Source organism: Corynebacterium kalidii (genome assembly GCF_022869005.1).
Lineage (GTDB): Bacteria > Actinomycetota > Actinomycetes > Mycobacteriales > Mycobacteriaceae > Corynebacterium > Corynebacterium kalidii.
Genome location: NZ_JALIEA010000017.1, coordinates 1 through 54,621, shown reverse-complemented (window position 1 = coordinate 54,621; position 54,621 = coordinate 1). Strand labels below are relative to the sequence as shown.

At 67.7% G+C, this 54,621-nt stretch carries 61 protein-coding genes (1 of these 61 only partly in view); 33 read left to right on the top strand and 28 right to left on the bottom strand.

The genetic code is table 11. From position 1 onward, the window contains the following. A protein-coding gene (locus MUN33_RS10975) for a hypothetical protein (protein ID WP_244804957.1) crosses the window boundary here: on the bottom strand, nt 1–166 show its 5' portion. The gene continues 89 nt to the left of window position 1, outside the view; only the first 166 of its 255 coding nucleotides appear in the window; the start codon lies at nt 164–166; the stop codon falls past the left edge of the window. A 182-nt stretch (nt 167–348) separates the two neighbouring features. Between MUN33_RS10975 and MUN33_RS10970 the strand changes: the two genes are divergently transcribed. The 6 genes from MUN33_RS10970 (at nt 349) to MUN33_RS10945 (ending at nt 4,658) form a co-directional block, all read left to right on the top strand. Next, nucleotides 349–852, top strand: coding sequence for a helix-turn-helix domain-containing protein (locus MUN33_RS10970; protein WP_244804956.1), 504 nt, complete (start codon nt 349–351; stop codon nt 850–852). Further along, complete coding sequence (locus MUN33_RS10965; RefSeq protein WP_244804955.1) at nt 827–1,234, top strand: ImmA/IrrE family metallo-endopeptidase; 408 nt, start codon at nt 827–829, stop codon at nt 1,232–1,234. The genes MUN33_RS10970 and MUN33_RS10965 overlap by 26 nt, the downstream gene beginning before the upstream one ends. 48 nt (nt 1,235–1,282) lie before the next feature. Continuing rightward, nucleotides 1,283–1,600 (top strand): hypothetical protein, encoded by a 318-nt coding sequence (locus MUN33_RS10960; RefSeq protein WP_244804954.1) that lies wholly within the window; start codon nt 1,283–1,285, stop codon nt 1,598–1,600. Then, nucleotides 1,597–2,532 carry a hypothetical protein gene (locus MUN33_RS10955; protein ID WP_244804953.1) on the top strand — a complete coding sequence of 312 codons (936 nt, stop codon included), beginning with the start codon at nt 1,597–1,599 and terminating at the stop codon, nt 2,530–2,532. Before MUN33_RS10960 ends, MUN33_RS10955 begins: the two co-directional genes overlap by 4 nt. 202 nt (nt 2,533–2,734) lie before the next feature. Continuing rightward, nucleotides 2,735–3,205: a hypothetical protein gene (locus MUN33_RS10950; RefSeq protein WP_244804952.1), complete on the top strand. Its 471-nt coding sequence runs from the start codon at nt 2,735–2,737 to the stop codon at nt 3,203–3,205. A gap of 256 nt (nt 3,206–3,461) precedes the next feature. Then, nucleotides 3,462–4,658 carry a tyrosine-type recombinase/integrase gene (locus MUN33_RS10945; RefSeq protein ID WP_244804951.1) on the top strand — a complete coding sequence of 399 codons (1,197 nt, stop codon included), beginning with the start codon at nt 3,462–3,464 and terminating at the stop codon, nt 4,656–4,658. Nucleotides 4,659–4,661: 3 nt separating this feature from the next. Here the strand turns inward: MUN33_RS10945 and MUN33_RS10940 are convergent, their stop codons facing one another. Next, nucleotides 4,662–5,831 (bottom strand): acyl-CoA dehydrogenase family protein, encoded by a 1,170-nt coding sequence (locus MUN33_RS10940; RefSeq protein ID WP_244804950.1) that lies wholly within the window; start codon nt 5,829–5,831, stop codon nt 4,662–4,664. 120 nt (nt 5,832–5,951) lie between these two features. Here MUN33_RS10940 and MUN33_RS10935 point away from each other — a divergent pair, with 120 nt between their 5' ends. The 6 genes from MUN33_RS10935 (at nt 5,952) to MUN33_RS10910 (ending at nt 11,845) form a co-directional block, all read left to right on the top strand. After that, on the top strand, nt 5,952–6,692 hold the full coding sequence (locus MUN33_RS10935; protein ID WP_244804949.1) for a DUF4232 domain-containing protein: 741 nt from the start codon (nt 5,952–5,954) through the stop codon (nt 6,690–6,692). Further along, entirely contained in the window at nt 6,689–8,530 is a 1,842-nt protein-coding gene (locus MUN33_RS10930) for a hypothetical protein (RefSeq protein WP_244804948.1), read from the top strand. Before MUN33_RS10935 ends, MUN33_RS10930 begins: the two co-directional genes overlap by 4 nt. A 60-nt stretch (nt 8,531–8,590) precedes the next feature. Then, the gene (locus MUN33_RS10925) at nt 8,591–9,259 is read left to right on the top strand and encodes an SDR family oxidoreductase (RefSeq protein WP_244804947.1); all 669 of its coding nucleotides are present in this window, start codon (nt 8,591–8,593) and stop codon (nt 9,257–9,259) included. Further along, nucleotides 9,256–10,161: a patatin-like phospholipase family protein gene (locus MUN33_RS10920; protein WP_369414962.1), complete on the top strand. Its 906-nt coding sequence runs from the start codon at nt 9,256–9,258 to the stop codon at nt 10,159–10,161. The genes MUN33_RS10925 and MUN33_RS10920 overlap by 4 nt, the downstream gene beginning before the upstream one ends. 110 nt (nt 10,162–10,271) lie before the next feature. Continuing rightward, on the top strand, nt 10,272–10,769 hold the full coding sequence (locus MUN33_RS10915; protein ID WP_244804946.1) for a hypothetical protein: 498 nt from the start codon (nt 10,272–10,274) through the stop codon (nt 10,767–10,769). Between the two features lie 101 nt (nt 10,770–10,870). Further along, entirely contained in the window at nt 10,871–11,845 is a 975-nt protein-coding gene (locus MUN33_RS10910) for a DUF808 domain-containing protein (RefSeq protein ID WP_244805507.1), read from the top strand. A 7-nt stretch (nt 11,846–11,852) separates the two neighbouring features. Here the strand turns inward: MUN33_RS10910 and MUN33_RS10905 are convergent, their stop codons facing one another. The 7 genes from MUN33_RS10905 to MUN33_RS10875 form a co-directional block, all read right to left on the bottom strand. Continuing rightward, a complete protein-coding gene (locus tag MUN33_RS10905) occupies nt 11,853–12,314 on the bottom strand; it encodes a GNAT family N-acetyltransferase (RefSeq protein WP_244804945.1) in 462 nt (153 codons plus the stop codon). A gap of 10 nt (nt 12,315–12,324) precedes the next feature. Then, complete coding sequence (locus tag MUN33_RS10900) at nt 12,325–13,434, bottom strand: magnesium and cobalt transport protein CorA (RefSeq protein ID WP_244804944.1); 1,110 nt, start codon at nt 13,432–13,434, stop codon at nt 12,325–12,327. Nucleotides 13,435–13,536: 102 nt separating this feature from the next. After that, on the bottom strand, nt 13,537–14,262 hold the full coding sequence (locus tag MUN33_RS10895) for an endonuclease/exonuclease/phosphatase family protein (RefSeq protein WP_244804943.1): 726 nt from the start codon (nt 14,260–14,262) through the stop codon (nt 13,537–13,539). A gap of 96 nt (nt 14,263–14,358) precedes the next feature. Then, complete coding sequence (locus MUN33_RS10890) at nt 14,359–14,694, bottom strand: YchJ family protein (RefSeq protein ID WP_369414961.1); 336 nt, start codon at nt 14,692–14,694, stop codon at nt 14,359–14,361. A 4-nt stretch (nt 14,695–14,698) separates the two neighbouring features. Beyond that, nucleotides 14,699–16,201, bottom strand: a complete 1,503-nt coding sequence (locus MUN33_RS10885; RefSeq protein ID WP_244804942.1) for an LTA synthase family protein — start codon at nt 16,199–16,201, stop codon at nt 14,699–14,701. Nucleotides 16,202–16,454: 253 nt separating this feature from the next. After that, nucleotides 16,455–17,234 carry an aminoglycoside adenylyltransferase domain-containing protein gene (locus MUN33_RS10880; RefSeq protein ID WP_244804941.1) on the bottom strand — a complete coding sequence of 260 codons (780 nt, stop codon included), beginning with the start codon at nt 17,232–17,234 and terminating at the stop codon, nt 16,455–16,457. A gap of 58 nt (nt 17,235–17,292) precedes the next feature. Continuing rightward, on the bottom strand, nt 17,293–17,982 hold the full coding sequence (locus tag MUN33_RS10875; RefSeq protein ID WP_244804940.1) for a hypothetical protein: 690 nt from the start codon (nt 17,980–17,982) through the stop codon (nt 17,293–17,295). A 237-nt stretch (nt 17,983–18,219) separates the two neighbouring features. On the opposite strand from MUN33_RS10875, the gene MUN33_RS10870 reads away from it, so the two are divergent. After that, nucleotides 18,220–18,819 carry a hypothetical protein gene (locus MUN33_RS10870; RefSeq protein ID WP_244804939.1) on the top strand — a complete coding sequence of 200 codons (600 nt, stop codon included), beginning with the start codon at nt 18,220–18,222 and terminating at the stop codon, nt 18,817–18,819. Nucleotides 18,820–18,856: 37 nt separating this feature from the next. Here the strand turns inward: MUN33_RS10870 and ychF are convergent, their stop codons facing one another. Next, nucleotides 18,857–19,942, bottom strand: coding sequence for a redox-regulated ATPase YchF (gene ychF, locus MUN33_RS10865; protein ID WP_244804938.1), 1,086 nt, complete (start codon nt 19,940–19,942; stop codon nt 18,857–18,859). A gap of 169 nt (nt 19,943–20,111) precedes the next feature. Here ychF and MUN33_RS10860 point away from each other — a divergent pair, with 169 nt between their 5' ends. From MUN33_RS10860 to MUN33_RS10845, 4 genes are read left to right on the top strand one after another with little or no spacing between them, the layout of a single operon-like run. Beyond that, complete coding sequence (locus MUN33_RS10860; protein ID WP_244804937.1) at nt 20,112–21,761, top strand: sodium-dependent transporter; 1,650 nt, start codon at nt 20,112–20,114, stop codon at nt 21,759–21,761. Beyond that, nucleotides 21,758–21,937 carry a methionine/alanine import NSS transporter subunit MetS gene (gene metS, locus MUN33_RS10855; protein WP_244804936.1) on the top strand — a complete coding sequence of 60 codons (180 nt, stop codon included), beginning with the start codon at nt 21,758–21,760 and terminating at the stop codon, nt 21,935–21,937. The genes MUN33_RS10860 and metS overlap by 4 nt, the downstream gene beginning before the upstream one ends. Before the next feature lie 43 nt (nt 21,938–21,980). Next, complete coding sequence (locus MUN33_RS10850) at nt 21,981–23,582, top strand: AI-2E family transporter (RefSeq protein ID WP_244804935.1); 1,602 nt, start codon at nt 21,981–21,983, stop codon at nt 23,580–23,582. A 22-nt stretch (nt 23,583–23,604) separates the two neighbouring features. Then, a complete protein-coding gene (locus MUN33_RS10845) occupies nt 23,605–24,393 on the top strand; it encodes a DUF6542 domain-containing protein (protein ID WP_244804934.1) in 789 nt (262 codons plus the stop codon). Nucleotides 24,394–24,479: 86 nt separating this feature from the next. Here the strand turns inward: MUN33_RS10845 and MUN33_RS10840 are convergent, their stop codons facing one another. Further along, complete coding sequence (locus MUN33_RS10840) at nt 24,480–25,514, bottom strand: 4-hydroxy-3-methylbut-2-enyl diphosphate reductase (RefSeq protein ID WP_244804933.1); 1,035 nt, start codon at nt 25,512–25,514, stop codon at nt 24,480–24,482. A gap of 35 nt (nt 25,515–25,549) precedes the next feature. Here MUN33_RS10840 and xseA point away from each other — a divergent pair, with 35 nt between their 5' ends. Together xseA and MUN33_RS10830 are read left to right on the top strand one after the other, a co-directional pair. Further along, nucleotides 25,550–26,935 (top strand): exodeoxyribonuclease VII large subunit, encoded by a 1,386-nt coding sequence (gene xseA, locus MUN33_RS10835; RefSeq protein WP_244804932.1) that lies wholly within the window; start codon nt 25,550–25,552, stop codon nt 26,933–26,935. Further along, complete coding sequence (locus MUN33_RS10830) at nt 26,928–27,191, top strand: exodeoxyribonuclease VII small subunit (protein WP_244804931.1); 264 nt, start codon at nt 26,928–26,930, stop codon at nt 27,189–27,191. Before xseA ends, MUN33_RS10830 begins: the two co-directional genes overlap by 8 nt. Nucleotides 27,192–27,244: 53 nt before the next feature. On the opposite strand, the gene MUN33_RS10825 is transcribed toward MUN33_RS10830, so the two are convergent. Then, nucleotides 27,245–27,844: a DUF4245 domain-containing protein gene (locus MUN33_RS10825; RefSeq protein WP_244804930.1), complete on the bottom strand. Its 600-nt coding sequence runs from the start codon at nt 27,842–27,844 to the stop codon at nt 27,245–27,247. Nucleotides 27,845–28,037: 193 nt separating this feature from the next. Between MUN33_RS10825 and glpX the strand changes: the two genes are divergently transcribed. The 5 genes from glpX (at nt 28,038) to MUN33_RS10800 (ending at nt 34,044) form a co-directional block, all read left to right on the top strand. Then, nucleotides 28,038–29,069 (top strand): class II fructose-bisphosphatase, encoded by a 1,032-nt coding sequence (gene glpX / locus MUN33_RS10820; RefSeq protein WP_244804929.1) that lies wholly within the window; start codon nt 28,038–28,040, stop codon nt 29,067–29,069. A gap of 97 nt (nt 29,070–29,166) precedes the next feature. Next, the gene (locus MUN33_RS10815; RefSeq protein WP_244804928.1) at nt 29,167–30,564 is read left to right on the top strand and encodes a class II fumarate hydratase; all 1,398 of its coding nucleotides are present in this window, start codon (nt 29,167–29,169) and stop codon (nt 30,562–30,564) included. A 142-nt stretch (nt 30,565–30,706) separates the two neighbouring features. After that, a complete protein-coding gene (locus tag MUN33_RS10810) occupies nt 30,707–31,606 on the top strand; it encodes a ribonuclease HI family protein (protein ID WP_244804927.1) in 900 nt (299 codons plus the stop codon). A gap of 71 nt (nt 31,607–31,677) precedes the next feature. After that, complete coding sequence (locus MUN33_RS10805) at nt 31,678–32,376, top strand: TetR/AcrR family transcriptional regulator (protein WP_244804926.1); 699 nt, start codon at nt 31,678–31,680, stop codon at nt 32,374–32,376. A 54-nt stretch (nt 32,377–32,430) separates the two neighbouring features. After that, on the top strand, nt 32,431–34,044 hold the full coding sequence (locus tag MUN33_RS10800) for an MDR family MFS transporter (RefSeq protein ID WP_244804925.1): 1,614 nt from the start codon (nt 32,431–32,433) through the stop codon (nt 34,042–34,044). Between the two features lie 6 nt (nt 34,045–34,050). Here the strand turns inward: MUN33_RS10800 and MUN33_RS10795 are convergent, their stop codons facing one another. From MUN33_RS10795 to MUN33_RS10785, 3 genes are all read right to left on the bottom strand, one after another. Next, entirely contained in the window at nt 34,051–34,590 is a 540-nt protein-coding gene (locus MUN33_RS10795; RefSeq protein ID WP_244804924.1) for a GNAT family N-acetyltransferase, read from the bottom strand. 49 nt (nt 34,591–34,639) lie between these two features. After that, nucleotides 34,640–36,031, bottom strand: a complete 1,392-nt coding sequence (gene phoH2, locus MUN33_RS10790; RefSeq protein WP_244804923.1) for an RNA 5'-3' helicase PhoH2 — start codon at nt 36,029–36,031, stop codon at nt 34,640–34,642. Between the two features lie 74 nt (nt 36,032–36,105). Next, nucleotides 36,106–36,696, bottom strand: coding sequence for a type 2 periplasmic-binding domain-containing protein (locus tag MUN33_RS10785; protein WP_244804922.1), 591 nt, complete (start codon nt 36,694–36,696; stop codon nt 36,106–36,108). A 58-nt stretch (nt 36,697–36,754) separates the two neighbouring features. Here MUN33_RS10785 and MUN33_RS10780 point away from each other — a divergent pair, with 58 nt between their 5' ends. Both MUN33_RS10780 and MUN33_RS10775 read left to right on the top strand, forming a co-directional pair. Then, nucleotides 36,755–37,090 carry a DUF5997 family protein gene (locus tag MUN33_RS10780; protein WP_244805505.1) on the top strand — a complete coding sequence of 112 codons (336 nt, stop codon included), beginning with the start codon at nt 36,755–36,757 and terminating at the stop codon, nt 37,088–37,090. Between the two features lie 665 nt (nt 37,091–37,755). Continuing rightward, a complete protein-coding gene (locus MUN33_RS10775; protein ID WP_244804921.1) occupies nt 37,756–38,928 on the top strand; it encodes an acyl-CoA dehydrogenase family protein in 1,173 nt (390 codons plus the stop codon). Between the two features lie 101 nt (nt 38,929–39,029). Here MUN33_RS10775 and MUN33_RS10770 read toward each other — a convergent pair whose 3' ends face one another. Genes MUN33_RS10770 through glyA form a run of 3 tightly spaced genes read right to left on the bottom strand, consistent with a single transcriptional unit; the run spans nt 39,030 to nt 41,729 of the window. Continuing rightward, on the bottom strand, nt 39,030–39,815 hold the full coding sequence (locus MUN33_RS10770; protein WP_244804920.1) for an enoyl-CoA hydratase-related protein: 786 nt from the start codon (nt 39,813–39,815) through the stop codon (nt 39,030–39,032). A 6-nt stretch (nt 39,816–39,821) separates the two neighbouring features. Continuing rightward, nucleotides 39,822–40,400 (bottom strand): isochorismatase family protein, encoded by a 579-nt coding sequence (locus MUN33_RS10765; RefSeq protein WP_244804919.1) that lies wholly within the window; start codon nt 40,398–40,400, stop codon nt 39,822–39,824. Nucleotides 40,401–40,421: 21 nt separating this feature from the next. Beyond that, nucleotides 40,422–41,729 (bottom strand): serine hydroxymethyltransferase, encoded by a 1,308-nt coding sequence (gene glyA / locus MUN33_RS10760; RefSeq protein WP_244804918.1) that lies wholly within the window; start codon nt 41,727–41,729, stop codon nt 40,422–40,424. Between the two features lie 129 nt (nt 41,730–41,858). Between glyA and coaA the strand changes: the two genes are divergently transcribed. Then, a complete protein-coding gene (coaA, locus tag MUN33_RS10755) occupies nt 41,859–42,788 on the top strand; it encodes a type I pantothenate kinase (RefSeq protein ID WP_244804917.1) in 930 nt (309 codons plus the stop codon). A gap of 43 nt (nt 42,789–42,831) precedes the next feature. Here coaA and MUN33_RS10750 read toward each other — a convergent pair whose 3' ends face one another. The 3 genes from MUN33_RS10750 to mca form a co-directional block, all read right to left on the bottom strand. Further along, complete coding sequence (locus MUN33_RS10750) at nt 42,832–43,587, bottom strand: isoprenyl transferase (protein WP_244804916.1); 756 nt, start codon at nt 43,585–43,587, stop codon at nt 42,832–42,834. After that, nucleotides 43,584–43,961, bottom strand: coding sequence for a hypothetical protein (locus MUN33_RS10745; protein WP_244804915.1), 378 nt, complete (start codon nt 43,959–43,961; stop codon nt 43,584–43,586). Before MUN33_RS10745 ends, MUN33_RS10750 begins: the two co-directional genes overlap by 4 nt. A 69-nt stretch (nt 43,962–44,030) precedes the next feature. Further along, complete coding sequence (mca, locus tag MUN33_RS10740) at nt 44,031–44,939, bottom strand: mycothiol conjugate amidase Mca (protein WP_369414960.1); 909 nt, start codon at nt 44,937–44,939, stop codon at nt 44,031–44,033. 121 nt (nt 44,940–45,060) lie between these two features. On the opposite strand from mca, the gene MUN33_RS10735 reads away from it, so the two are divergent. Beyond that, nucleotides 45,061–45,495 (top strand): DUF4307 domain-containing protein, encoded by a 435-nt coding sequence (locus MUN33_RS10735; RefSeq protein ID WP_244804914.1) that lies wholly within the window; start codon nt 45,061–45,063, stop codon nt 45,493–45,495. Between the two features lie 162 nt (nt 45,496–45,657). Next, nucleotides 45,658–46,179, top strand: a complete 522-nt coding sequence (gene greA, locus MUN33_RS10730) for a transcription elongation factor GreA (RefSeq protein ID WP_244804913.1) — start codon at nt 45,658–45,660, stop codon at nt 46,177–46,179. Between the two features lie 83 nt (nt 46,180–46,262). On the opposite strand, the gene MUN33_RS10725 is transcribed toward greA, so the two are convergent. Beyond that, nucleotides 46,263–47,141 carry a Bax inhibitor-1/YccA family protein gene (locus tag MUN33_RS10725; protein WP_244804912.1) on the bottom strand — a complete coding sequence of 293 codons (879 nt, stop codon included), beginning with the start codon at nt 47,139–47,141 and terminating at the stop codon, nt 46,263–46,265. A gap of 189 nt (nt 47,142–47,330) precedes the next feature. On the opposite strand from MUN33_RS10725, the gene MUN33_RS10720 reads away from it, so the two are divergent. Continuing rightward, nucleotides 47,331–48,914 carry a succinic semialdehyde dehydrogenase gene (locus tag MUN33_RS10720; RefSeq protein WP_244804911.1) on the top strand — a complete coding sequence of 528 codons (1,584 nt, stop codon included), beginning with the start codon at nt 47,331–47,333 and terminating at the stop codon, nt 48,912–48,914. 6 nt (nt 48,915–48,920) lie between these two features. On the opposite strand, the gene MUN33_RS10715 is transcribed toward MUN33_RS10720, so the two are convergent. After that, a complete protein-coding gene (locus tag MUN33_RS10715) occupies nt 48,921–49,604 on the bottom strand; it encodes an SDR family oxidoreductase (protein ID WP_244804910.1) in 684 nt (227 codons plus the stop codon). A gap of 101 nt (nt 49,605–49,705) precedes the next feature. On the opposite strand from MUN33_RS10715, the gene MUN33_RS10710 reads away from it, so the two are divergent. Continuing rightward, nucleotides 49,706–49,954 carry a hypothetical protein gene (locus MUN33_RS10710; RefSeq protein ID WP_244804909.1) on the top strand — a complete coding sequence of 83 codons (249 nt, stop codon included), beginning with the start codon at nt 49,706–49,708 and terminating at the stop codon, nt 49,952–49,954. 55 nt (nt 49,955–50,009) lie between these two features. On the opposite strand, the gene MUN33_RS10705 is transcribed toward MUN33_RS10710, so the two are convergent. The 5 genes from MUN33_RS10705 to MUN33_RS10685 all read right to left on the bottom strand — a co-directional run bounded on the left by MUN33_RS10705 (nt 50,010) and on the right by MUN33_RS10685 (nt 53,325). Further along, the gene (locus MUN33_RS10705; protein WP_244804908.1) at nt 50,010–50,510 is read right to left on the bottom strand and encodes a PaaI family thioesterase; all 501 of its coding nucleotides are present in this window, start codon (nt 50,508–50,510) and stop codon (nt 50,010–50,012) included. Nucleotides 50,511–50,604: 94 nt separating this feature from the next. Then, on the bottom strand, nt 50,605–51,342 hold the full coding sequence (locus MUN33_RS10700) for an ABC transporter permease (RefSeq protein ID WP_244804907.1): 738 nt from the start codon (nt 51,340–51,342) through the stop codon (nt 50,605–50,607). A 17-nt stretch (nt 51,343–51,359) separates the two neighbouring features. Next, nucleotides 51,360–52,379 (bottom strand): ABC transporter ATP-binding protein, encoded by a 1,020-nt coding sequence (locus tag MUN33_RS10695; RefSeq protein WP_244804906.1) that lies wholly within the window; start codon nt 52,377–52,379, stop codon nt 51,360–51,362. A gap of 272 nt (nt 52,380–52,651) precedes the next feature. Continuing rightward, the gene (locus MUN33_RS10690; protein WP_244804905.1) at nt 52,652–52,813 is read right to left on the bottom strand and encodes a hypothetical protein; all 162 of its coding nucleotides are present in this window, start codon (nt 52,811–52,813) and stop codon (nt 52,652–52,654) included. Between the two features lie 134 nt (nt 52,814–52,947). Then, nucleotides 52,948–53,325, bottom strand: a complete 378-nt coding sequence (locus MUN33_RS10685) for a hypothetical protein (RefSeq protein WP_244804904.1) — start codon at nt 53,323–53,325, stop codon at nt 52,948–52,950. A 128-nt stretch (nt 53,326–53,453) separates the two neighbouring features. Here MUN33_RS10685 and soxR point away from each other — a divergent pair, with 128 nt between their 5' ends. Together soxR and MUN33_RS10675 are read left to right on the top strand one after the other, a co-directional pair. Beyond that, entirely contained in the window at nt 53,454–53,927 is a 474-nt protein-coding gene (gene soxR, locus MUN33_RS10680) for a redox-sensitive transcriptional activator SoxR (protein ID WP_244804903.1), read from the top strand. Between the two features lie 89 nt (nt 53,928–54,016). Further along, nucleotides 54,017–54,619: a superoxide dismutase gene (locus MUN33_RS10675; RefSeq protein WP_244802870.1), complete on the top strand. Its 603-nt coding sequence runs from the start codon at nt 54,017–54,019 to the stop codon at nt 54,617–54,619. Nucleotides 54,620–54,621 lie beyond the last annotated feature (2 nt).

Below are 54,621 nucleotides of genomic sequence, written 5' to 3'. Positions count from 1 at the left end.
CCCGGGCGGATACCTTCGCCCCGGCCCGCAGCATGGGGAGCTGATCGGGCTGCACTCCGACGTAGAGGGCGAGCTGCTCGTCGGAGGTGAACCGTCGAGAGCGGGCGATAGCGTCGAGGGCGCCGGGGCGAAAGCGGTATGCCGGCGCTGCCTGTGCGTCGATCACTGGTGCCTCCTTGGCTGGTGGTCTGTAGTGCGGTACTGTCTCGCAACCGCTGATACGAGTATGCATCCAGCGATACCGAATGGCAACGCTGTAACTACGAAACACCCCCGTTATATACCCCCGTCATGTCTTTCTACGTGCAACTATGGCGATTGATACCAACGTGCATTACAGTGACCATCATGGAACACAGAGCATGGATCGACGGACTTATCGCCGGAGACTCGTACCGAACCGCAGCCGAGAAGATCGGCACCAACGGGTCGACGATCACCCGGCAGCTCAACAAGGGGCACCTCTCCCCCGAGATGGTGATCTCGTTGTGCCGCGCCTACGGCCGCTCACCCGTCGCCGGACTGATCGAGACCGGGTACCTCAACCCCTGGGAGACCGAGGGCGTCTCGATTCCCTACGCACTCAAGGAGGCGACGAACAAGCAGATCCTCGACGAGATCATGGACCGCTCCGACCCGGAGGCGACCGTCCTGTTCGGCGGAGGGGATGACGTGATCGACGTCGCCCCCGTTGCTGATGTGTTCCCCTTCCCCGACTCCCCCCGTAGTTTCGATGGCGAACAGGCAGAACCCGACGAAACTACCCCAAGTGTCCGCCCCCTCGAATACGTTGCTGATAGCAGCGACACCGAACCAGAGGAGGGCGATGACGATTACCACGACGGACCCTGAGGCATACGCCAGGGAGAACAACATCGCCGTGGGTGACCACCACGGCGGCGAGAAAGGCCGACGCCACCCAGACGGCAGCATCACTCTCCGATCAGACCTCGGGCCCATTGCCCGACGCTGCACCCTCGCCCACGAGCTCGGCCACCACACCTACGACCACAAACCCACCACCGACCAGGTACTCCACAACCGGCAGGAACGGAAAGCCGACGAGTACGCCGCCCGCATGCTCATCGACCCCGATGCCTACCGCGAGGCCGAAGCGCACTACGGTCCCCACGCCGGCGCGATCGCCTGGTCCCTCGGCGTCACCCGACACCTCGTCGAGGTCTGGCGGGCCATGGTCTACACCACCCCTCATAAGCTCACTGTGAGAAACTAGACAGAATGCCGGCTTGACGACGGCGAGCCCCTACGAGAGGAGACCACCATGACCACCCCACGGAACTGGCCAACCAACGGCCAGCAACCCCACCCCACACCACCCATCGCCCCTGCCCACCAGTACGGACCAGGCGGCGCCACACCCCCAGCCAAGACCATAGACGGCTTTACTATTTGGACCGTCGTATCCACCATCGTCTTCGTCGTCGCCGGGGCGCTCGCATTCCTCGCAGTCGACGAAGCTGTCTACAACACCGACCTCGTACTCGGGATCATCTTTGCCATCTTCTCCGGGGTAGGATTCGTCGGGATCATCCTCTCCCGCATCGGCGCCGCGATCACCCGGACAGGAGCGGGACGATGACTATCCGACGCACAGCACTCGCTGTCGTCACCGCCGGCGCGCTCGCACTCACCGCCTGCAGCAACGACGACGGCCAGGCCGACGACATCACCACACCGACGACCACGGAAGCCACCGACCAGGCATACACACTCGGCGAAACGGTCAAGATCGGCGACACCGTCACCATCAGCGACACCGCGATCGAGACCAAGAACTGCTCGTTCCTCGAGGACCCCGTCCGGGACGGCGTCCCCTTCCAGCTCGTCGCCACCGTCGAAAACCAGACCGGAGAGGAGATCATCGAAGCTCTCTGGCCGTCCGACTTCTCTTTCACCGATCCGGACGGTCTCACTGTCCAGTACCTCGACATGGGCGGACAAGAGGACTGCGACAGCGAGCACGGATCGAAGTTCGTCGACCTCGGCGACGGAGAGACCCGACGCGCAGCACTGACCATGACCGCACCCGTCGGCGCGACGGAGATGACATACAAGCCGTCGACAATCGAGGGCGCAGAGTCGGTGACATGGGACGTGTCCGGACTCCTCGACGAGACCGCCACGCCGGACGAGGACTCTGACGGGCCCACACCGACCCCCGCAGCGGACTCCCCTGAGCCAGCCGGCGAGTCGGCAGGCGAAGTCACCGCCACCTGCGCGATGGACCCCATCTACCAGCCCGGGACCACGTTCTACTCCGACGGCACCAGCGGCTACACCGCAGCATGTCAGCAGCAGATGGAAGACGCGATGGAGGCGTCCGGGAACTACCCTGACTACCCCTTCGGCAACGTCGACCCGAACTGGACCGAAGAGGACGCCATGCGGGGCCGGTCCTACGACGACATGAGCAACGCCGAGCGGTCGAACCACGGCCTCAGCGCGGCGACACCGAACAATTGCGACGGGTACCTCGGCGCCCACGAGGACCCGGACGACTCGCACTGCTAGACACGAAAACGGCCCCCACCGACGGGCAAGACCAATGCATAACACCTCGATCCGCCCATCCCATGCGCCCGCAATTACCTATGATTAGCTCCACACCCATATGCCCCGGTGACCACCACAGCAGCGATCACCACCACCCCGCAAGAAAGAGAAGCCACCAATGACAATAAGGCGACCCGCCACAGCCGCGCTCGTTCTCGCCGTGCCCATCGCACTGTCCGCCTGCACGACCAACGACGATAACCAGACCACCACCCCTGCGAACAGTACAACACTGGAAGCCACCCAAGCCCCAGAAGACCGAGCCGAAATCGGCCAACCCATCACCGTAGCCGGAGCTGAAATCACACCAACCAACCTCCGGCCGGCCGAACAGTCAGAACAAGAGCACACCTGCGTCGACATCAACATCAACGTCGCCCCAGACGCCAAACCACTCGAAATCGACGGCCTCGCCGCGTGGAAACTCTACGACCCCACAGACACTGCCCGCCTGCAGACAGCCAACGACGACACTCAACACCTTCCTGAGGCCATCGAACCGGGTCAAGAAGCACGAGGAACGGTGTGCTTCGAAAACGCTCCCGGCACCCCAGGCGACTACCAGCTCCGATTCAGGGGAAACACCGACCCGCTCACCAACGAAGCCGTTTGGACCGGGACGCTGCAATAAGCGAGCTATGACCCGTGACTCTCAAGTGACCTCGCCGCACCAGAAGCCACCACGAGCGCTCGTCATACTCTGTGCCGTCATCGGAACTGTCCTTGCCATACCAGGAGGAGTCGTCATTGCGCTCCTGATCATTTCAGTAGTGCTCCAGATGTGACCACTGCACATAGCTAGTCAGCCCTCACCGCCGGCCAGGGCGATGAGGGCCAATGTCCAACCACGAACGCAAAACACGCATGTCAGACAGGAGAAGACTATCATGAGCGTGCAACGACGACCGAAGACCGGCAAGCCAAAGAGCGGCCGTGTGCGGTGGATCGTACGGTACTACGACCCATCCGGACGAGAGCGCTACAAAACCTTCACCTCCGCCAAGTACAAGAAGCCGGAGAAGGCCGCGAAGGCATACGACGAGGAGCAGTCCCGTCTCCTCCGTCGCCGCGAGTGGGTCGACGAGGACAACGCACCTCTACTGAAGGACCTATGGCCACTGTGGGAAGCCCTCGCCACCAACGACGGCACCCGGGCGGTGCGTCAGCTCGTCGGCAAGAACCTCGGGGACCTTGGCAGCACGAAGATTACCGAACTGCGGCCCACGCAGCTCCGCGGCTGGCAGGCAACCCTGCAGACGGGCCGCCCGTGGGTGAAGGGCTGCACCGGGCTGTCGCTGAACACCCGTGTGAACTGGTGGACGCAGCTGTCCGGTTGCCTGCACATGGCTGTCACCGATGAGATGCTGCTGGTCAACCCCTGCTCGAAAGTCCCGGGGCCCGGCGCAGGTGCCGAGCCGGTGGACCCGCGCATGCTGCCGACGCTCGACCAGATCCGCGCCGCAGTGGCCCACGCCGACGACACGGGCCGGGACACCATCGCGACGATGATCATCCTCGCAGTCTCGACCGGCATGCGCCCAGGCGAGGTCGGCGGCCTCCGGTGGAGAAACGTCGACCGGCAGGCTGGGGTGATCCACGTGGTGGAGCAGACCGTGCAGCGACCGGCGGAGGGATCGGACGGTTGGGGCCCGGTGAAGACCCGGTCGTCGCGGCGGAAGATCCCGGCCCCGCCGGAGACGTTGAACCGGCTTCGCGAGCACCGGTTGCGGCACCCCGCTGCGGCGGACGACGCGATGTTCCGGACAGCGACCGGGCTCCTGTGGTCATCCGACCGGATCAACCACGCGGTGAAGAACCTCACCGACGACGGGTGGGGCTTCCATGCGCTGCGGCACGTGTACGCCACCTCGCAGCTCGCCCGGGGGCGGAGCATCAAGGCAGTGCAGAAGGCCCTGGGGCATGCATCCGCGGCGACGACGATGGACACCTACTGGCATGTGCTCCCGGACGAGGAGGATCTACTGCGTGGATCTGCGTCGAGTCTGGTACGGGCACTGTACGGGCAGGAGCCACCGGAGCTGCGGACCGCGACCGGCGGGGCGAAGCCAGAAAACCCCCGCTGACCTCTACTTGAGGATCTGGCGGCCCATCACCATGCGGCAGATCTGGTTGGTGCCTTCGTAGATCTGGGTGATCTTGGCGTCGCGCATCATCCGCTCGACCGGGAAGTCGCGGGTGTACCCGTAGCCGCCGAGCAGCTGCACGGCGTCGGTGGTCACCTGCATCGCGATGTCGGAGGCGAAGGTCTTCGACCCGGCGGCAAGCAGGCCCAGCTTCTCGCCGCCCTCCGCCTCGCCGCGCTCCGCGTTCGACGCGGCGGTGTAGATCATCAGCCGGGCGGCGTCGATCTTCATCTTCATGTCGGCGAGCATGAACTGGGTGTTCTGGAAGGCCGCGATGGGCTTGCCGAACTGCTGCCGCTCCTTGACGTACGCCACGGCGGCGTCGAATGCCCCCTGGGCGATGCCCAGGGCCTGCGCGCCGATCGTCGGACGGGTGTGGTCGAGGGTCGCCAGTGCCGTCTTGAACCCGGTGCCCTCCTCACCGATGATGCGGTCGCCGGGGATCCGGCAGTCCTCGAAGTACAGTTCCGCCGTCGGGGACCCCTTGATGCCGAGCTTGTGCTCGAGCCCGCCGACGCGGAACCCGGGGTCGTCCTTGTGGACCATGAACGCCGAGATCCCGTTCGCCCCCGCCTCCGGGTCGGTCACCGCCATCACGGTGTACCAGGTCGACTTCCCGCCGTTGGTGATGAAGCACTTGGAGCCGTTGATCACCCACTCGTCACCGTCCTTGACGGCCCTGGTCTTCATTCCGCCGGCATCCGACCCCGCCTCGCGCTCGGTAAGCGCGTAGGACGCCATGGCACCGTCGACGATGTCCGGGAGGACCTTCTGCTTGAGCTCCTCGGAGCCGGACAGGATCAGGCCCATCGTCCCGAGCTTGTTCACCGCCGGGATCAGCGACGACGCCCCGCACACCCGGGCGACCTCCTCGATGACGATCACCGCGGCCAACGAGTCGCCGCCCTGCCCGCCGTAGGCCTCGCCGATGTGGATGGCATTGAAACCGCTGTCGTTGAGGGCCTTCAGGGCCTCCTCCGGGAAGCGCTCGTCCTCGTCGACGGCGGCGGCGTAGGGAGCGATCTCCTGCTCCGTCAGGCCACGGATGCTGTCGCGCAGCTCGCGGTATTCTTCCGGCAGCTGGAAGAGGTCAAAATCAGGGTTGAAAGCCATGGACGTTCAGTCTCCTCGGGAAAATCGTTGGACGTGCTCGCACCGGACGTTACCCGGACCGGCGCGCCACGACCGGAGTACCCCGAACCCGATGTTGTGATTCAGCCTACACTGGGGGTCATGGTTACTCAGCACACGCAGGGCACCGCGAACAGGACAGACACCGCCACCGGCACGGTCCGCGGCTCCAGGTTCCGATGGGCCGCAGCCGCGGGCGTCCTCGGGGCGTCGGCTGTCCTCGCCATGTCCGTCCTGAGCTCATGTTCCGACGGCGACGGCACGGGTAGCGGCGGTGCCGACGTCTCCGACACCGCCGGCACCACCGCCAGCACCGGTGCCGGGGCCCCGGACAACGCCGGCGGGCAGGAGACCGCTCCGGGCGGTGACGCCACCGCGCCGACCACCGGTGGCGACGGATCCCGGTGCACCACCGACGGCCTCGACATCACGCTCGGGCAGAGCCAGGGTGCGGCAGGCAGTCTCCTGGTCGACGTCGACTTCACCAACTCCTCCCCCGGCCACTGCACCCTCGACGGATTCCCCGGGGTGGTCCTCGTCGACGACACCGGCAGCCCGGTCGGGGCACCCGCCGTGAGGGAGGACAACGTGCCGGGCAGCCCGGTCGACCTGGCTCCCGGCGACTCGGCGACCGCCGCGGTGAAGATCTCACGGGCGGAGAACTACGACGACCAGGCCTGTGGCCCCACCCCCACCAGCGGGCTGCAGGTCATCGTCCCCGAGGAGACGGCCACCACCGTCCTCGATTTCACGGGCGGTGACGGCGGGCTCGGTGACGTCACCGGCTGCAGCGCCGACGCCGTCGAACTGCTGTCTGTCCAGCCCCTCACCGCTGGCGCGTGAGACCGGAGGGTCAGGGGCGTCAGGGGCGTCGAGGGAGACAGGGACGGGGGCCGCGCGCCCGCATCACCGGCGCCGCCGGCACCACCGTGGCCTGCGGTGTCACCGCCGCCGCCGTCGCCCTCCGCGGATGGCAGCTGAGCCAGCGGACGTTCTACTGGGACGACCTGGTGATCCCCGCCCGCTTCCGCGACACCGGGCTGTGGGTGCCCTACGACGGCCACCTCATGCCGGGGTCGGCGGCGCTCCAGGTCCTCGCCGACACCGTCGCCCCGCTGCAGTGGTGGCTTCCTGCCACCGTCACCGTGGTCGCGACCGTCGTCGCCGCGGTGCTCTGGTGGAGTGTGCTCGGCCGGCTCACCGACCGCACCCCGGTCCGGGCCACGGCCCTCACCGCCCTGGTGTTCTCCCCGTTCCTGGGGACGGCGTCGGCGTGGTGGTCGGCCGGTGTCAACGCCCTGGCCTGGCAGATCACCGCCGCCGGCGTCGGCCTCGTCGTCCTGTCCACCCCGGCGCGGGCACCCGTTCGCACGCTGCTGGTCCGGTCGTCCGTCGCCGCGGCGGTGCTGCTGGCGGGCCTGGTCATGACGGAGAAGGCGCTGACGGTGGTGCCGGCGCTGTTCGCGGTAGTGCTGGTGCTCCGGGGGCGCCAGCGGATCCCGTGGGCCGTCGGAGTGTTCCCTGCTGCCCTGACGGTGTCCTGGGCCTGCCTCTACCTCGCTCTCGTCGACCGGGGACCGGACACGGTGTCGCCGGGGCTCGACGGGACCGTCACGGCGTTGGGTTCCTCGGTGGTGCCCGGTGTCCTCGGCGGCCCGTGGAGCTGGGACCGGTGGAACCCGTCACCGGTGTTCTCCACGACGGCGGTGCCCGTCCAGGTCGCGGCGGCGGCCGTGGTCGTGGCGCTGCTGGTGGCCTACCTCGTGGCGTTGGGGCGGCGGCGTCCGGCCGGTGTGCTGGCCCTGACCGCGTCCGCCGGCTATCTCGCGGTGATCCTGCTGCTGCTCCGCGCGGGACGTGCCGGGGAGGGGTCCACGGACCTGCTGGCCCGTGGCATGCACTACTACGCCGACTGGTGGGCGGTCACCGTCCTGCTTCTCGTCGCCGCCGTCGGTGGGCGGCACCGCCAGGACGCGCCCGCCTCGACCGTGGCAGCGACGAGGCCGCGACCGGCACTCGCTGCCGTGGCCTGTCTCCTCTTCGCCGCGAGTTCAACGGCCTCGACGGTCACCTGGGTCGCGCAATGGTCCGGCGACGAGACCGCCGGCTACCTCGCCGGCGTGCGCGCGGCGGTGGCTGAGGCAGAGGCCTCCGGTATCCCGGTGTTGGACCAGCACACCCCCCTCGAGGTCCTGACCCCGCTGATGGCGCCCTACAACACCATCGGCCAGGTCGGTGGGCAACTGCACGACGGTGCCGGCATCGGCGCGGTGACCACACGTCCGCAGGTCGTCACCCCGGACGGGCGGCGCACCACCGCCGGGGTCGCCGACGTCGCGCGCAGCGCCCAGGGCGACTCCCCCGGCTGCGGCACCCGGGTGGAGGCCGGCCGACCCACGATCATCCCGGTGGCCCCGGCATTGCCCTTCGGCGACTGGACGTGGGAGTTCACCGCCACCGCCGACCAGCCGGTCACCGTCGCGCTGTCCACCCCCAACGGGCTGGAGGACGAGGCCCAGTGGCGTGCCCGGACCGTCGACGTCGCGGTGGGCACCGACCTCGTGACCAGGTGGGTCAACCTGTCCGGCGGCGGGGGGACGCTGCTGGTGGAGGTCGACGGCCCGCCGGGCTCCCACGTGTGCGTCGGAGCCGGGGCGGTGGGGCCGCTGCTTCCCCGCTAGGGTGGGGAGCACACCGCTGCCCCGTGACGCAGCCAGGAACCGACGAAAGGCACCCACACCATGTACGACATCGTCATCATCGGCGGACACGGGAAGGTGGCGATGCTCACCGCACCGATGCTCGTCGAATCGGGCAGTACCGTGACCTCGGTCATCCGTGCCCGGGACCAGTTCAACGACGTCCGGGAGACCGGCGCGACTCCGGTGGTGGCCGACGTCGAGACCATGAGCACCGACGCCCTCGCCGACCTCCTGGAAGGACATGACACGGTGATCTGGGCGGCCGGCGCCGGCGGCGGGGACCCGGAACGGACCATGGCGGTGGACCGTGACGCGGCGATCCGCACCATCAACGCCGCCGAGGAAGCCGGGATCAGCCGGTTCATCATGGTGTCGTGGTCGGGGTCCTACCTGGACCACTGCATCCCCGAGGAGAGCAGCTTCTTCCCCTACGCCGAAGCGAAGGCCGCCGCCGACCAGCACCTGCGCGACTCGGAGCTCGACTGGACGATCATCGCCCCCAGTCGGCTGACCGACGACCCGGACCGCGGTGGGATCGAGATCCTCCCGGAGGGCGACGGGCGCACCGACGCCACCGAGGTACCGCGTGAGACGGTGGCGCAGACGATCGTCGCCGCACTGGAATGTCCCCAGACCTCCGGGCGGGTGGTCAGGTTCAACGCCGGCAACGACGACCCCCACGAGGTGCTGCGGAGAATCGAGTGGTGAGCCCGTCGGACCCCACCCCGGCCACACCCGTCGAGGCGCCGGACGTCGCCCTGCTGTTCGAGGGCGGGGGCATGCGCAACAGTTACACCGCCGCCTGCGTGGCCGCACTGGTGGAACAGCAGGTCCGGGTGGGCTGGGTCGGCGGGATCTCCGCCGGTGCCTCGCACACGGTCAACTTCCTGTCCCACGACGCCGAGCGTTCCCGCCAGAGTTTCGTGGATTTCGGTGCCGCGCCCGGCACCGGCGGGATCAGTTCCTTCCTCCGAGGCGACGGCTACTTCAACGCCGAGTACATCTACGAGACCTCCGGGCTGCCGGGCAACGAGTTCCCCTTCGACTGGGAGACTCTCGCCGCGGACCCGACGCCGTTCCGTATCGGGGCCATGCACGCCCGGACCGGGGATACGGTCTACTGGGGCCGCGACGACATCACCGACCTGCCGTCGCTGATGAAGCGGGTCCGAGCGTCGTCGACGATGCCGGTGCTGATGAAGACCCCGGAGGTCGACGGTGAGCCCTACGTCGACGGGGCGTTGGGGTCCTCCGGCGGGGTCCTCCTGGAGGCCGCGGAGAACGACGGGTTCGAGAAGTTCCTGGTGGTCTGCACCCGCCCACGGGACTACGTCAAACCTGAGGTGAAGTACCCCGGCGCGGTGCGGCGGATCCTGCGGGACACCCCGGCGGTGGCCGAGGCCGTGATCACCCGGCCCGCCCGCTACAACGCCACCAAACGTCGGCTCCTCGAGCTGGAGGAGCAGGGTCGGGCACTGCTCTTCTTCCCTGACCACATGCGTGTCTCCAACACCGAGCGCCGGGTCGAGAAACTGCGGGCGTCCTACGAGGCCGGTGCGGCCCAGACCCGGGCCGACTGGCCCCGGTGGATGGAGTTCCTCACCGCCTGACATGGTGGCCCCCTGGGACGTAACGGTAGGTCGACGCCACCGATTGTTTCAATGAGTGAACATGACCGGACGTCAGCCGGACGTCACGCTGCCCCTGGAAGTGATGCACCATGTCCTCCCCACGCACATTTCGCCGACGGCTCCTCGCCGGTGCCGCCGCACTCGCCACCTCCGCCGCGTTAGCCGTCGGGCTCGCCGGCCCGGCGCAGGCCCGGGACAGCCGCCCCCTGGCGGTCTACCAGATCCCCGCTCTCGGACTCCACGTCAGCGGACTCGTCGTCCCCGGACCGTATGTCGCGTCGGTGATCGCCCGGTCCACCGGAACCCCCGGCGAGGTGACGATCTCGGCCCCCGCCGCCCCCGCCATCTGCTCCGGCAGCGCGACCTCGTCGCGGGTGACCGTCAACTACCTCAACCTCACCTCGGGGAAAGCCGGTGAGGTCACGGTGAAGCCGTGCCGGAACGTCCTCGACCCCACACCCCTGGACATCGTCGCGGAGACCGGTAGCGGCCAGGTCGCGGTGTCGATCCGGGTGACCAACTCACCGCTGTACCCCGACGCCGGCCAGCCGTCGTTGCCCGGGGCCGGCACATTCCTGGTTCCCTGACCGCCTGTCGTCCATTCCGCGCCCGTGGGCTTTGTCCTAGGATAGGAACCTCTCTGTCCCCGTCCTTCCCGGACAACCTACGGAAACCTACGGAGTTCATGATGGCCGGTGGCCTGATCGCCCTACTCGACGACGTCGCCCTCATCGCACGCAAGGCCGCGGTCAGCAGCCGCGACGTCGCCCAGGCTGCGGCGGCGACGAGCACGAAAGCCGCCGCGGTCGTCGTCGACGACGCCGCGGTGACCCCCAGCTTCGTCCAGGGTGTCAGCCCCGCCCGCGAGCTCCCCATCATCTGGCGGATCACCAAGGGGTCCCTGGTCAACAAGATCATCGTCATCCTGCCGGTGATCCTCCTGCTCAGCTGGCTGGCGCCGTGGGCGTTGACCCCGATCCTCATGGTCGGCGGCACGTACCTGGCGTTCGAGGGCGCCGAGAAGATCTGGCACGCCGTCGCGGCCCGCCGGGGCGGGCACGGGCCGCACGCCGACGACGGCGAGGACGGGACGTCCAAGACCCCCGACGACGAGGATTCACTGGTCAAGGGTGCGGTCCGCACAGACTTCATCCTGTCCGCCGAGATCATGGTCCTCTCGCTCAACGAGCTGACGGGCCGGGCCCTGCCGGAGCGTGCGGCGATCCTGGTCGGTGTGGCGTTGCTGATCACCTTCGTGGTCTACGGGGTCGTGGGGCTCCTGGTCAAGATGGACGACGTCGGGCTGGCTCTCGCCGACCCCGCCCGCAACCGGGCCGGCGTCGTCCGCAGCCTGGGACGCGGGCTCGTGGCACTGATGCCCCGCATCCTGACGGTACTGTCGGTGGTCGGCACCGCGGCGATGCTGTGGGTCGGCGGGCACATCCTGCTGGTGGGTGTCGACGAACTGGGCTGGCACACACCCTACGGCGCCGTCCACCACCTCGTGGAGGAGCTCGTCGGGGCCGGTGCGGCGGTCCAGTGGCTGGTGGAGACACTGTGTTCAGCGCTCACCGGGCTCATCGTCGGCACGGTCGTCGTCGGTGCAGTCACCACCGTCACCGCCGTGACGGCCGCGCGTCGGCGGACGCGTACACCCCGGTGACCTCCTCCTACTGCGCTCCGTCCACACCCGCGCGGGACAGGTGGAGCACCGGGTACGGGCAACCGGCCTCGTCGAGCTCGTCCCGGGACGTGACCGTGAATCCACGACGCCGGTAGAAGTCCAGCGCCTGGCGGTTCTGATCGTTGACGTCGACCCGGGTCACGCCGTGTTCCCCGACCGCACGGTCCAGCAGCAGTGTGCCGACGCCCTTCCCTCGTACGTCGGCGTGGACGAACAACATCTCGAGACCGCCGTGGACGGTCCCGGCGAACCCCACCGGGACCCCGTCGAGCTCGGCGACGGTCAGCCGGACCTGCGGGAAGTAGTCGCCCGGCAGGGCCGTCTCTATGGCGTCGCGGTCTGATTCGGTCAGGAAGTCGTGGGTGGCGTCGACGGCGGACCGCCAGATCTCGACCAGCCGCGGGTACTCCCCCGGTCCGCGGCACTCTCTCAGCGTCGTTTCAGTCATGACGGTCACCCTACATCCAGTCGCTGCGGCGGAAGAAGATGTACAGCAGCAACGCGACGCCGAACATCATGCCCAGCGCCATCGGGTAGCCGAAGGCCCAGTGCAGTTCGGGCATGTCGTCGAAGTTCATCCCGTAGATCGCGCCGACGAGCGTCGGGGCGAACAGGATCGCAGCCCAGCCGGAGATCTTCTTCATGTCCTCGTTCTGACGCTGTGCGACGAGCGTGGCGTTCACGTTGAGGATCTGCGCCAGTGCCTCGCGTTGGTCGGCGGCGAGTGTTCCGGCCCGGGTGAGGTGGTCGGCGACGTCGTCGAGGTACGAGCAGAGGTCCTCGTGGATGTCGTACTTGACGAAGCCCGCACGGAGGGCGTCCAGCACCTCGGTCATCGAGGAGACCGTCTGCTGGACGTCGATGACCTCCTGGCTCAACCGGTAGATGCGCTCGGCGACCGCGGCGTCGCCGCTGAAGACCTGCCGCTCGATCTGCTCCTTGTCGATGGCGATCCCCCGGAGCACCGGCGGGTAGCCGTCGACGATCGCGTCGAGGATGCGGTAGACCACCGCCTCCGGACCAAGGCCCAGGACCTCCCGGTCGTTCCACAGCGTCCGGTGGCCGGGCCCCGTGCCGTCCGGTGTTTCCGGGCCGGTGCTGTCGGTGCCGTCGACCCACCGACCGTCCTGGCACAGTACGGCGACGGCTCCCTGGCGGACGAGGAGGTGGAACTCGGAGAAAGCGACGTCCTCCGCCTCATCGTTGTACCTGGCTGACCTGGCGACGATGAACAGCACGTCGTCGTAGCGTTCCAGTTTGGGCCGCTGGTGTGCGTTGACCAGGTCCTCGACCAGCAGAGGGTGCAGGTCCCAGGCTTCGGCCAGTTCGCCGATACCCTCCCTGCCCGGCAGGGGGTACTCGAGCACGACCAGGCGTCCGGGACGGTCGGTCGCCGATGCGGTGGCTTCCGCCACGGTGGTGCCCTCGGGGGCGGCGTGGGCGGTGCCGTCGTCCAGGTAGGTCACCACCGGCGGCGCACCCTGCGGTGCCGGGGAAAGTCCGGCGGCGCGCTGCTTGCTGCGGGCACGCCTGCTGATCCTGCCGTCGTGCGTCCTGCGGTTGACCATGTCCCTGCCTTCCCGACCCGGGGTACTGTCCGGTGTCCGGAAGACACCCTATCCCCCGCCCCTCCGAGAGGACACGGCGGGACACAGCGGGACGCAGCGCCCTCAGGCGGTGAGTACCGGACTCAGCCCGGACCGGAATGTCATCCTGGTGGCCGCGGACCGGTCGACGCTGGCCTGCACGAGGATGGGCAAGTGGTCGGAGCGCCCCTGGGGCAGGGCGTCGACCCGGGAGCGCCCGAAACCGCGTGAGACGGCGAAGTCGTAGTTGCCCCGCAGAACGCCGTAACGGGAGTAGGTCGCCCCCTCGCTCCTGGCCATGTCGAAACCGTGGGCGCCGACATGCCGACGCAGACCACCCTGGAACAGCGGGTAGTTGAAGTCACCGACCATGACCGACGGCAGGCCCGACCCGATCTCGCTGAGTGCGTCGAAGGAGGTACGGATCTGCTGGCGACGCAGCGCGTTCGTCGCGGTCAGCGGGGCTGCGTGGAACGAGGCGACGAGTACGTCGCAGGCGTGCTTGGCGTCGTGTGCGCGGACGGTGACCAGGCGTTCGGACGCCGGCTTCATCACCCGGTCGTGGAAGGACTTCTCCAGCGCGGTGACGTGGAGGTCCTTGACGTCGAACCGGTCGGCGTCCAGGTAGACGGCCAGGCCGAGACGGTTCTCCGTCGTCGCGTGGACGAGTTCCAGGGAACCCAGGCGGGTCGGCAAGCGACGGGTGTCCGCCTCCTGGACGCAGATGGCGTCCGGGGCGTGGGTGACCGCGAGTGGGAGGAGCTCGGTGACCGCGTTGTGTTTATGCAGGTTATAGCTAATCAGCTTCATTGGTCACCGAGCTTAGCGCATTCCCGGGCAGGAAAGATGAGTATATACCGTGGGATCGTCAACTGATTCCACAGGAAAAGGTGGTGTCGCGTGCCGTCAGCGGACCTGACCGTCGACGTAGAACCACCGTCCGTCTTCCCGGACGAACCGCGACCGCTCCTCCATCACACCGACGCCGCCCGCCTCGTCCAGGTAGGTCGCGCGGAATTCCACCACCCCGGAGTCATCGTCGGCCCCACCGGCGACGGTGTCGATGACCTGCAGGCCACGCCAGTGCGGGTTGTCCAACATGTCGAGGTCCCGCGGCCGGGTGGAGGGGTGCCAGGTCCGCAGCAACCAGTCGGCGTCGCCGCGGCGGAAGGCGTCGAACCGGGAACGCATGAGCGCCTCGGCGGTCTCCGGTTCCTCCGCCGCCGTCGATGTGTCACCCACGGTCTCAGAGCTCCTGGCCGGCCCAGGCGTCGTTGTAGAACTCCTGGGACCGGGACTCCAGCAACTGCTGGTAGATGTCCGGGTCGAGGTTCTGCGCGGAGTCCTCGGGGATACGCTCGGCGAACGCCGAGACACCCAAGCCGGCCTGCCGGCCCTTGAGCTCGATGCCGGCGGCCTCCAGGATCGTCGGCATCATGCTCAGCTGGTCGACTCCGGGCCGCATCGTCGCGGTCTTCTTGCCGTCCCCGGGCACCCAGAACCTGTTGAAGATCGTCCGGTTCGGGTGGTCGCCGAGCTCCTCACCGAAAGCGTTGCTGGAACCCATGTGCTTGAGGTGGTCACCCATCAGCACCACGGCGGTGTCCTCCAGGTACCCCTGCTCCTCCATGTAACCGACGAAGTCGGCGACCTCGTTCATCGAGCAGGCGAACATCGAGGTCACCTCGCTCTCGGTGTCCACGTCGCAGTAGTTGTAGATGTGGACCGGCTCGTGGGTGTCGACGGTGAGCATGGACAGGTTGAACGGTGTCCCTGTCTTGGCCGACTCCGCGTGCAGGGCGTCGACCTTCTCCTTGGCGTTCGCCATCAGCCGCTTGTCGCTGAGTCCCCAGTCGCCGCGGAACTGGTCGGCCGGCTCGCCCTTGGCCCGCCAGTCGTCCAGGTCGTACTGCTCGTCGTAGCCGTGGGTGGCCAGGTACTGGTCCTTGGCGGCGAAGGAACCGTTGGCGCCGCCCATGAAGACGTTCCGGTAGCCCTGCTCCTTGAAGATGTCACCGACGCAGGTCAGACCACCCAGGTAGTTCGCGACACCACTGCCGAGCGAGTTAAGGCCGGATTGACCGGTGACCAGACCGTTGCCCTTCAGCGGGACGCCGCACTGGGTACCGGTGATCCCGGACATGGTCCACCCCCCACCCTCGTACTGCTGGAAGTTCCCGACGTCCTGCCATCCGTCCTCCTCGCGGGTGACGTCCTTGAGGGGGACGAACGGGTCCTTCTCGAACAACGTCGTGTCCTCGAGCGTCGCCTCACCCGACTCGAGGTAGATCATCACGACGTTGCGGGCGTTCTCCGCGGAAGTGACCACAGGCGGCTGGTAGTACTGGTCGATGGTGTACTCGGAGTTGGCGGCCCTGATGTACGCCCCGACATGGACCGAGGAGCCGAACATCGCGGTACCGCTGACAACGACCACCACAACCAAGACGACGGACACGGTGCGCTGGAGCCAGCCACGGCCCACCGGGACGGTGACGTCCTCGACCGCAGCGGCCCGGCGACGCTTGACACGGTGGCGCACGTAGGCGATGAGGACGGTGAGCGCCACCGGAAGGACGCCGAATGCCAGGACCCCGAGCCAGACGAGGTCGCCGCCACCGCCGTCGGTCTGCATGGAGACGAGGTTCATCATCATCTGGTCGACGGTGATGGACCCCCAGAACATGTGGATGCCGATGCCGACGATGAACAGCGTGAGAGCCAGCCAGATCAGCACGTAGACGGCCACGTGGCCGATGACTGCGCCAACCCGTTTGGCCGTGGTCTTAGCGGCTCCAGACAATGGGACTTCTCACCTTTCCGACGCAGAGCACGTGTCGTGCGGGGTCGTTCGTCCTGCGGTCACGCACTGAGCCTGCAGGGATTCATCCGTTGAACTCCAGAAATTCAACCATAGTTCACCCACAGGACGCGAGAAAGTGATTTATGGAGTTACCGACATCACGCGGGACCCGCGCGCTGTGACGGCTGCGGACCAGTGCCTACCGCACCATCGCGGCCAGGGTGCGCGCGAGCTCCCGGAGCTGCGCCGGCTCTCGCTCACAGTTGCTCACCGCACCGTCCCGGTACTCGCGGGCGGCGGCACGGAGCATCTCGGCACCGGGCATCCCGGCACCGGCGGGGTCGAGCCGTCCGGCCACCGCGGCCACTGCAGCGTCCTTGGCGACGATCTCACCGGTCTCGACCGTGTGCACCGCCCGCGCCAAGGTGAGCAGGACGTTACGCGGATCCTGGTCCAGCTCCTCGAGGAGCGCCGGAAGCACGGACCGCTGCGCCTGTCTCAACTGTGCGACGGGAATGGCCTCGACCATGTCCTCCAGCGGCGGACCGTGGAGGACCCGGTGCGACGCCAGGGCCGTCGCCAGCAGGATCACCACGTCCGGGTCCCACTCGGGTTCGGGGACGTACCCCTGCACGACGGCGCCCCTGAGCCACTCCCCGAACTGGAAGTCGCGGCGCGGGGCGGCGGCCAGCGGGTGGAGGTCCGCCGCGACGAGGCTCGTCACCTCCAGCGGACGCCGGTGCGCGACCTCGGGGAACGTCCCGGAATGCCCCACCCACCCCGACAACGCCAGCACCTCCGACAGCAACGAGGCCCGTTCGTCAGTCTGCATCGACCTGTCGGTCACCAGGAGCAGGTCGACGTCGCTCTCCGGCGCGAGCCGGGAGGTGGTACTCGAACCGTAGAGGTACACCCCGACGATCCCGCCGGGGTCATGTACCAGCACCCTGTCGAGGAACGTACGGATCACATCGTCCATGCCACACGAGCGTACCGACCGGGTGTGTCCGTAGGACGCGGGCACCACAGAGGCGCGGTCAGGCACCCGGGATCTCGAACTCGGTCGTGAACTCGTCGATGGTGTCGTCCGAACCGATGACCTTCGCACCGGACCGTGAGTACTCCATCAGGTAGGTCTCGGCGCGCTCCTCGACCAGGAAAGCCATCCAGCCACTACCTTCACCGTCCCGACGGGAGACATCGTCGAACGGCGTGTAGCCCGCGGCCTCCATGTCGTCCTCAACCATCCGGGTCTTGTTACGCCAGAAATCAGCGCCCTCGTCCCAGGAGATCCTGAAGTTCCCGGCGGAGACCAGGCCCCCGAACTCGGTGCCCGTGTTCACGACGACCTCGACAAGGACGACCTCCCCACCGTCGGCGACAAGGTCCGCCTGCCCCGGAGAGTTGAAGTCACGGACAACCGAGACCACCTCGATCGTGTCACCCATGTCGACGTCTTCGATGGTCTCACCGAGCGGGACGACGATGCCGTCGCCTGCGGTAGCGACCGCAGGCCCTTCGTCGTCACCGGTCTCCTCCCCGTCAGTCGCGTCGTCTCCGGCGGGAGCCTCCGCGGCGGTCGTCTCGGCGGCGGTCGCAGCTGATGCGCGCCCGTCTGTATCACCAGAGGAATCAGAGGAATCGGAGGAACAGGACGAGAGGATCAGGGCCACCCCCATCACGGCGGCGACAGGGACTGCGAGACGGGTGGTTCGACGAGCGTGCACGGGACATCAGCCTTTCAGATGGAGCGGGTGCAGTCGGTCCAGATGTTCCGACAGCAAGCGGTCATCAGTGGAAACGGATTCAGATTCCCTTTCATTACACTAATAACTCACCATTTTCTCATCTCGTGCTTCCCCGCCCTCCCAGGAACACTCTCGCTGCCACGACAGGAGCCCCGACACGCACCTCACCGCTCGATCTCCCGTTCCGGGCACGTGGCTTGGGGAAGAATGGACTGCATGGCGATGATCAAGCTATACATGCGCGACGACGACGGTGCCCTGCACTACCGCGAGGCATGGACCGAGAACGGGGGCGTCCACACCCACCACGGTAAGGTCGGCACGCGCGGAAAGTCACGGTTCCACCCGACCCGCAGCCGCACGTGGCCCGACAAACAGACAGCCGCCGACTTCCTCCGCACATTCAGGGAACATGCCGAGGACGACGGTTTCCACGAGGTCCCCGGCCCGGACCACGGATGGCTCGTCCTCCAGTGCTGGACCTGCTCCCCCGACTTCTCGCATCCGGACGACCGCCGCCTCCTCGACGAGGGGCAGGAAGCGCTCGACCAGCACCTCGGGTGGCACGGGGTCGGCCATGTCGACGGCAATGACATCGGCGGCACCCCGCCGGACGCCTGCGATCTCGCCGGTACCGTCCTCAACCTGTTCTGCCGGGTCGTCGACACCACGGTGGGTGTCAAGGTCGTTCGGAGCTTCGCCCGGCAGTTCCAGCTCACCCCCTACCACGTGATCGGGACCAGGGAGGCCGGCGACTCGCCCTACGTCCTCGCGTGGTCGGCACGCAAGCGGGACACCGGGCTACAGCTCTTCTGAGATCACGGGAGCTGCCCGGGCGCCGGGACTTCCTGGGCTACACGTTGAAACGGAACTCCACCACGTCGCCGTCCTGCATCACGTAGTCCTTGCCCTCCTGGCGGACCTTCCCGTGGTTGCGGGCCTCGGCGACGGAGCCGAACTCATCGAGATCGGCGAAACCGACGATCTCGGCCTTGATGAAGCCGCGCTCGAAGTCGGTGTGGATCACACCGGCGGCCTGCGGCGCCGTCGCGCCCTGCGGGATCGTCCAGGCACGCGCCTCCTTCGGGCCGGCGGTCAGGTAGGTCTGCAGACCTAGGGTCGCGAACCCGGCCTTGGCCAGCGTCTGCAGCCCCGGCTCGTCCTGCCCCACCGAGGCCAGCAGCTCCGCCGCTTCCTCGTCGTCGAGCTCGAGCAGCTCCGCCTCGGTCGCCGCGTCCAGGAAGACGCAGTCCGCCGGCGCCACCAGGTCGCGCAGTTCCTTCTGACGTGCCTCGTCGGTGAGAACCGCCTCGTCGGCATTGAAGACGTACAGGAAGGGCTTCGCCGTCATCAGGTGGAGCTCGCGCACCGCGGCAAGGTCGAACTCCCCGGAGACCGACGCCGAGTACAGCGTGCGACCGTCCTCGAGGATCGCCTGCGCCTGCTTCGCGGCGGTGGCCTGGTCCGCCTTGTCGCGGTCCTTGCGTCCTTCCTTCTCCAGCCGCGGCACGGCCTTCTCCACGGTCTGCAGGTCAGCGAGGATGAGCTCCGTCTCGATCACGGAGATGTCCGTGGCCGGGTCGACACGGCCGTCGACGTGGATCACGTCGTCGTTGGAGAAGGCGCGTACCACCTGGCAGATCGCGTCCGCCTCGCGGATGTTCGCGAGGAAGGCGTTACCCATGCCCTCGCCTTCGGACGCACCCTTGACGATGCCGGCGATGTCGACGAAGGACACCGTGGCCGGGAGGATCCGCTCGGACGAGTAGATCTCCGCCAACCGGTCCAGCCGCGGGTCCGGGAGCTCGACGAGGCCGACGTTCGGCTCGATGGTGGCGAAGGGGTAGTTCGCCGCGAGGACGTCGTTGCGGGTCAGGGCATTGAACAGCGTGGACTTACCGACATTGGGCAGGCCGACGATTCCGAGAGTAAGGGTCACGCGCCCCATCCTAACCGGTGGCACCACCGGCCCGACGCCCACCCCGCGACACGACCTCCCCACCACGTTTCCCACCGGCTGTGCGTTTCCTGGAAGCATGGTGGCAACCTAGGATAGATTCAATTCCTACAGTTCACCTGCCACAACTAGACCCCGGAGGCCCACGCACATGTCTGCAGACGCTTCATCCGGGCCGCAGGTCGGAGCCGACGGCAAAGACGGAAAGGTCACCCGCGACACGTTCAACTCGCGGGCCCTGTTCCTCTTCGCCGCCATCGGTTCGGCCGTCGGTCTCGGGAACATCTGGCGATTCCCCTACGTCGCCTATGAGTCAGGCGGCGGCGCATTCCTCGTCCCGTACATGGTCGCACTGCTCACGGCAGGTATCCCCCTGCTGTGGATGTTTTTCGCACTCGGCCACCGTTTCCGTGGTTCGGCACCGCTGGTCTTCCGGCGCATCCATCCCCGCGCCGAGATCCTCGGCTGGTTCCAGGCCGGCATCTCCTTCTTCATCGCCGTCTACTACGCCGCCATCGTCGGCTGGGCACTGCTGTACACGATGAAGTCCTTCACCAAGGGGTGGGGCGAGAACCCCGGCGACTACTTCTCCGGCGAATTCCTCCAGGCGGAGACCGACACCGTCTTCTCCGGGAGCTTCGTGATGCCGGTCCTGATCACGATGATCGTGGTCTGGGCCGTGGTGCTGGGCACCCTGGTCCTGGACGTGAGCAAGGGAATCGGACGTCTCAACGTCGTCTTCATCCCCCTGCTCCTGGTCCTGTTCCTGGTCATGGTCGTCCGCGCGCTGTTCCTCGACGGCGCCGCCACCGGCCTGGACGCCCTGTTCACCCCGGACTGGAGTGCCTTGACCGACGCCTCGGTGTGGATCGCCGCCTACGGGCAGATCTTCTTCTCCCTGTCGATCGGTTTCGGCATCATGATCACCTACTCCTCGTACCTGAAGCCGCGGTCCAACCTGACCAGCACCGGCCTGGTCACCGCCTTCGCGAACTCCTCCTTCGAGGTCCTCGCCGGTATCGGTGTCTTCGCCGCACTGGGCTTCATGTCGGCAGCCTCCGGAATCCCGGTGAGCGAGGTCGCCACCTCCGGCATCGGACTGGCCTTCGAGGCCTTCCCGACGATCATCAACGAGATGCCGGCCGGCGAGATCTTCGGCATCCTGTTCTTCGCCAGCCTGGCCATCGCGGGTGTCACCTCACTGATCTCCATCGTCGAGGTCGTCTCGTCCGCCGTGCGTGACAAGTTCGACCTGCCCCGCCGTGTCGCCACCCTGTCGGTGGGCATCCCGATGGCCGTGCTGTCGATCCTGGCGTTCTCCGCAACCAGCGGCCTGGTGACCCTGGACATCATGGACAAGTTCACCAACAACATCGGCATCGTCCTCGCCGCTCTGATCGCCATCATCGTCGTCGGTGTCCTGACTATGCGCATCAACGAGCTGGAACAGCACCTCAACGCCGTCTCCTCGTTCAAGGTCGGACCGACCTGGCGGACGTTCCTGATGTACGTCACCTCCGTGATCCTCACCTTCACCCTGCTCAGCGAGCTCGGGACGCTCCTTTCGGAAGGCTACGGCGGATACGCCACCAACCAGGTCTTCACCTGGGGCTGGCTGGTGCTCATCGTCATCGCCCAGGCCGGGGTGGCCATGCACTTCGTCCCGTTCCGGCGCACGTCGCTGGTCCTGGACGGACCCCCCGGCTCCGACTTCGGCGTACCTCCCGGTGGCCGCGCCCGGGGAGCTGCCAACCCCCTCGCAGCAGCCTCCTCCCTCCGACCCGAAGGAGCGAACCGATGAGCACCACGGCAATCATCATGATGGTCCTGTTCATGGTCTTCCTGTGGGGTGGCCTCGTCGTGGCCGCCGTCAACCTCAAGAACCACTCCGACGAGGAGTCCGGGGAACTCGGCACCGCCCCCGGCACCGACGACGAGACGCTCGTCGTCCACGCGTCGTCCCACCCCGAGGGGTGAGTTCCCGCCCGTCCCGGTGACGGCGGACCACGAGTCGTGCACAATGGGTCCTGTGAGCAGTGATTCCAAGAACACGAACGGGTCCTCCTCGGACGGACCCGACAGGCCCGACCCGCGCGACGTCGTCGACGGCCGGGACTTCGCCGACATCCTGATGGGCTCGGGGCGTATGGACCCCGAGTCCTCGCTCCCCCTGCCCGGGGAGGAACCCACCGGCCCATCACAGCCGGCACCCGACGCCATCTTCCTGGAGGACGATCCGGCCATGCAGGAACCCGACGACCAGTCCGCTGTCCTGCAGTCCGACAAGAGCGTCGGCCCCGGCGACGAGATCCGGGACCGCGCCGAAGTCCTCGGTACGTCCGCCCGCTGGGCCGCCGGCTGGAGCCTGCGGTTCCTGGTCATCGCCGCGGCCCTCTGGGTCCTGGGCTTTGCCCTCTCCGGCCTCTGGACCGGTATCCTGCCGGTCATCCTGGCGATCATCGTCTGCACCGTCCTGTGGCCGGTCGTACGGCTGCTGCGTAAGGGCCACGTACCCAATGCGCTCGCGGTACTGCTGACCATCATCCTGTTCTTCGCCGTGATCGGCGGCATCATCGCCGCGATCGCCCCGAGCGTGTCCAAGCAGATCCCCGAGCTGGTCAACAGCGGCGCCCAAGGCGTGGAGCAGATTCAGGAATGGGTGGCCGGTCCCCCGCTGAACCTGCAGAGCGACCAGATCGACAACATGATCGACCAGGCCACCAGCTGGGTCCAGGACCAGACCGACCAGATCACGCAGACCGCCATCACCGGTGTCTCCGCGGTGACCTCGGCTGCCATCACCCTCTTCGTCATGTTGGTGCTGACGTTCTTCTTCCTGAAGGACGGCGAGAAGTTCCTGCCGATGGTCCGCCGCATCACCGGCCGCCGTGTCGGCTGGCACCTCACAGAGGTCCTGACCCGGTGCTGGAACACCCTCGGCGGCTTCATCCGAACCCAGGCCATCGTCAGTTTCATCGACGCCTTCTTCATCGGTCTCGGCCTGGTGATCATGAATGTCCCGCTCTGGGGCCCCCTGGCGATCATCACCTTCTTCGGTGGGTTCATCCCCATCGTCGGTGCCTTCACCGCCGGCGCACTGGCGGTGCTTGTCGCGTTGGTCGCCAACGGATTCACCACCGCGCTCATCGTCCTGGGTATCGTGCTGGCCGTCCAGCAGCTCGAGGGCAATGTGCTGCAGCCGGTGCTCCAGTCCCGGGCGATGAAGATGCACGCCGTGGTCGTCCTGTTGTCGGTCACCGTCGGCGGTGGCCTCTTCGGCATCATCGGTGCCTTCCTCGCCGTGCCGGTGGCCGCGATGATCACCGAGATCTTCCGCTACATGGGCGACCTCACCGACCTGGCCACCGGCGAGAAGCACTCCGCCGACATCGACTTCGCCACCTCTGCGGGTAAACAGACAGGCGCCCAGCGCGAGCAGGCCGCCCAGCGGTGGCAGGACTGGCGGAAGTCGCTGACCAGTGACGAGTCCGGCGAGCCGAAGCCGTTCAGCCGCTTCCTCGCTCCTCTCCTGCCCGACGACAAGGACAGTAAGGACGGTAAGGACGGTAAGGACGGTAAGGACGACAAGCCGAGTGACGGCTCTGCTTCGAAGCAGTCGTGAGGATCGGGTAACATCAGCGCCCGTGACTTCTGACACGACTGACGAGTCCGCACCGTTGAACCGCAGGGGCCTCATCCCGGTATGGGCGCCCCTGCTGGTGATGGTGGCCGTGGTGCTCACGGGAATCGTCCTCGGCGGGGTCGGGACCTCCTACACCGTCCTCTTCGCCATCTCGGCGATCGTGTGCACCGCACTGGTCGAGCTGCGCGGCCTGTTCCTCACCGTCGTGATGTTGCCCGTGTACTGGTTCTTCGGCGTCACCACTGCCGGGCTCCTGGGTGGCTCGTCCTCTGCAGCGGGGTCGAATTTCAAAGCGACACTGATCACCGTCGCGTATCCGGCGATCGAGAAGTTCCTCTGGCTGGCGGTGACCTTCGTCATCTGCCTGGTCCTCGCCGTGGCACGGCAACGTATCGACGCCACGGTTATCCGGAACCAACGTCAGCGCAACCACGCGCGTCGCCGCCAGCTCAACGCCGCCGAACAGGACAACCAGCGTCTCAACGCACGGGTACGCGATGTCGAGCGGGCGCCGGACGCCGAACGGCCCCGCCGCGCCGCGCGGGCGGAACGGGACGAGCGGCCCGACCGGCCGATGCGTACCGAGCGCGCTGAGCACACTGAGCGTCCCGAACGTAGTCAGCCGGTGACACGGGCCTACCGCCCGGCCCCGGAAGCCCGGCCCACGGCCACCGAGCCTTCGGAGACCCCGGAGGTCCCGGAAAGCCGCACGCGTACCGCCGCCGAACTGCGCGAAGCGAGCCGACGGCGGCGCTCACGCAGCCAGGACCGTCCCCTCGACATGGACTGACCTGGCCGGGCGGACCAGCCCGTCCCCTCCCCCGGTGCCACCACACCCCGGGGTCCGTCACACGACGGGCCCCGGGGTGTGCGGCGTCAGCTGGCGTTGCGGGCGGGACGGAGTTCGCGTGGCAGGGAGAACACCAGGTCCTCGGTGGCGGTGGTGACTTCCTCGATGCTGGAGAAGCCGTGCTCCGCCAACAGGTCGAGCACACCACGCACCAGCAGTTCCGGAACCGAGGCCCCCGAGGTGACACCCACGGAGGTCACGCCGTCGAACCAGGCGGGGTCCACCTGCTCGGCGTAGTCGACCAGGTAGGACTCCTTCGTCCCGTGCTGGAGGGCGACCTCGACGAGCCGCTTCGAGTTCGACGAGTTCTGCGAACCGACCACGATCATCAGCTCCACCTTCGGCGCGATCGCCTTGACCGCGACCTGGCGGTTCTGGGTGGCGTAGCAGATGTCGTCGCTGGGCGGGGTCTCGATGTGCGGGAACTTCTCCTGCAGCAGTTTGACGGTCCGCATCGTCTCGTCCACGCTCAGGGTGGTCTGGGACAGCCATATCAGTTTGGTGCCCTCGGGGAACTCGAGGGCGTCCACGTCCTCCTTGCCGTCGACGAGGTGGACGTCGTCCGGCGCCTCCCCGGCGGTCCCTTCGACCTCCTCGTGGCCGTGGTGGCCGATGAGGACGATCTGGTACCCCTGCTTCGTGAACCGCTTGACCTCGTTGTGCACCTTGGTGACCAGCGGGCAGGTGGCGTCGAAGGTGCGCAGGTTCAGGAGTTTCGCCTCCTGGTGCACCTGCGGGGAGACACCGTGCGCCGAGAAGACCACGTTGGCGCCCTCGGGCACCTCGGTGGTCTCGTCGACGAAGATCACGCCGCGGGACTCGAAGGTGGAGACCACGTGCTTGTTGTGCACGATCTCCTTGCGGACGTAGAGCGGGGCACCGTGCTTCTCGAGTGCCTTCTCCACGGTCTCGACGGCCCGGTCGACGCCAGCGCAGTAGCCGCGGGGTGCGGCCAGGAGTACCCGCTTGGCGTCACCGTCGCCGGCGGCGCCCTGCGGGTGGTCGAGGGTGGTCGTGGGGGCGGTTGTGGTGAAGTTATCCACAGGTGAAGCCTCAGTCATGCCACCCATGCTATCCGACCTCTACAATCAGAGCCATGTCAGATGCTTCGCCTGCCTCGCCGCCGTCCGGGGCGCCGCCGTCACCGACCACCTCGGAGTCCCCGTGGCCGGTCCACGTCGTCAACGACAAGGTGAAGGGGTGGATCGAGCGTCTCGGACACCTGTGGGTGGAGGGGCAGATCACCCAGGTCAACATGAAGCCGTCCTGGAAGCTGTCCTACATCACCCTGCGCGACGTGGAGAAGGACCAGTCCATCCCACTGACCTGCGCCACTTCGATGCTGCGGTCCATGCCCACCCCGTTGAAGAACGGCGACCGGGTGGTGGTCTACGGCAAGCCCGCCTACTACTCCGGGCGCGGGTCGTTCTCGCTGTGGGTGTCACGGGTCCAGCATGTGGGTGTCGGTGAGCTGCTGGCCCGCATGGAACAGCTGAAACGTGCGCTGGACGCGGAAGGGCTCTTCGATCCGCGGCTCAAGCGCCCGTTGCCTTTCCTGCCCCGCCGGGTCGGCCTGATCACCGGCCGGGGTTCTGCCGCCGAGCGCGACGTCCTGGCCGTCGCCCACGACCGGTGGCCGTCGGTGCAGACCGAGGTGGTCAACACTGCGGTCCAGGGGCCCCAGGCCGTCCCCCAGGTGCTCGCGGCGCTGCAGCAGCTGGAGGACGACCCGCGGGTGGACGTGATCATCGTCGCCCGTGGTGGCGGTTCGGTCGAGGACCTCCTGCCGTTCTCGGAGGAGGCGCTGGTCCGTCAGGTCAGCCGGATGACCACACCGGTGGTCAGCGCCATCGGGCACGAGCCGGACAACCCGATCCTGGACAATGTCGCCGATCTGCGCGCCGCGACGCCCACCGACGCGGCCAAGCGTGTCGTCCCGGACGTCGTCGCCGAGCGCGCGTTGGTCACCGAACTCCGTGCCCGCGCCGGCGGCGCGCTGCGGTCCTGGGTCGCCAACGAGCAGCGGGGGCTGTCGACGGTGCGGTCGCGCCCGGTCCTCGCCGATCCGCTGCTCCCGTTCCGTCGGCAGCAGGAACTGGTGTCCGAGGCCCGGCAGCGCAACGACCGGGCCCTCGGTATCACCATCCGGGACATGCGTTCCCGCATCGCCTCACTGAAAGCCCAGGTCAACGCGCTCGGACCGTCGCAGACCCTGCGGCGCGGCTATTCGGTGGTGCAGGTACTGCCACGTGACCACACCCCACCCCAGGTGGTGACGAGCGTCGACGACGTCTCACCCGGGTCCCAGTTGCGGATCCGGGTCCTGGACGGTTCCGTCACCGCCGCCGCCATGGCCGTCCAGCGCGCGGAGGGTTCCGACCCCCGTGCCCACACCCCCGGCACCGACCACAGCACCGACGAGAACACCGACGAGAACACCGACGAGAACACCGACCGAAAGGACACCACCAGCGATGAGTAACAACGACGACAAGCAGACCTTCCGCCCCCTCGACGAACTGAGCTACGAACAGGCACGCGACGAACTGGTCGAGGTCGTCAAGATCCTCGAACTCGGCCAGATGAGCCTGGACGAGTCACTGCGCTTCTGGGAACGCGGTGAGGAGCTGGCCGCCTACTGCGAGCGTTACCTGGACGGCGCCGCCCAGCGGGTCGAGACCGCCCTGCAGAACCGCGGTGACCAGAGCACCGGCGAGCCCGGCGACGCGGCCGAGTAGGCGGGGCCTTCCGGATAGCCCGGTAGGACGTCGCTGTGTGAAGGGACCGCGCCTTAACCGACGGTGATCGGGTCGGTGGACACGACCTTGTCCGCCAGGGTCTCGTACAGCTCGGTGGTGGCGGTGCCCGACAGCATCACCGTGGAGTCCCCCAGGTCCGCCGCCCACACGGTGCGGGCGTCGTCGCCGGTGTAGATCCGCCAGGTCACCGGGTTCTCGGCGGTCTCCGCCGTCCTGCCCGACGGGGTGCTGCGGTACGTCCCGGTCTCCTCACGGTACTCGTCGTCGACGTCGGCGACGGCGTCCTCGAGGTCGACCCCTGTCTGCGTCAGGGAGACGAAGTGCTTCTCGTCGATGACCCATCCGGCGATCGAGGACGGCTCGCCGGCCACGGTCGTCCGGCGACCCGAGTTCGCCTGCCAGCTGTCCGGCAGCTCCGGGTTCCGCACCGGGAAGCTCAGGCTCCGCGCTTCACTGCCGAGAATCGCGTCGATGTCGACCTCGTTGACCTGGCCGGTGGTGTCCGCCGGGCCAGGGTTGTAGCTGCACAGGCCGGTGAATCCGACGGAGAACGCCATCACCAACCCCAGCACCCCCAGCGACAGCAGCAGGTCGCGGGTGGAGGTGAACATGCGCGGTTTCTCGAGTTTCACGGCACCGATTATTGCAGACGACCACCCCGGGGACCCTAACCGTGCACCCGCGCGACGGGCGGGAACGGCCGCGACCAGCCGTCCGGTGGCCGCGTCCTGCGGAGTGGGTACACCTGCGCAGGACGGACGGACAGCCGCATGGAAGAATGGAGGTACCCCCGAAGCTCCACCGATTTCAGAAAGCTGGTCACCCATGACTTCCGGATCCGACTCTGTCCCCACCCCTCCCGAGGCGCTGCCGACGTCCTCCCCGGACCGCAACCTCGCCATGGAACTCGTCCGCGTCACCGAGGCTGCGGCGCTGGCGTCCGGGAAATGGGTGGGACGCGGCAAGAAGGAGGCCGGTGACGGCGCCGCCGTCGACGCTATGCGTCGGATGATCAACACCGTGCAGATGGACGGGACCGTGATCATCGGTGAGGGCGAGAAGGACGAGGCCCCGATGCTGTTCAACGGCGAGCAGGTCGGCACCGGCGAGGGCCCCGCGGTGGACATCGCCGTCGACCCGGTCGACGGCACCACCCTGATGGCCGAGGGCCGTCCCAACGCCATCTCCGTGCTGGCCGCCGCCGAACGCGGGTCGATGTACGACCCCTCCGCCGTGTTCTACATGAAGAAGATCGCCGTCGGTCCGGAAGCCGCCGGTGCGATCGACATCGAGGCCCCGGCCTCCCACAACATCAACGCCGTGGCGAAGGCCAAGGGCGTGCACCCCTCGGACGTCACCGTGATCGTCCTCGACCGGCCGCGCCACGCCGAGCTCATCGCCGAGATCCGCGCCGCCGGCGCGAAGGTCCGCCTCATCGGTGACGGCGATGTCGCCGGTGCCGTCGCCGCCGCCGGCGAGAACAACGCCGTGGACCTGATGATGGGGACCGGCGGCACCCCGGAGGGGATCATCACCGCCTGCGCGATGAAGTGCATGGGCGGGGAGATCCAGGGCATCCTGGCCCCCACTGACGACGCGGAGCGGAAGAAGGCCATCGACGCCGGTCTGTCCCTGGACACCGTGCTCGGCACCAACGACCTGGTGTCCTCGGACAACTGCTACTTCGTGGCCACCGGCGTCACCAACGGCGACATGCTGCGCGGTGTGAGCTACCGCGCCGGTGGCGCGACAACCCGGTCGATGGTCATGCGGTCACGCTCGGGCACGATCCGGACCATCGAGGCGACCCACCAGCTGCAGAAGCTGAAGGAATACTCCGTGCAGGACTACATCTAGCACCGGCCCCACCCCCGCAGGGTCCCGTCGCCGTCACGGTGCGGGTACCCTCATATGTCAGTCGACACAATAATCAGGAAGGACACGACAGTTCATTATGAGTGAGCAGGAATTCCGCATCGAGCACGACACCATGGGCGAGGTCAAGGTCCCGGTCAACGCCCTGTGGCGTGCCCAGACCCAGCGCGCTGTGGAGAACTTCCCGATCTCCGACCGTCCGTTGGAGGCCGCACAGATCCGCGCCATGGGCCTGCTGAAGGCAGCCTGCGCCCAGGTCAACAAGGACGCCGGCGCGCTGGACGGCGAGAAGGCCGACGCCATCATCGCCGCCGGCAAGGCCATCGCCGAGGGCACCTACAACGACGAGTTCCCGATCGACGTCTTCCAGACCGGTTCCGGCACCTCGTCGAACATGAACACCAACGAGGTCATCGCCTCGCTGGCCAAGCAGAACGGTGTGGACGTCCACCCGAACGACGACGTCAACATGGGCCAGTCGTCCAACGACACCTTCCCCACCGCGACCCACGTCGCGGCGACCGAGGCCGCCGTCACCGACCTGATCCCCGCGCTGAAGGTCCTGCACACCTCCCTGGCCGCCAAGGCCGCGGAGTGGAAGAACGAGGTCAAGTCCGGCCGCACCCACCTCATGGACGCCGTCCCGGTGACCCTGGGACAGGAGTTCGGCGGTTACGCACGCCAGATCGAGCTCGGTATCGAGCGTGTCGAGGCCACCCTCCCCCGCCTGGGCGAGCTGGCCATCGGCGGCACCGCGACCGGTACCGGCCTGAACACCTCCGCCGACTTCGGTGCGAAGGTCACCGAGGAGCTCAAGAAGCTCACCGGTGTCGAGCAGCTGACCGAGGCCGAGAACCACTTCGAGGCCCAGGCCGCACGCGACGCGCTCGTCGAGTTCTCCGGCGCGATGCGCACCATCGCCGTGTCGCTGAACAAGATCGCCAACGACATCCGCATGATGGGCTCCGGCCCGCTGACCGGCTTCGCCGAGATCCACCTTCCCGACCTGCAGCCGGGCTCGTCGATCATGCCGGGCAAGGTCAACCCGGTGCTGTGTGAGACCGCCACCCAGGTCGCCGCACAGGTCATCGGCAACGACGCCGCGATCGCCTTCGGCGGTGCCCAGGGCCACTTCGAGCTCAACGTGTTCATCCCGATGATGGCCCGCAACGTGCTCGAGTCCGCCAAGCTGCTGGCCAACACCTCGCGCGTCTTCGCCGAGCGCCTGGTCGACGGCATCGAGCCGAACACGGAGCGTATGCGCACCCTGGCCGAGTCGTCACCGTCCATCGTGACCCCGCTGAACTCCGCCATCGGTTACGAGGCGGCGGCCAAGGTCGCCAAGACCGCACTGGCGGAGGGCAAGACTATCCGCCAGACCGTCATCGACCTGGGCTACGTCCCCGACACCCTGTCGGAGGAGGAGCTGGACAAGCGCCTCGACGTGCTGGCAATGGCCAACACCGACCGCGACTGAGACCGGGACCGAGACCGGGACGTGACGCCGGGGATCCGGCGTCACCCGCCCCAGGGCGCCGTGGCGTACACCGCCGCGGCGCCCTGTCGTGTTCTCACGGGTGTGCGGCGGGGCCGGTCCGGGGTGTGCGACGATACACACCATGACGATCACCGCAGCCGCTGACGGCTCCGCCCTCGGAAACCCCGGCCCCGCCGGCTGGGCCTGGTACATCGACGACGACCACTGGCGCGCCGGAGGATGGCCCCACGGGACCAACAACATGGGCGAGCTGAAGGCCGTCCTCGACCTGCTGGAGTCCACCGCGGCCCACCCCGCCACCGCGGACGAGCACCTGCTGATCCTGTGCGACTCCCAGTACGTGATCAACTCCGTGACCAAGTGGATGGCCGGCTGGAAGCGCAAGGGTTGGAAGAAGCGCGACGGCAAACCCGTCCAGAACGTCGAACTGATGCAGGCCATCGACGCGGCGATGCAGGGCCGCGACGTCGACTTCCAGTGGGTGAAGGGGCATGCCGGTCACCCGATGAACGAGGCCGCGGACGCCCGTGCCAACGCCGCGGCCACCGCCTACTCCGCAGGACGCTCGCCTGTCACCGGCCCCGGGCTCGACGGTGCGCCCGGCACCCCGTCGTCGCCCGCTGCCGCCGCTGCCCCGGCTGAGCCCGCTGCCCCGGCTGAGCCGTCCGGTCCGTCGGTGGACGACGCCGCGACGCGGGAGCTCGCCCTCTACACCGACGAGGTGCGCGGCAACCGGGAGTTCGCCGAGGCGCTGCTGCACCCAGATCTCTGCGTCGTCGACAGCACCGGGGCGGTACTGGACCGGGGGGCTTTCCTCGATTCCCTGGCCCCGCTGCGTGGTTTCGACCGCCTCGACGTCTCCGACGTGGTGGCCGAGTCCGTGGCCGACGGCGCGGTACTCGTCCGCTCCCGCGCGTCGGGGCCCTACGGGACCACGGTTCGTACGTCGTTGTGGGTGCGGCACGGTTCGGGTGATTCTCCTCTCGTTCTGCGCCACCACCAGCAGACGCGCCACCACTGACTCACCCCCATAAGGGGGTTAACGTTATTTTTGCATTGCGTGCAAGTTTTCACCGGGTGTAGACCTGTTCCGTGACTGAGACACGGAATGAATCCACCCTGGGTGCCGACGACTGCGGCCTCCGCGAGCGTAAACGCCGGGAGACCCGTCTACGCATCGAGGACTGCGCCACGGCCCTCATCCTGGAACGTGGATTCCACCAGGTCACCATCGACGAGATCTGTGAGAAGGCCGAGGTGAGTCGGCGGACGTTCTTCAACTACTTCGACTCCAAGGACCAGGTCGCCGCCGGACGGGGCGCACCCCCGATCCCCGCGGCCGACCTGGAGGCCTTCGCCACCACCGACTCGCCCAACATCATCCGTGACATCCTCGAGTACATCGGGCACGTCGTCGACAAAGACCCGGACACCTCGCTACGGCTGTCCCCCGACCGGGACACCACCCTCCGGATCCGGGAGCGTAGACGCCAGATCGTCATGGAGACCCCCGAGCTCAGCGCCGCAGGCATGCGGAGGTTCGACACCCTGGCCGGAGACATCCTGGCCGCCATCACCTCGTTCCTCACACTGTTCCCCGAACACCGGCAACTGCCGGACGTCTCGGTACACCACGAGGCGCTGCAGTTGACGGGCCTGATCCGCACCGCGCTGGCCACCGGAAGCCTGCTCCACCGTGAGCAACCGGAGTTGACCAAGTGGGAGGTCCTGACCCACAGCGGCCGCCACATGACCGCCCTCGCGGCCACCTACTCCCACGGCTGGGACTGACCCCCACCCACCCGTCCACCCCTCCACGTAAGAAAGCACGAGAAGAGATCCTCCATGACCACAGACAAGACCACCGGCCCGTCGCCGACGGCGCCTGAGGCACCTGAGGCCGCTGCAGCCACCGCGGCCGCCGAGGCCAGCCACGCCTCGAAGAACAACATCCCCCTGGTCTTCGCCAGCCTCATGCTCGGCATGCTGCTGGTGTCGCTGGGGCAGACCATCTTCGCCACCGCCCTGCCGACCGTCGTCGGCGAACTCGGCGGTGTCGACCAGATGAGCTGGGTGATCACCGCGTTCCTGCTGGCGCAGACCATCGGCCTGCCGATCTACGGCAAACTCGGCGACCAGGTCGGCCGCAAGCCGCTGTTCATCTTCGCCCTGAGCATGTACCTCATCGGCTCCGTCGTCGGCGCCCTGGGGCAGAGCATCTGGGTCATCATCATCGCCCGCGCCATCCAGGGTCTCGGCGGCGGCGGCATGATGGTGCTCTCCCAGGCGATCATCGCCGACATCATCCCGGCCCGTCAGCGCGGCAAGTACATGGGGCTGATGGGCTCGGTCTTCGGCCTGTCGTCCGTCCTCGGCCCGCTGCTCGGCGGGTTCTTCACCGACGGGCCGGGCTGGCGCTGGGCCCTCTGGTTCAACGTGCCCCTGGCGCTGGTCGCCATCGTGATCGCCGTGTTCGCCATGCACCTGCCCGCCCGCGGCGACGGCAAGGCCCGGCTGGACGTCTGGGGAACGGTGTTCATGGCCGGCTTCGCCACCTGCCTGATCCTCTTCCTCAGCTGGGGCGGCAAGGACTACGAGTGGGGTTCGGCCACCATCATCGGGCTGATCGTCGCCACCGTGGTGTGCGCGGTGCTGTTCGTCCTGGCGGAGCTGCGTGCCAAGGAGCCGCTCATCCCGATGGCGCTGTTCGCCAACCGGAACTTCGTGCTGTGCACCCTGGCCGGCCTGGTCATCGGTGTGGTCATGCTCGGCACGTTGTCCTACATGCCGACCTACATCCAGATGGTCCACGGCATGTCGCCGACGAAGGCCGGTCTGATGATGATCCCGATGATCCTCGGCATGATGCCGACCTCCATCGTCGTCGGCATCATCGTCAGCCGGACGGGCCGCTACAAGTGGTACCCGGTGGTGGGCATGTTCATCACCGCCGTCGGCCTGTTCCTGCTCGGTGGTCTCCAGACCCACGACAGTCTCCTGCACCTGGGCCTGGTCCTGTTCGTCTTCGGTTTCGGCCTGGGCTGCGCCATGCAGATCCTGGTGCTGATGGTGCAGAACGCCTTCCCGGTCAGCATGGTGGGTACCGCGACGGCGTCGAACAACTTCTTCCGGCAGATCGGCATGTCGGTGGGCTCCGCGGTGGTGGGCTCGGTGTTCACCTCGCGCCTGCAGACGATGATGGGCGAACGGGTTCCCGCCGCCATGCAGGAGATGGGCCCGGAGGCCGCCCCGTACGCCGACTCGTTCTCCTCCAGCGGCTCCCACAGCATCACCCCCGACATGGTCAGCCACCTGCCCGGCGCCCTGCACGAGGCCGTGATCACCAGCTACAACGACGCCCTGGTGCCGATCTTCACGGTGCTGATCCCCCTGGCCGTCGTCGCCGGTGTCGTGCTGCTGTTCACCCGCCAGGACAAGCTCAAGGACACCGTGGAGTAGCGGCGGTCAGTCCTTGACCCGCTCCCGGTACTCCGGGTAGGCGGGTCCCCCCTCGAGGATCTTCTCCAGCAGGAGGATGTCCCTCCAACGTCCCTCCATCGGCCCGTAGTTCATCCGGGCCATCGTGTGGGCGACACCGATCTCGGTGAATCCCCGCGAGCGGTGCAGTTTCACCGAGCCGGCGTTCTCCGGGAACACCGTCGAGTGGATCGCCCAGTAGCCGGCCTCCGTCGCCTCGGCGATCAGGTGGTCGAGCAGTGCTCCCGCCACTCCCCTGCCGGCCGCGTCCGGTGCGATGTACACCGAGTCCTCCAGGACGCCCGCGAAAACGTCCCGCCGGGACGCCCGCGACGCCGCGACCCACCCCAGCACGTCCCCGTCCTCATCGGCGACGAAGGTGAGCTCGGCGATCTTGTGCCCGATGAACGCGTCCCAGGACAGCGGTTCTCCCTCATAGGTGGCGTGTCCGGTGTTCATCCCGGACTGCTGGATACGCGCGACCTGAGCGTAGTCGTCCTCCCGCATAGGACGAATCGTGAATGTCATGGAAGGCATTGTAAACGTGGCTACGGTAGGTGCGCAGCGCAGCAGCACATCACCCTTTTTCGAGCAGACTGGTCACCAGTTCGGCCACCGCCGAGCGTTCGGAGCGGGTCAGTGTGACGTGGGCGAATAACGGGTGCCCCTTGAGCTTCTCGACGACGGCCTGGATGCCGTCGTGGCGGCCGACGCGCAGGTTGTCGCGCTGCGCGACATCATGGGTCAGCACCACCCGGGAGTTGCGCCCCAGCCGCGACAGGACCGTGAGCAACACGTTCCGTTCGAGTGACTGTGCCTCGTCGACGATGACGAAGCTGTCGTGGATGCTGCGGCCCCGGATGTGGGTCAACGGCAGGACCTCGAGGAGCCCGCGGTCGTCGATCTCGTCGAGGACATTGGGGCTGACCAGGCCGTCGAGGGTGTCGTAGACCGCCTGTGCCCAGGGGTTCATCTTCTCCGCCCCGTCACCGGGCAGGTAGCCGAGGTCCTGGCCGCCGACGGCGTGCAGCGGCCGGAAGACGACGATACGACGGTGGCTCTGCCGTTCCAGCACCGCCTCCAGGCCGGCGCACAACGCCAGCGCCGACTTCCCGGTGCCGGCGGAGCCGCCGAGGGAGACGATGCCGACTTCCTCGTCGAGCAGGACGTCGAGCGCGACCCGCTGGCGGGCGCTGCGGCCCCGGAGTCCGAACGCCTCCCGGTCCTGCGGCACCTGGCGCAGGATGCCGTGGGAGTCGACCCGGGCGAGGGCCGACTGGCTTCCCGAGGTCAGCTGGACCCCGCAGTGCACGGGCAGGTCCAGGACATCGTCGATCTCGCCGGTGGCGTCGACGACGCCGTCGGCGAAGATCCGGTCGATGAGCCCGGTGCTGACCTCGGCGGTGACCATGCCCTCGTACCCGGTGAGGACGACGTCCTGGGCGTGGTACTCGTCGGCGTCCAGGCCGACGGCGCCGGCCTTGACCCGCAGGGGGACGTCCTTGGTGACCAGTGTGACGTCGTTGCCCTCGGCACGGAGGTTGAGCGCCGAGGCGAGGATCCGCCGGTCGTTGTCCGCGCCGTCGTCGGAGCGGGCCCGCAGGCCGGCCGGGAGGACGGACTGGTCGACGTGGTTGAGTTCCACCCGCAGGGTGCCGCCGTCGGGGGTGACCTCGATTTCCTGGTCGAGCCGCCCGCTGGCGCTGCGCAGGTCCTCGAGAAGGCCGAGTGCCTGGCGGGCGAACCAGCCGAGTTCCGGGTGCTGACGCTTGACCTCCAGTTCACCGACCACGACGACAGGCAGGACCACGTGGTGCTCGGCGAACTTCAGCAGGGCCCAGGGGTCCGACAGCAGCACCGACGTGTCGACCACGTAGGTTCGCACGCGTGTGGTGACCGCCGTAGGGGCGGCTGCGGGGACGGCCGTGAGGCCGGTGGACGGGGATGAGGAGGCGGTGGTTCTCGTCATGCCCCCGAGGCTAGGGAGCGGACGTGGAGATCACATGGGTGTGAGATGAAGTCTGCGTGAACTCACCGGTGGCGTCAGCGTGAACTGGAAGCGCGTCGGCCACGGCAGATGCCGACGAACTGCTGGATCACGTCGTCGTCACGGTCACGGCGCCAGACCAGGGCGACCGACGTGCCCTCCACCCCCGCCAGCGACCGGTGGACGACGCCGCGACGGTTCACCCCGCGCAGCAACGGCCGCGGCGCCACGACGACACCGACATTCGCCGCGACGACCTCGAGGTTCTCCCGCACCGCGGCGGGGTCCACCCCGCGGTAGAGCACCGTCTCGTCGGCGATGTCCTGCAGGGTCACGGCCTCGTTCTCCCCCACCGCCTCGACGGCGTGTTCCTTGGGGACCGCGACACCCGGGGTCTCCTCGTAGAGGACGACGCGGTGGACGTCGAGGGCCTCCATGGCCGCCGTGTCGACGTTGGTCTCCGGCAGACCGTCCCATCCGCCGGGGAGCCGGACGATGCCGATGTCCGCCGTCCCGTCGAGCACGTGGACGAGTGGGTTGTCCGACGCCGCCGACGCCGCTTTCCAGCCGTCCATGCGTTCGTCGAACCTGCCGAACCATTTGCCGGGGACGACTCCGGTGGCGAAGACCACTTTCAGGTAGTGCATGCCGACCATCGTAGACCCCGATGCGGACACGATAGACTCTGGACACATGAGTGACCGAATGAAACCCCAGACGGCGGCGAAGAAGCTGAACATCTACCTGCCTGCCACCCCCCAGGAGTTCCAGGAGGGCACGGTGAGCCACGACGAGTTCGTCGCACTACAGACCGATCCTCCGCAGTGGCTCCAGGACCTGCGTCGCGAAGGCCCGCACCCGCGGCCGGAGGTGGCCCGCAAGCTCGGCATCACCATCACCGCGCTGAAGGCCAACGACATGGACAAACCGCTGACCACCGCCGACATCAAGGCACTCCTGGAGAACCAGCCGGACTGGCTGCGCAGCGCCCGCAGCACGCTAGCGCAGAACCGTCCAGGCGCCGGCGACACCGGCAACTGACGTCGCCGGGCCCGACTGGGCTCGTCTGAGCGCACAAGGTCGAGGGCCCCGTCCTTCCGGGTGACGAACCGGAAGGGCGGGGCCCTCGTGGAGAGTGCGACCACCGGGTGACGAGTCCGGCTACGCGGTGTATCTCCGCTGTACCGCGGCGGACAGATGGACTGCAGTCCAGGGCAGCGCGTTGGAGGTGCCGCAGCCCGGCCGCACGACGTCCGGTGAGAAGAGGAGGCCGGACGGTGCGGGGTTCGGGCCGAACCCTGGGTTCCATCTGCCGTTGCGGCTGATCCACAACTGCAGTGCGTCGAGGTGACTAGCCGTCGACACATCCATGAGGTTAGCGAGACCTAATACCGGATGTCAACAATTACGCAACATTGGAGTGACGTAATTTGCCGACGCTCGGACAGCAGGCGTCGGACCTGCATATTTTCCGGATTCCCCCTGGCGTCACCGCGGCACCCCCGCACCACTCCCCCGACTCCGCCGAACCCCATACCCGGGGGCAAATTGTTTCGTACCCCACAATCCTCCCCCGGATGGGATCAAGTTACACACTTTCGACCGACCGTCGTTAATATGAATTTGTAACCATTGAGAGACGTGGATCACATGGACACACTGCTGTACCTCGTCCACGGCGCTCGGCTCAGATCCGGAAGGACACCATGAAGAACTACCTCCCCCGCACGATCTTCGACGAAGAACACGACATGTTCCGGGAGACCTGCAAGGATTTCGTCAACGCCGAAGTCCGTCCCAACGTCGACCGGTGGCACGAGCAGGGCTACAGCGACCGCTCCATGTTCAAGGCCGCGGGCAACCTGGGCCTGCTCGGCATCACCTCCCCCGAGGAGTTCGGTGGCGGCGGCATGCCCGACTACCGCTTCAACGCGATCCTCTCCGAGGAGCTCGCCGAGGCCGACTGTGGTTCGGTCATCGTCTCCCTCCAGGTCATCAACGACCTGGTGATCCCCTACCTCGAGCGTTTCGCCAACGACGAGCAGAAGGAGAAGTACCTCCGTCCGCTGTGCGCCGGTGACAAGATCGCCGCGATCGCCATGACCGAGCCGGGCGCCGGCGCCGACCTCGCCGGTATCCGTTCCCACGCCACGCGCGACGAGGACGGCAACTTCATCCTCAACGGGTCGAAGACCTTCATCTCCAACGGTATCCAGGCCGACTTCACCATCGTGGTGGCCATCACCGACCCCTCCAAGGGCCGTGCCGGTGTCTCGCTGCTGATCGTCGAGGACGGCATGGAGGGCTACACCAAGGCCGCACCGCTGAAGAAGGTCGGCCTGAAGGCCCAGGACACCGCCGAGCTGTCCTTCGAGAACGTCAAGGTCCCCGCCGAGAACCTGCTGGGCGAAGAGGGTGCCGGCTTCGGCTACCTGCGCACCAACCTGGCCCAGGAGCGCGTCTCCATCGCCGTCGGCTCCATCGCCACCTCCCGCCGTGCCTTCGACCTGGTCTACAAGCACTCCCAGGAGCGCAAGACCTTCGGCAGCCGTCTCGTCGACCACCAGGCCTACCGGTGGGAGCTGGCCAAGATGGCCACCGAGATCCAGTCGGCACAGTCCTTCGTCGACGCCGCCGTCGCCGCCAAGGTCAAGGGTGAGCTGGACGAGACCACCGCCTCGATGGCCAAGTACCTCACCACCGAGCTGCAGATCAAGGTCGTCAACACCGCCGTCCAGCTGCACGGTGGCTACGGCTTCATGCTGGAGTACCCGATCTCCACCCACTACCTCGACTCCCGGGTCCAGCCGATCTACGGCGGCCCCAACGAGATCATGCTGGAGATCATCAGCCGCAAGCTCGCAAAGGGCGAGAAGTAGGCAGGCCCTGCGGTCCATGTGACCGCGTCACGCAACAACCCCTCAGGTCGGTCCCACTGACCTGAGGGGTTGCTGCGTCCCCGGGGTCCGACTCTGCCCGGCTACACCCCGCGGAACCGGGGCGCCCGCTTCTCCACGAACGCCTGGACCGCCTCCAAATGGTCGGCGGTGCGGAACAGCCTGCCCTGGGCGTCCGCCTCCTCGCCGGCACGCTCACTGACCGCCCGGGTGTCGCGCACCAGTGCCTTGATCTCCCGGTAGGAGCCCGTCGGCCCGTGGGCGAAGCGCGTCGCCAGTTCCCCTACCGACGCCTCCAGGTCCGCCGGTTCCACCACCGAGGTGACGATCCCGAGTTCCCCGGCCTGTCCCGCACTGACGGGCTCGTCGAGCAGCAGCAGTTCCAGCGCGCGGGTCTGCCCCACCGCGTCCGCGAGGGACCGGGACAACCCACAGTCCGAGGCCAGCCCCACCCCGGTGAACGCGCCCTTGAACACCGCCGTGGTCGAGGCCACGCGCAGATCGCAGGCCATGGCGATACCCCAGCCCGCACCGGCGGCCGCGCCCTGGACCGCGGCGACCACCGGCACGGGGATCGACAGCAGGGCGTCCATCATCGGGTTGTACTCGGTGACCACCTTGTCGGTGCCGGCCCCGGTGCGGGACTCCTCGAGCTGTTCCCGGAGGTCCTGGCCGGCGCAGAAGGCCTTCCCCGACGCCCGGAGCACGACGGCGCGGACGTCCCCGGCCGGTGACGAGTCCGCGGCCGCCGCGGCGAAGGCGTCCTTCAGCTCCAGGCGCAGGGCCCGGTTCAGCGAGTTATGGGCGTCCGGACGGTCGATCGTGATCGTGCGGACGCCGTCCAGGGTGGTGATGTCGACAAGGCTCATGGCACCTCACACTACCGTGACCCCCGCGGCCGCCATCTGACCGACGGCCGCCGCTCCCCCGGCCTCCGAGACCGGCGAACACAGGTCGCTGAGCAGGTCCACGGTGAAGCCTTCCGCCACGGCGTCGAGCGCGGTCGCCCGGACGCAGAAGTCGGTGGCGACACCGCACACCGCCACCTCGGTGACCTCGCGCCCGCGCAGCCAGTCCGCCAGTCCGGTCTCCGCCCCGTCCAGGTGTCCCTCGAAGCCGGAGTAGGCGGCGGTGTGCTCCCCCTTCAGGAACCAGGCGTCGACGAGGTCCACGTCGAGCTCCGGGTGCACCTCGGCCCCGTGGCTCCCGGCGACGCAGTGCACCGGCCAGGTCTCCTGGAAATCCGGTTCGACCCCGTCGGGGGCGAAGTGCCCGACGGGGTCGATGTGCCAGTCCTTCGTGCCCACGACGACGCCGTAGCGGTCCCGTTCGGCACGCAGGTGCCCGCTCACGGCCGCCGCGACGACCGCACCACGGTCGGTGGCCAGGGCACCTCCGGGGCAGAAGTCGTTCTGGACGTCGACGACGATCAGGGCCTTGTGCGGGACGCTCATGGCGCCCAGCGTAGGGCGCCGCTAGCTGATCTTCCAGTCCTCGAGGCCCGGGTACAGCGGGAAGTCGGCGGCGACCTTGTCGACACGTGCCCGCAGTGCCTCGGTGTCGGCGCTCTTGCCCTGTGCCAGGGCGGTGCCGATCACGTCGGCGACCTCGGTGAACGCCTCGGCGTCGAGACCCCGGGACGCCAGGGCGGGCGTGCCGATCCGCAGGCCGGAGGTGACCATCGGGGGACGCGGGTCGAACGGCACGGCGTTACGGTTGACCGTGATGCCGACCTCGTGCAGCAGGTCCTCGGCCTCCTGGCCGTTGAGCTCGGAGTTGCGCAGGTCGGCGAGGACCAGGTGCACGTCGGTGCCCCCGGTGAGCACCTGGACGCCGGCGGCGGTGGTGTCCGCGGCGGTGAGACGCTCGGCGAGGATCTTCGCACCTTCAAGGGTGCGGGCCTGCCGGTCGCGGAAGTCGTCGGTCTGGGCGACCTTCATGGAGACGGCCTTGGCGGCGACGACGTGCATCAGCGGGCCGCCCTGCTGACCCGGGAACACCGAGGAGTTCAGCTTCTTCGCCCACTCCTGCTTCGCCAGGATCATGCCCGAGCGCGGGCCGCCCAGGGTCTTGTGCACGGTGGTGGAGACGACGTCGGCGTACGGCACCGGCGACGGGTGCAGGCCGGCGGCGACCAGGCCGGCGAAGTGCGCCATGTCGACCCACAGCTTGGCGCCGACCTCGTCGGCGATCTCACGGAACGCCGCGAAGTCCTGGTGGCGCGGGTACGCCGACCAGCCGCCGATGATCACCGCCGGCTTCTCCTTGATGGCCTGCTCCCGGACCTTGTCCATGTCCAGACGGAAGGTCTCGGGGTCGACCTCGTAGGCGGCGACCTCGTAGAGCTTGCCGGAGAAGTTCAGCTTCATGCCGTGGGTCAGGTGTCCGCCGTGCGCCAGCGACAGGCCCATGATCTTGTCGCCCGGGTTCGCCAGGGACATCAGCACCGCGGCGTTGGCCTGCGCACCCGAGTGCGGCTGGACGTTGGCGAACTCGGCGCCGAAGACGGCCTTCGCGCGGTCACGGGCGAGGTCCTCGATGACGTCGACGTGCTCGCAGCCGCCGTAGTACCGGCGTCCCGGGTAGCCCTCGGCGTACTTGTTGGTCAGGACGGACCCCTGTGCCTGGAGGACCGCGCGCGGAACGAAGTTCTCGCTGGCGATCATCTCCAACGTGTCCCGCTGGCGGGAGAGCTCACCTGCGATGGCGGCGGCCACCTCAGGGTCGAAGTCCGCGAGTTCAGCGTTGTGCTGGGACTGGTCTGGGTGGTTCGTCTGGCTCATGGGGTGGATCGCCTTTCACGTCGGCCGCACTGGATCAGAACAATCAGGGAACATCATAACCTGCCGGGGCCCGGACCACCGCCGACGGGTGATTGGTCGAATCAGTTCTCAGGGAGCAGAATAGCCCCCATGCCAGCCCGACACTCCGAGGAGCACTCCCCGTACATCGAGCTCGACCGGTCGCAGTGGCGGTCGTTGCGCCGCGCCATGCCCCAGGTCCTCAGCCCCGAAGAGCTCGAGGAACTGCGGGGAATCGGCGAGGACATCGACATGGACGAGGTCAGCGAGGTCTACCTCCCGCTGTCCCGCATGATCGACCTGCGGTTCGAGGCGATCCGCCAGCTCAACCGCGCCACCGAGACCTTCCTCGGTGAGGAGATGCCGCACGTCCCCTTCATCATCGGTGTCTCCGGGTCGGTCGCGGTCGGCAAGTCCACCACCGCCCGTCTGCTGCAGGTCCTGCTGCAGCGCTGGGAGTCCCGTCCGCGGGTGGACCTGATCACCACCGACGGCTTCCTCTACCCCGCCGAGGAACTCAACAAGCGGCACATGATGGGCCGCAAAGGGTACCCGGAGAGCTACGACCAGAAGGCCCTGTTGAAGTTCGTCACGGCCGTGAAGTCCGGGGCCCCGCAGGTCCCCGCGCCGGTGTACTCCCACGAGAAGTACGACCGGCTGGACGAGGTGCACGTCGTGGACCGTCCGGACATCCTCATCGTCGAGGGGCTCAACGTCCTGCAGACCGGCCCGACGCTGATGGTCTCGGACCTGTTCGACTTCTCCGTCTACGTCGACGCCGCCCGCCAGGACATCGAACGCTGGTACGTGGAGCGCTTCCTGAAGCTCAAGAACACCGCGTTCCGGAAGCCCGACGCGCACTTCCGGTACTACGCCTCGCTCTCCGACGAGGACGCGCTGGTGGTCGCCCGCGAGATCTGGCAGACGGTGAACCTGCCGAATCTCGTGGAGAACATCCTGCCCACCCGTGTGCGCGCCTCACTGGTGCTGCGCAAAGGACCCGACCACCTGGTCGAGTCGGTGCGGATGCGCAAGATCTGACGGGACGCCGGGCGGCTTCGGCGACGTCGGCGGCCCCGGTGCGTCACTTCCCGTAGCGGCGTTCGCGCACGGAGAAGTCGCGCAGCGCGCGCAGGAAGTCCAGCCGTCGGAACGCCGGCCAGTAGGTGTCGGTGAACCAGATCTCCGAGTAGGCCGACTGCCACAACAGGAACCCGGAGAGACGCTGCTCGCCGGAGGTCCTGATCACCAGGTCGGGGTCGGGCTGGCCCGAGGTGTACAGGTGGTCGCCGATCGCGGCGTCGGTGATGTAGGAGCTCATCTCCCCGGACGGGATCCCCCGGCCGGCCAACTCGTCGACGAGTTTCTGGACGCCGTCGACGATCTCCTGACGCCCGCCGTAGCCCACGGCGATGTTGACGTGCACACCGGTGTGGTCGACGGTGCGCTCCTCGGCCCGGCGCATCCGGTCACGCAGCTCGTCGGGGATCAGGTCGAGACGCCCCATGACGTGCAGCCGGAAGCGGCCCTTGGCGGCGGCGAGTTCGTCGGAGACGTCGCCGATGATGCGCATCAGCAGGTCCAGTTCCTCGGCGCTGCGGCGCAGGTTCTCCGTGCTGAGCAGGTAGACCGTGACGGACTCGATGTCCTGCTCGTCGCACCAGTCGACGACCTCGACGATCTTCTTCGCCCCCACACGGTGGCCGTGGGAGACGTCGGTGAAGCCGTTCTCCCGGGCCCACCTCCGGTTGCCGTCGCACATGATGGCGACATGTTTCGGACGACAGCGACCCTTCAGCTCGCGCTGCAGTCGTCGCTCATAGAGCGAGTAGAGAATCACCGCTGGTCGCCACCCGGGTCTTCCGTACGACGGACCTCGGTAGTCTCGGCGACATCAGTAGTGTCGGCAGCGGTGTCGGCCGTGTCGGCACCGTCAGCAGCGTCGGCGCGGGAGGCGGTGGCGCCCGCGGTGTCGGCCGCCTCGGCGTCGGCCATCCGTCGGTCGATGGTGTCGATGTCGAAGGGGTCGATCCCGTGGTCCTCGGCGAAGGTGCGCCGGGCCTGCATCTTCTTCATCCGCCGGTTGAAAAGGTACCCCAACGCCAGGATGACCACGAGGAGGCCGACGATCACGAGCAGACCGACCGGGGCCGCCTTTCCGAACTCCGGGCCCTGGGGGCCGCGGTTGATCTGTTCCTGGGCGACCAGGGACACAGCAGAGGTTAGGGACGGGGAAACCGTGATCATGTCTTCAGAGCCTATCTAAGGTCGCGGTCGTCAGCCTCATTCGGGCACGACACCGGCGAAAAGGTCGTCCTCGGGCAGCGACGTCTCCACCCGGGAGCGGGCGAGTTCGAACTCCTCGGTCGGCCAGACCTGCTGTTGCAGGGTCGTCGGGACAGCGAAGAACGGCCCGTCGGGGTCGATCTGGGTGGCGTGGGCACGCAGTGCGTCGTCCCGGCGTTCGAACCACGGGGCGCAGTCGACGCGGGTCGTCACGCGCGGCATGATGTCCGGCATCCCCTTCCACCGGTCCAGGGCCACGGTCGCCTGCTCGTCGCCGGCCTCCAGGCTCGCCTGGGCCAGCAGCTCGAAGCGGCGACGGACGAAGCCGTGGGTGTAGTAGACCTTCTGGACCTCCCAGGGGCGTCCGATCTCCGGGTGGTAGTCGGGGTCGGCGGCGGTGTCGTAGGCCCGCATGCTCACTGCGTGGGTCTTCAGGTGGTCGGGGTGGGGGTATCCGCCGTTCTCGTCGTAGGTGATGACGACGTGGGGCCGGAAGTCACGGATCACCCGGGTGAGTTCCAGGGTGACCGCCTCGGTGTCCTCCAGCGCGAAGCACCCGTCGGGCAGGGGTGGCAGCGGGTCGCCCTCGGGCAGGCCCGAATCCACGTATCCGAGCCACCGGTGCGACACCCCCAGGATGTCGGCGGCCCGGGCCATCTCCTTGCGGCGGACGTCGTTCATGTTCTCCACGACGCCGGGGACGTCCATGTTCGGGTTGAGGATGCTGCCGCGTTCCCCGCCGGTGCAGGTCAGCACCATGACCTCGGCCCCTTCGTCGGCGTACCTGGCCATGGTGGCGGCGCCCTTGCTGGACTCGTCGTCCGGGTGAGCGTGGATCGCCAGGAGCCTCAGTCCCTGACAGGACCGTCGCTGGTCTGCGCTGTTGTGGAGAGCTCCTTCGCTCACGTGTCGCACCCCTTCGGTGTCGTCTGTGCCGGTCAACTCTCCCATTCAACGCTTCCGGCAGGGGTGCGTCCAATCCGCCCCGGCTGGCTATTCACCGGCGGCACCGCCTACGATCTGTGGAATGAGCAAGGCGACCTACGGTTCCTCCCGTCAACAGGGTGTGAGCGGCAAGTTCATCGTCATCGGCATCGTGATCGTCCTGGTCGCCGCCGGTGTGTACGTGTTCTCGCAGTTCCGCAACAGCACCGGCAGCGACGCCACCGGCACCGCGGCGGGCCACGAGGTCGTCGACGGCGGCACCCTGCGGATGACACTGGACATCACCCGCGACGACGTGGACAAGCCCGCCTACTGCATCGTCTCCGCACTGGACCAGTCGCACGCCGAGATCGGCCGCCGCGAGGCCGTCGTGGCCGCCGGCGGTTCGGAGAGCACGCGGCTGACGGTGGACATCCCCACCAACAGCTCCCCGGTGGCCCCGGACGTCTACGGGTGTTCGACGGTGTTCCCGGACTACCTCGATTCCTCGCACACCACCGGCGTCACCGGGGACTGACGTCCCGCCCGTCACCCCGTCGCTGACCTCAGGACGTGCCGGGTTGGCGCGGTGATACACTGTGCCCCGACAACTGTGTCGTGGGTTCCCCCACGAGATTTTCCGAACGACCTCAGTCCCTGTCAGACACTGTGGTCTACCTGCAGGAGGACGCGAACGCTCATGGCAGACAATCAGACGACCTGGCTCACCCAGGAATCCTTTGACCGGCTCAACGACGAGCTCAACGCGCTGAAGGCGAATCGTCCCGCTCTGGCCGCCGAGATCAACGAGCGCCGTGAAGAGGGTGACCTCAAGGAGAACGGTGGTTACCACGCCGCCCGCGAGCAGCAGGGCCAGGAGGAGGCCCGCATCGCCTACCTCGAGGAGCTGCTGGACAGCGCCACCATCGGCGAGGCCCCGCAGGAGTCGGGTGTCGCGCTCGTCGGTTCGGTCGTCCACATCTACTACGACGGCGACGAGGACGACAAGGAGACCTTCCTGATCGGGACCCGCGGTCTCGAGTCGTCCAACCCGGACCTGGAGACCTACTCCACCGACGCTCCCCTGGGTGCGGCCCTGGTCGGCGCCAAGGAGGGTGAGACCCGCGAGTACAAGAGCCCGACGGGTGACACGATCTCCGTGACGCTGGTCAAGGCCGAGCCCTACGACCCGGAACGGGACGTGCCCCGCGCCGAGCAGTAGTCGGTCGGCCCCTCGTCCGCAGGAGACGAAGAACCGCCCCACCGGAAGGGTCCTTCCGGTGGGGCGGTTCTTCGTGCGGGCTGCTAGTCCCTGTTGAAGTAGGAGAGCAGGCGCAGGATCTCGGTGTAGAGCCAGACCAGGGTGACGGCCAGGCCGAGGGCGACACCCCAGGCGTAGCGGGACGGGGCACCGGCGCGGATGAGCTTGTCGGCCTGGTCGAAGTCGGCCAGGAAGCTCAGGGCGGCGAGGACGATGCACACCAGGGAGAAGATGATGGCGATCGGGCCGCCGTCGCGCAGCATCGTCTGCTCACCGGTGAACAGCGTGACGACGAGGTTGCCCAGCACCAGGACCAGCACGCCGATCATGGCGCCGACCAGCATCTTGGTGAACTTCGGGGTGACCCGGATGGCACCGGTCTTGTAGACCACCAGCATGCCGGCGAAGACACCCATGGTGCCGAGGACGGCCTGGAAGATCATGGCCCCGGCGTTACCCCCGCCGACGGCCACGTCGGTGAACATGTAGGTGAAGCCACCGACGAAGAGCCCCTCGAAGGCGGCGTAGACCAGGGTGATCACCGGGGAGCCGTACTTCTTGCCGAAGGCGGACACCAGCACGGCGATGAGGCCACCGATGGCGCCGACGAAGGTCAGGCCCATCGCCAGGCTCGGGTTGCTCTGCCCGATCATGTAGTTCAGCGCGGCCAGGACCACGATGACCGCCAGGGTGATGCCGGTCTTGGTGACGACGTCGTCGATGGTCATCGGGCGGTCGGCGGCACCGGCCGGCGCACCGAAGTTCGGGGACTGCTGGTAGGTCTCCCCGTACTGGGCCTGCTGGCCCCACTGACCGCCGGCCGCCTGGTAGCCCTGCTGGTAGGCGGCGGACTGTCCCCGCTGCCCCTGGGCCGTGCCCTCGGCCTGGGCCAGGGAACTCATAAAGGGGTTCGAGCTTCTCACGACGTCATTGTCCTTCCGTCTCTGTCAGTATCTGTCAGTATCTGTCAGTCTCAGTCACCGGCATCGTGCCCGCGTGACCGTGGTTACTCACGTACACCTTAACAACGGACGAGCCGGCCCCGTTGTTCCCGTAGCCTCGATTCCACAATCGCCGGACACGGAGGAACCATCTTCGATAGTGTTCTTCACATGACGAAAAAGACCCTGTCTCTCGGCCCCCTCCCCGATGCCCTCGCATCCGAACTCCGGGCCCTGACCGTAAATGCAGCGACCGGTTCCCTCGACAACGGCGACCGTCTCGAGATCGAGGGCTCGTTCACCGGTGAGACCATCGGCTGGGTCGGACGCGGCACCGAGGACGACGTCGACGAGGCGTTCCGCCGCGCCCGCGTCGCCCAGAAGCGCTGGGCGACGGTCGACCCGCGCAAGCGCGGGAAGATCCTCCTGGCCTTCCACGACATCCTCCTGAAGAACCAGAAGATGTTGATGGACATCGTCCAGCTGGAGACCGGCAAGTCCCGTGACTCCGCCTACGAGGAGATCATCCACTGCGCGATCACCGCGCGCTACTACGGCAACCAGACCCACAAGATCCTCAAGGACAAGCACCGGTCGGGTGTGATGCCGGTGTTCACCAAGACCACCGAGCGTCATCTCCCGAAGGGCGTCGTCGGCCAGATCAGCCCGTGGAACTACCCCCTGACCCTGGCCCTGTCGGACGCGCTGCCCGCCCTGGCCGCCGGCAACGCCCTGGTCGCCAAGCCGGACTCCTCCACCCCCTTCTCCGCCCTGTTCGCCTTCAAGCTGCTCTTCGAGGCCGGCATGCCCCGCGACCTCGTCCAGATTGTGACCGGTCCGGGCCGCGTCGTCGGCAACGCCATCGCCGAGCAGTGCGACCACCTGATGTTCACCGGGTCCACGGCGACCGGCAAGACCCTCGGCGAGATCGCCGGCCGTCGTCTCATCGGGTACTCCGCCGAACTCGGCGGCAAGAACCCGATGGTCGTCACCCGCGACGCCGACGTCGACAAGATCATGCCGGCCGTGCTGACCGGCTGCTTCTCGAACTCCGGGCAGCTGTGCGTGTCCATCGAGCGGATCTACGTCCACAAGGACCGGTATGACGATTTCGTCCGTACGTTCGCCGAGGCCACCCGGAACCTGACACTGGGGGCCGGCTTCGACTGGAACATCCAGATGGGGTCGCTGATCGGTGGCGCCCAGCTCGCCACCGTGGAGAAGATGGTCGACGACGCGGTGGACAAGGGCGCCACCCTCGTCGCCGGCGGGAAGGCCCGCCCGGACCTGGGCCCCTACTTCTACGAGCCGACCGTGTTCACCGACGTCCCCGACGACGCCGACATCAAGCGTGGCGAGGTGTTCGGACCGGTCGTCTACGTCGAGAAGGTCGACTCCCACGACGAGGCCGTCGAGAAGGCCAACGACACCGTCTACGGACTCAACTCGTCGGTGTTCGGCCCGTCGAAGACCGCCACCGGCATCGCCGAGCGGCTGTTCTCCGGCACGGTCAACATCAACGACGGTTACGCCGCGGCGTTCGCTTCCGTCGACAACGAGATGGGAGGTACGCGGGAATCCGGGCAGGGCCGCCGCCAGGGCGCCACCGGTCTGCTGAAGTACACCGAGACCCAGAACGTCACCGACGAGCGGGTCCTGCCGATCCGTGGCCCGGAGTTCCTGAAGCCCCGCGCCTACGCCCTGGTGATGACCGTCCTGCTGCGCGCCGGCAAGACCTTCAAGATCCTGAAGTAGGTCCGGTCACCCGCGGACGGGGCGCACGGACACCTCCTCGATGATCGCCTCGTCGGTGGTGTCCACCGCGAAGCGCACCGCCGCCGCCACCGACGCCGGTGCCACGTACCGCGACCCGTCGTAGTCGGTGTTGCCCCGTCCCTCCTGCAGGGCCACCTGCATGTCGGTGTCCACCCGGCCCGGGTGCACGGAACTGACCCGGACCCGGCCGCGCTCCTCCTCACGCAGTGCGTCCGTCAGGGCCCGCAGCGCGAACTTCGTGCCGGAATACGGGGCCTGCCCCGCACCGGAGTGGTAGCCGGAGCCGGAGTTGATCGCCACCACCGTTCCCCCGGCGGCCCGCAGCGCGGGAAGCAGCTGCCGGGTCAGCTCCGCCACGCCGAAGACGTTCACGGCGAACATCCGCTGCCACTGGTCCCACTGCATCTCCTCGACCCGGGACTCCCCCGCCAACCCGGCGGAGTGCACCAGCACGTCGAGACGCTGCAGCGCGTCCGGCACCGCCTCCCGGAGCCGGGCGACGGCGTCCCCGATGGACCCCGGGTCACTGAGGTCCACGTCCGAGCTCGACCAGGAGACGACCCGGTGGGTGCGTGAGAGGTCCTCGACGACCGCGGCCCCGATCCCCCGGGAACCCCCGGTCACCAGTGCCAGCGGTGCGTCCTGTCCATGTCCTGTCGTGATGTCCATGTCCCCGAGCGTAGCGCTCCGTCCGTATGCTCGGAGGTACCCGGGGTTCACCTGCCCCGCCCCGACGCCCGCACGGGCCATGTACCGCGAAAGGACCCGCCATGTTCGGAACCGCCCTCACCACCCTGATCCTCGGAGCACTCTCCGGCGCCGGCGCCTGGTTCGCCTGGGACCAGGACCGCAAGGGGCTCTCCGTCGCCCTGACCGTACTGACCCTGGTCTTCGCCGTGGTGGCGATCTCCACCGCCCTGGCGGGGACCGTGGCGCTGGTCATGAAGCTGCTCCCCATCCTACTGATCGCGCTTGTCGCCTGGCTGGGCGTCAAGCAGCTCCAGAACAAGTCGTCCTAGCTTCTCGCTGGCCTGGCGCCGACCGTACGCCGTGCCGCCGGGCGTCCATGCCCGGCTAGCGTGCGGTGCTCCTGGCGGTGGGTGCCGTCGTGTCACTGTCCTTGGGTCGCTTCCTGCGGAAGTAGACCCGGCTGCGCACGCTGGCGACCACGTCGCCCGCCTCGTCGACGATGTCCGTCTCGAACCAGTGCAGGTACTTCGAGCCGTCCGCGGTGCGCTCCCGGATCATCTCGAAGGTCTCGTCGTCGGTACGCATGTCGGCGACGAGGCGGCCCCGGCCGGGCTTGCGGTAGATCACGTGCGACTCGGCGTCCCAGACGTTGTAGCCTCCACCCAGGCGAGTCAGCCCCATGAAGAGGTAGAACCCGTCCGTCATCGTCTGGATGGTGCCGCCGAAGGCGGTGCCCACCAGGTTCGCGTTGATCCGGCGGGGCCGGTGGGAGGTCACCACCCGGGAGCCGTCGTTGGCGATGTAGTTGATCCGGATCCCGGAGCCGACGTACGGCGGGAAGACCCCCAGCATGGTCTTCAGTTGGCGCGGGCTGGGTCGCAGCATGGATCCTCCGTGGAATGGTCGGTACAGATCAGTGTGCTGCTGATGTTATATCGACTGTGGGTGCGTCGTCGCCGATTCGGGTAAGTCGGCGAAACTAACGGACGTCGGAGGCGGCGTTACGCCACAGCCCGACACCGGCGAGCACCACGAACCATCCCACGATGATCAGGTAGCAGACCGCGCCGCTGAGACCGAGGCCCAGCGGGTCCGCACCGTTGATCAGCTGGTCCTGGCGCTGGACCGGGGCGATCGCCGCGAGGGGACGGAATGCGTCGATCTGTTCGGCCGCGAAACCGAGCATGCCGTCTATCACCAGGATCCAGGCGGCCGGGATGGCCACGGCACCGACCTGGCTGCGGACCACGCAGGCCAGGCCCACCGTCATCGCGGAGAAGAGCACCGAACTGATCAGCGGGACGTAGAACAGCGTCAGGCCGCTGTCCAGCTCCATGCCCGAGCCGAGCACGCTGGCCGCCCCCAGCGACAACGCGATGCCCACGAGGTAGAGCACGCCGACGAACACCGCGGTCGTCACGATCTTCGACACCACCCACTGCCACCTCCCGCGCTGGGTCAGGAACGCCTGGGCGTGCATGTGGTTGCGGATGTCACCGGCCGTGGTCGCGGCGGCGAAGACGACGGCGACGAGCAGGAAGATCTGAAATCCGGTGGTCAGCGTGGCCCAGGTGAACCCGGGACTGTCCCCGAACAGGCCCATCAGTGTGACCGGGCCGAACAGCGCCCCGGTCAGCAGGACCGCGTAGACCAGCGTGGAGCGCATGCTGAACAATTTCGTGGTTTCCGAACGGAGGGAGTTGATCAAGGTTGTCATGATGAGCTCTGCTTTCTCTACTTCGAGGTGGTGGCGAAGGTCGCGGCCGGGGATTCCGCCTGCTCGTCGGTGCGGTACTCCTGGGCCTCGGCGGTGGCGGCCAGGAAGCGGGTCTCCAGGTCCTCGGCCTCGGCGCGCAGGCCGGTGACGAGGACGCCGGTGGTGACCGCGGCCTCGGCGACGGCACGCCGGACGACCGTGTCAGAGACCCCGTCCGGGATCTCCACGGTGAGCTGCGGTCCCGGCTGGTCCCCCACCCGGCCGCCCGGCTGGTCCACGGCGTGCGCCCCGACGGGGTAGCCGGCGGTGAACCCGGCGTTCCCGAGCGCCGTGGCTAGCGCCTGTCCGCCCCGGACATCGGCGGTCTCGACCACGACACGGGCGCCGCCGGCCAGGAACTCCTCCATGGAGTACTCGCCGATCATGCGGCCCTTGCCGATGACTACCAGCCGGTCCGCAGTCTGCTGCATCTCGGAGAGCAGGTGCGACGACACCAGCACCGAACGGCCCTCGGCCGCCAACGCCCGGATCGTCCGGCGCATCCAGCTCACACCCTCCGGGTCCAGGCCGTTGACCGGCTCATCCAGGATCAGGTGCGCCGGGTCGCCCAGCAACGCACCAGCCAACCCGAGCCGCTGCTTCATGCCCAACGAGTAGCCGCCGACCCGTTTGTCCGCGGCGGAGGTCAGACCCACCAGCTGCAGGCACTTGTCCACCCGGGAGTCCGGGATGCCCGCGCCGCGGGCCAGCACCTTCAGGTGCGAGCGGCCACTACGACCCGGGGTGAACCACGTCGCCTCCAGCAGGGCCCCCGCCAACGCGGTCTTGTCCTCGACCGAGGCGAACTCCTGCCCGTCGAACAACGCCTGACCCTCGCTCGGCCGGTCCAGTCCCAGGACACACCGCATCGTGGTGGACTTCCCGGACCCGTTGGGCCCCAGGAACCCCGTCACCGCCGCGTCCGGGACAGAGAACGACAGGTCCTCGACAGCCTGGAACCGTCCGTACTTCTTCGACATCTTCTCTACTGTGATCATGGACCCCAGTCTTCTCCGCCGAGGTCACGACCACATCGACCCGCGGGCTGATCTCCATGACCCCCGGTAGTCGGATCTCCGGCACGCCTGTGCCGCCCCGTCTCATACCCAGGTATGAAGCGCCGGTCCAGAGACTACGTCGTGAGGTTAGTGGGGCTCTACACCCGTCCCTTCCTCCAGGCCACCACGGAGGCAATGGTGCACACGATCCCGAGCACCGGGAAGAAACCGACGTAGACCGGGTAGGGCAACGGGCCGAACAACTGCTGGAACTACTCGGTCGACAGGAACTGCAGCCCCGGGAATCCAACGGTCACGGGGTACGGCATCGACAACCCCACCGGGTCCTCGGAGGACATGTAGATCGTCGACGTCGTGAGCCCGAGAATCATGCCGAGTGTCGACACCAGGCCCAGCACAGCCAGCGGGAACACTACCCAGAACCATGGGAAACCACTGTGCTGCTCCCGCTGTCCCTGTCGTCGCCGTGACCGACGGGGAATAACCAGTGCCCCGGTCACCGCGACAATCAGAACGGAGGCGAGGAAAACCCATCCCATGACCCAACTCATATCCGACGCCTCCTCCAGGCCCAGGCCGACAATGCGAGACCGAGAACCGCTAGCAGCGGATACCCGATCCTGGCCCACCGGCCCTGCAGCAACTGCCACGCCGCCGCGTCCGAGAGGAACGGGGTGGTCGAGTCCTCGTCAGCGCCTCCCAGGGGCGCGTACATCGTCCAACCGAAATCCACCCCGCCGGAAGCGGCCAACGGCAGCCAGGCGGCGAACGCCAGTGCGACGACCAGGGCCGTCAGCAGAAAGGCGATCCAGAACCACGGGAACCCCGGCGCATCCGTCCCTCCCCGGTACTCGGCGCGGCGCGGGAGGACCGCCCCTCCCACGAGAAGCACGACAAGTCCGGCGAAGATCAGCAACCATGTCATCCGAGGATAGTATCAGGAAACCTTCAGACATGGAGGCCCGCGCAGCGGCGTAGTATCCGACGGAGAACCGGAACCTCAGGTGAGCTTGAGGTCCCCCGTCCCTGAGTGGAAGGACCCCACACCCTCCGATGACGTCCCCACCCGACGACCTGCTGAGCATCGGCGAAACCAGCCGACGTACCGGAACCGCGGTCTCCGCACTGCGCTACTACGAGGACCTCGGCCTCATCGCCTCGGTCCGCACGTCCGGAAACCACCGGCTCTACGCCCGGCACATGCTGCGCCGGATCTCGCTGATCAGCATCGCGAAGACCCTCGGCATCCCGTTGAAGAGCGTGCAGGACGCCTTCAGCACCGTTCCGCTCGACCGGGCCCCCACCCACAAGGAGTGGCAGGTGGCGTCGCGTCGGTGGAAGCGGGAGCTCGAGGAACGCCGGCGCGGCATCGAACGTCTGGAGAACGAACTGACCAGCTGCATCGGCTGCGGGTGCCTGTCCCTCAAGGCCTGCGCGCTGCTCAATCCCGACGACACCCTCGGCACCACCGGGCAGGGGGCGCGGCGGCTGTCGGGCATCGCGGACGCCGACACACCGTCGCCTTGACCTCAAGTGCACTTGAGGTATTAGCCTCGACTGCGGACCGTCACCGATGGTCCCCGACAACGGCAACCCCGGCATAAGGAGCACCATCCATGGCTGTGTACGAGCTTCCCGACCTCCCCTACGACTACGACGCCCTCGAGCCGCACATCTCCGCCGAGATCATGCAGCTGCACCACGACAAGCACCACGCCACCTACGTCGCCGGCGCCAACACCGCCCTCGACGCCCTGGAGAAGGCCCGCGAAGACGGCACCAACCCCGACCAGATCCGCGCCCTGTCGAAGAACCTCGCGTTCAACCTCGGCGGCCACACCAACCACTCCATCTTCTGGAAGAACCTCTCCCCCAACGGCGGCGGCGAGCCCACCGGCGAACTCGCCGAGGCCATCGACCGCGACTTCGGCTCCTTCGACAAGTTCAAGGACCACTTCTCCTCGGCAGCCCTGGGCCTCTACGGCTCCGGCTGGGCCGTGCTGGGCTACGACCACATCGCCGGCCGCCTGGTCGTCGAGCAGCTCACCGACCAGCAGGGCAACATCTCGGTCAACCTCACCCCGCTGCTGATGCTCGACATGTGGGAGCACGCCTTCTACCTGCAGTACAAGAACGTCAAGGCCGACTACGTCAAGGCCGTGTGGAACGTGTTCAACTGGGACGACGTCGCCGAGCGCTTCGCCGCCGCCAAGGCCTGACC

What these genes read in the sequence shown, in the direction of transcription:
- MUN33_RS10945 (WP_244804951.1), top strand. Translation starts at nt 3,462, where the DNA reads ATGAGCGTGCAACGACGACCGAAGACCGGCAAGCCAAAGAGCGGCCGT.
- MUN33_RS10785 (WP_244804922.1), bottom strand. Translation starts at nt 36,696, where the DNA reads ATGCACTACCTGAAAGTGGTCTTCGCCACCGGAGTCGTCCCCGGCAAA.
- phoH2 (WP_244804923.1), bottom strand. Translation starts at nt 36,031, where the DNA reads ATGACGAGAACCACCGCCTCCTCATCCCCGTCCACCGGCCTCACGGCC.
- glyA (WP_244804918.1), bottom strand. Translation starts at nt 41,729, where the DNA reads ATGAGCCAGACGAACCACCCAGACCAGTCCCAGCACAACGCTGAACTC.
- MUN33_RS10695 (WP_244804906.1), bottom strand. Translation starts at nt 52,379, where the DNA reads ATGATCACAGTAGAGAAGATGTCGAAGAAGTACGGACGGTTCCAGGCT.
- MUN33_RS10910 (WP_244805507.1), top strand. Translation starts at nt 10,871, where the DNA reads ATGGCCGGTGGCCTGATCGCCCTACTCGACGACGTCGCCCTCATCGCA.
- MUN33_RS10675 (WP_244802870.1), top strand. Translation starts at nt 54,017, where the DNA reads ATGGCTGTGTACGAGCTTCCCGACCTCCCCTACGACTACGACGCCCTC.
- MUN33_RS10780 (WP_244805505.1), top strand. Translation starts at nt 36,755, where the DNA reads ATGAAACCCCAGACGGCGGCGAAGAAGCTGAACATCTACCTGCCTGCC.
- MUN33_RS10715 (WP_244804910.1), bottom strand. Translation starts at nt 49,604, where the DNA reads ATGGACATCACGACAGGACATGGACAGGACGCACCGCTGGCACTGGTG.
- greA (WP_244804913.1), top strand. Translation starts at nt 45,658, where the DNA reads ATGGCAGACAATCAGACGACCTGGCTCACCCAGGAATCCTTTGACCGG.
- MUN33_RS10710 (WP_244804909.1), top strand. Translation starts at nt 49,706, where the DNA reads ATGTTCGGAACCGCCCTCACCACCCTGATCCTCGGAGCACTCTCCGGC.
- MUN33_RS10830 (WP_244804931.1), top strand. Translation starts at nt 26,928, where the DNA reads ATGAGTAACAACGACGACAAGCAGACCTTCCGCCCCCTCGACGAACTG.
- MUN33_RS10735 (WP_244804914.1), top strand. Translation starts at nt 45,061, where the DNA reads ATGAGCAAGGCGACCTACGGTTCCTCCCGTCAACAGGGTGTGAGCGGC.
- MUN33_RS10965 (WP_244804955.1), top strand. Translation starts at nt 827, where the DNA reads ATGACGATTACCACGACGGACCCTGAGGCATACGCCAGGGAGAACAAC.
- soxR (WP_244804903.1), top strand. Translation starts at nt 53,454, where the DNA reads ATGACGTCCCCACCCGACGACCTGCTGAGCATCGGCGAAACCAGCCGA.
- MUN33_RS10880 (WP_244804941.1), bottom strand. Translation starts at nt 17,234, where the DNA reads ATGGACGATGTGATCCGTACGTTCCTCGACAGGGTGCTGGTACATGAC.
- MUN33_RS10955 (WP_244804953.1), top strand. Translation starts at nt 1,597, where the DNA reads ATGACTATCCGACGCACAGCACTCGCTGTCGTCACCGCCGGCGCGCTC.
- MUN33_RS10900 (WP_244804944.1), bottom strand. Translation starts at nt 13,434, where the DNA reads ATGGTCAACCGCAGGACGCACGACGGCAGGATCAGCAGGCGTGCCCGC.
- MUN33_RS10850 (WP_244804935.1), top strand. Translation starts at nt 21,981, where the DNA reads ATGGGTCCTGTGAGCAGTGATTCCAAGAACACGAACGGGTCCTCCTCG.
- metS (WP_244804936.1), top strand. Translation starts at nt 21,758, where the DNA reads ATGAGCACCACGGCAATCATCATGATGGTCCTGTTCATGGTCTTCCTG.
- MUN33_RS10840 (WP_244804933.1), bottom strand. Translation starts at nt 25,514, where the DNA reads ATGACTGAGGCTTCACCTGTGGATAACTTCACCACAACCGCCCCCACG.
- MUN33_RS10870 (WP_244804939.1), top strand. Translation starts at nt 18,220, where the DNA reads ATGGCGATGATCAAGCTATACATGCGCGACGACGACGGTGCCCTGCAC.
- MUN33_RS10705 (WP_244804908.1), bottom strand. Translation starts at nt 50,510, where the DNA reads ATGCTGCGACCCAGCCCGCGCCAACTGAAGACCATGCTGGGGGTCTTC.
- glpX (WP_244804929.1), top strand. Translation starts at nt 28,038, where the DNA reads ATGACTTCCGGATCCGACTCTGTCCCCACCCCTCCCGAGGCGCTGCCG.
- MUN33_RS10685 (WP_244804904.1), bottom strand. Translation starts at nt 53,325, where the DNA reads ATGACATGGTTGCTGATCTTCGCCGGACTTGTCGTGCTTCTCGTGGGA.
- MUN33_RS10935 (WP_244804949.1), top strand. Translation starts at nt 5,952, where the DNA reads ATGGTTACTCAGCACACGCAGGGCACCGCGAACAGGACAGACACCGCC.
- MUN33_RS10895 (WP_244804943.1), bottom strand. Translation starts at nt 14,262, where the DNA reads ATGAAGCTGATTAGCTATAACCTGCATAAACACAACGCGGTCACCGAG.
- MUN33_RS10775 (WP_244804921.1), top strand. Translation starts at nt 37,756, where the DNA reads ATGAAGAACTACCTCCCCCGCACGATCTTCGACGAAGAACACGACATG.
- MUN33_RS10905 (WP_244804945.1), bottom strand. Translation starts at nt 12,314, where the DNA reads ATGACTGAAACGACGCTGAGAGAGTGCCGCGGACCGGGGGAGTACCCG.
- MUN33_RS10765 (WP_244804919.1), bottom strand. Translation starts at nt 40,400, where the DNA reads ATGAGCGTCCCGCACAAGGCCCTGATCGTCGTCGACGTCCAGAACGAC.
- MUN33_RS10925 (WP_244804947.1), top strand. Translation starts at nt 8,591, where the DNA reads ATGTACGACATCGTCATCATCGGCGGACACGGGAAGGTGGCGATGCTC.
- MUN33_RS10795 (WP_244804924.1), bottom strand. Translation starts at nt 34,590, where the DNA reads ATGACATTCACGATTCGTCCTATGCGGGAGGACGACTACGCTCAGGTC.
- coaA (WP_244804917.1), top strand. Translation starts at nt 41,859, where the DNA reads ATGCCAGCCCGACACTCCGAGGAGCACTCCCCGTACATCGAGCTCGAC.
- MUN33_RS10770 (WP_244804920.1), bottom strand. Translation starts at nt 39,815, where the DNA reads ATGAGCCTTGTCGACATCACCACCCTGGACGGCGTCCGCACGATCACG.
- MUN33_RS10960 (WP_244804954.1), top strand. Translation starts at nt 1,283, where the DNA reads ATGACCACCCCACGGAACTGGCCAACCAACGGCCAGCAACCCCACCCC.
- MUN33_RS10700 (WP_244804907.1), bottom strand. Translation starts at nt 51,342, where the DNA reads ATGACAACCTTGATCAACTCCCTCCGTTCGGAAACCACGAAATTGTTC.
- xseA (WP_244804932.1), top strand. Translation starts at nt 25,550, where the DNA reads ATGTCAGATGCTTCGCCTGCCTCGCCGCCGTCCGGGGCGCCGCCGTCA.
- MUN33_RS10970 (WP_244804956.1), top strand. Translation starts at nt 349, where the DNA reads ATGGAACACAGAGCATGGATCGACGGACTTATCGCCGGAGACTCGTAC.
- MUN33_RS10915 (WP_244804946.1), top strand. Translation starts at nt 10,272, where the DNA reads ATGTCCTCCCCACGCACATTTCGCCGACGGCTCCTCGCCGGTGCCGCC.
- MUN33_RS10810 (WP_244804927.1), top strand. Translation starts at nt 30,707, where the DNA reads ATGACGATCACCGCAGCCGCTGACGGCTCCGCCCTCGGAAACCCCGGC.
- MUN33_RS10800 (WP_244804925.1), top strand. Translation starts at nt 32,431, where the DNA reads ATGACCACAGACAAGACCACCGGCCCGTCGCCGACGGCGCCTGAGGCA.
- MUN33_RS10940 (WP_244804950.1), bottom strand. Translation starts at nt 5,831, where the DNA reads ATGGCTTTCAACCCTGATTTTGACCTCTTCCAGCTGCCGGAAGAATAC.
- MUN33_RS10815 (WP_244804928.1), top strand. Translation starts at nt 29,167, where the DNA reads ATGAGTGAGCAGGAATTCCGCATCGAGCACGACACCATGGGCGAGGTC.
- MUN33_RS10860 (WP_244804937.1), top strand. Translation starts at nt 20,112, where the DNA reads ATGTCTGCAGACGCTTCATCCGGGCCGCAGGTCGGAGCCGACGGCAAA.
- MUN33_RS10720 (WP_244804911.1), top strand. Translation starts at nt 47,331, where the DNA reads ATGACGAAAAAGACCCTGTCTCTCGGCCCCCTCCCCGATGCCCTCGCA.